The 44,324-nt window shown below is 68.9% G+C and carries 46 protein-coding genes and 1 pseudogene; 28 read left to right on the forward strand and 19 right to left on the reverse strand.

What is annotated here, in order from left to right; translation table 11 throughout:
• The 8 genes and pseudogenes from ADBZ6I_RS01080 to ADBZ6I_RS01115 form a co-directional block, all read left to right on the forward strand.
• The coding region (locus ADBZ6I_RS01080; RefSeq protein WP_526380001.1) for a hypothetical protein at positions 1 to 1,356 on the forward strand (1,356 nt) is incomplete at its 5' end.
• A 10-nt stretch (positions 1,357 to 1,366) separates the two neighbouring features.
• Positions 1,367 to 2,671, forward strand: a complete 1,305-nt coding sequence (locus ADBZ6I_RS01085; RefSeq protein WP_526380003.1) for a lipopolysaccharide biosynthesis protein — start codon at positions 1,367 to 1,369, stop codon at positions 2,669 to 2,671.
• Positions 2,672 to 2,706: 35 nt separating this feature from the next.
• Positions 2,707 to 4,632, forward strand: a complete 1,926-nt coding sequence (locus ADBZ6I_RS01090; protein WP_526380005.1) for a hypothetical protein — start codon at positions 2,707 to 2,709, stop codon at positions 4,630 to 4,632.
• Positions 4,633 to 4,676: 44 nt separating this feature from the next.
• Positions 4,677 to 6,086: a WS/DGAT/MGAT family O-acyltransferase gene (locus ADBZ6I_RS01095; protein ID WP_526380084.1), complete on the forward strand. Its 1,410-nt coding sequence runs from the start codon at positions 4,677 to 4,679 to the stop codon at positions 6,084 to 6,086.
• A gap of 23 nt (positions 6,087 to 6,109) precedes the next feature.
• A complete protein-coding gene (gene ppk2, locus ADBZ6I_RS01100; RefSeq protein ID WP_526380007.1) occupies positions 6,110 to 6,988 on the forward strand; it encodes a polyphosphate kinase 2 in 879 nt (292 codons plus the stop codon).
• Between the two features lie 10 nt (positions 6,989 to 6,998).
• Positions 6,999 to 7,502, forward strand: coding sequence for a DUF6912 family protein (locus ADBZ6I_RS01105; RefSeq protein WP_526380009.1), 504 nt, complete (start codon positions 6,999 to 7,001; stop codon positions 7,500 to 7,502).
• 38 nt (positions 7,503 to 7,540) lie between these two features.
• Positions 7,541 to 8,599, forward strand: a pseudogene (locus tag ADBZ6I_RS01110) (ferredoxin reductase); the annotation flags it as partial.
• Positions 8,599 to 9,825, forward strand: coding sequence for a fatty acid desaturase family protein (locus tag ADBZ6I_RS01115; RefSeq protein WP_526380011.1), 1,227 nt, complete (start codon positions 8,599 to 8,601; stop codon positions 9,823 to 9,825). The pseudogene ADBZ6I_RS01110 and the gene ADBZ6I_RS01115, both read left to right, overlap by 1 nt.
• Here ADBZ6I_RS01115 and ADBZ6I_RS01120 read toward each other — a convergent pair.
• The 3 genes from ADBZ6I_RS01120 to aroA are packed head-to-tail and all read right to left on the reverse strand — an operon-like array spanning position 9,812 to position 12,988.
• A complete protein-coding gene (locus tag ADBZ6I_RS01120; RefSeq protein WP_526380086.1) occupies positions 9,812 to 10,660 on the reverse strand; it encodes an aldo/keto reductase in 849 nt (282 codons plus the stop codon). The two genes, ADBZ6I_RS01115 and ADBZ6I_RS01120, sit on opposite strands and share 14 nt — an antisense overlap.
• Before the next feature lie 28 nt (positions 10,661 to 10,688).
• Positions 10,689 to 11,678 (reverse strand): ribosome small subunit-dependent GTPase A, encoded by a 990-nt coding sequence (rsgA, locus tag ADBZ6I_RS01125; protein ID WP_526380013.1) that lies wholly within the window; start codon positions 11,676 to 11,678, stop codon positions 10,689 to 10,691.
• Positions 11,675 to 12,988, reverse strand: a complete 1,314-nt coding sequence (gene aroA / locus ADBZ6I_RS01130) for a 3-phosphoshikimate 1-carboxyvinyltransferase (RefSeq protein ID WP_526380015.1) — start codon at positions 12,986 to 12,988, stop codon at positions 11,675 to 11,677. Before aroA ends, rsgA begins: the two co-directional genes overlap by 4 nt.
• Positions 12,989 to 13,013: 25 nt before the next feature.
• Between aroA and ADBZ6I_RS01135 the strand changes: the two genes are divergently transcribed.
• Complete coding sequence (locus ADBZ6I_RS01135) at positions 13,014 to 13,841, forward strand: SOS response-associated peptidase (protein ID WP_526380017.1); 828 nt, start codon at positions 13,014 to 13,016, stop codon at positions 13,839 to 13,841.
• Positions 13,842 to 13,893: 52 nt separating this feature from the next.
• Complete coding sequence (locus ADBZ6I_RS01140) at positions 13,894 to 15,423, forward strand: aldehyde dehydrogenase family protein (RefSeq protein ID WP_526380019.1); 1,530 nt, start codon at positions 13,894 to 13,896, stop codon at positions 15,421 to 15,423.
• On the opposite strand, the gene ADBZ6I_RS01145 is transcribed toward ADBZ6I_RS01140, so the two are convergent.
• Positions 15,413 to 16,288 carry an SDR family oxidoreductase gene (locus ADBZ6I_RS01145; protein ID WP_526380021.1) on the reverse strand — a complete coding sequence of 292 codons (876 nt, stop codon included), beginning with the start codon at positions 16,286 to 16,288 and terminating at the stop codon, positions 15,413 to 15,415. The genes ADBZ6I_RS01140 and ADBZ6I_RS01145 overlap by 11 nt on opposite strands.
• Positions 16,289 to 16,400: 112 nt before the next feature.
• Between ADBZ6I_RS01145 and ADBZ6I_RS01150 the strand changes: the two genes are divergently transcribed.
• On the forward strand, positions 16,401 to 17,036 hold the full coding sequence (locus ADBZ6I_RS01150; RefSeq protein WP_526380023.1) for a sigma-70 family RNA polymerase sigma factor: 636 nt from the start codon (positions 16,401 to 16,403) through the stop codon (positions 17,034 to 17,036).
• A complete protein-coding gene (rsrA, locus tag ADBZ6I_RS01155) occupies positions 17,033 to 17,317 on the forward strand; it encodes a mycothiol system anti-sigma-R factor (protein WP_526380025.1) in 285 nt (94 codons plus the stop codon). Before ADBZ6I_RS01150 ends, rsrA begins: the two co-directional genes overlap by 4 nt.
• A 24-nt stretch (positions 17,318 to 17,341) precedes the next feature.
• Here rsrA and ADBZ6I_RS01160 read toward each other — a convergent pair whose 3' ends face one another.
• Positions 17,342 to 17,416, reverse strand: coding sequence for a 50S ribosomal protein bL37 (locus tag ADBZ6I_RS01160; protein WP_396894512.1), 75 nt, complete (start codon positions 17,414 to 17,416; stop codon positions 17,342 to 17,344).
• A gap of 95 nt (positions 17,417 to 17,511) precedes the next feature.
• Between ADBZ6I_RS01160 and ADBZ6I_RS01165 the strand changes: the two genes are divergently transcribed.
• Positions 17,512 to 17,730: a biotin/lipoyl-binding carrier protein gene (locus ADBZ6I_RS01165; protein ID WP_526380027.1), complete on the forward strand. Its 219-nt coding sequence runs from the start codon at positions 17,512 to 17,514 to the stop codon at positions 17,728 to 17,730.
• A gap of 13 nt (positions 17,731 to 17,743) precedes the next feature.
• Positions 17,744 to 19,165: a two-component system sensor histidine kinase PdtaS gene (gene pdtaS / locus ADBZ6I_RS01170; RefSeq protein ID WP_526380029.1), complete on the forward strand. Its 1,422-nt coding sequence runs from the start codon at positions 17,744 to 17,746 to the stop codon at positions 19,163 to 19,165.
• 74 nt (positions 19,166 to 19,239) lie between these two features.
• On the opposite strand, the gene ADBZ6I_RS01175 is transcribed toward pdtaS, so the two are convergent.
• Both ADBZ6I_RS01175 and ADBZ6I_RS01180 read right to left on the reverse strand, forming a co-directional pair.
• Complete coding sequence (locus ADBZ6I_RS01175; protein WP_313673857.1) at positions 19,240 to 19,494, reverse strand: WhiB family transcriptional regulator; 255 nt, start codon at positions 19,492 to 19,494, stop codon at positions 19,240 to 19,242.
• A 264-nt stretch (positions 19,495 to 19,758) separates the two neighbouring features.
• A complete protein-coding gene (locus tag ADBZ6I_RS01180; protein ID WP_526380032.1) occupies positions 19,759 to 20,718 on the reverse strand; it encodes a diacylglycerol/lipid kinase family protein in 960 nt (319 codons plus the stop codon).
• Between the two features lie 78 nt (positions 20,719 to 20,796).
• Between ADBZ6I_RS01180 and ADBZ6I_RS01185 the strand changes: the two genes are divergently transcribed.
• Both ADBZ6I_RS01185 and ADBZ6I_RS01190 read left to right on the forward strand, forming a co-directional pair.
• Positions 20,797 to 21,384, forward strand: a complete 588-nt coding sequence (locus ADBZ6I_RS01185; protein WP_526380034.1) for a sensor domain-containing protein — start codon at positions 20,797 to 20,799, stop codon at positions 21,382 to 21,384.
• Entirely contained in the window at positions 21,381 to 21,812 is a 432-nt protein-coding gene (locus tag ADBZ6I_RS01190; RefSeq protein WP_526380036.1) for a hypothetical protein, read from the forward strand. Before ADBZ6I_RS01185 ends, ADBZ6I_RS01190 begins: the two co-directional genes overlap by 4 nt.
• Here ADBZ6I_RS01190 and ADBZ6I_RS01195 read toward each other — a convergent pair.
• Genes ADBZ6I_RS01195 through ADBZ6I_RS01205 form a run of 3 tightly spaced genes read right to left on the reverse strand, consistent with a single transcriptional unit; the run spans position 21,758 to position 23,942 of the window.
• Positions 21,758 to 22,255 carry a GNAT family N-acetyltransferase gene (locus ADBZ6I_RS01195; RefSeq protein WP_526380038.1) on the reverse strand — a complete coding sequence of 166 codons (498 nt, stop codon included), beginning with the start codon at positions 22,253 to 22,255 and terminating at the stop codon, positions 21,758 to 21,760. The two genes, ADBZ6I_RS01190 and ADBZ6I_RS01195, sit on opposite strands and share 55 nt — an antisense overlap.
• Positions 22,252 to 23,295, reverse strand: coding sequence for an isochorismate synthase (locus ADBZ6I_RS01200; protein ID WP_526380040.1), 1,044 nt, complete (start codon positions 23,293 to 23,295; stop codon positions 22,252 to 22,254). The genes ADBZ6I_RS01195 and ADBZ6I_RS01200 overlap by 4 nt, the downstream gene beginning before the upstream one ends.
• 56 nt (positions 23,296 to 23,351) lie before the next feature.
• Complete coding sequence (locus ADBZ6I_RS01205) at positions 23,352 to 23,942, reverse strand: acid phosphatase (protein WP_526380042.1); 591 nt, start codon at positions 23,940 to 23,942, stop codon at positions 23,352 to 23,354.
• 29 nt (positions 23,943 to 23,971) lie between these two features.
• Between ADBZ6I_RS01205 and ADBZ6I_RS01210 the strand changes: the two genes are divergently transcribed.
• Positions 23,972 to 24,784 (forward strand): ParA family protein, encoded by an 813-nt coding sequence (locus tag ADBZ6I_RS01210; protein WP_526380044.1) that lies wholly within the window; start codon positions 23,972 to 23,974, stop codon positions 24,782 to 24,784.
• Here ADBZ6I_RS01210 and ADBZ6I_RS01215 read toward each other — a convergent pair.
• Positions 24,781 to 25,143 carry a DUF2784 family protein gene (locus ADBZ6I_RS01215; RefSeq protein WP_526380046.1) on the reverse strand — a complete coding sequence of 121 codons (363 nt, stop codon included), beginning with the start codon at positions 25,141 to 25,143 and terminating at the stop codon, positions 24,781 to 24,783. The genes ADBZ6I_RS01210 and ADBZ6I_RS01215 overlap by 4 nt on opposite strands.
• A complete protein-coding gene (locus ADBZ6I_RS01220) occupies positions 25,143 to 25,859 on the reverse strand; it encodes a SagB/ThcOx family dehydrogenase (RefSeq protein WP_526380048.1) in 717 nt (238 codons plus the stop codon). The genes ADBZ6I_RS01215 and ADBZ6I_RS01220 overlap by 1 nt, the downstream gene beginning before the upstream one ends.
• A 106-nt stretch (positions 25,860 to 25,965) precedes the next feature.
• On the opposite strand from ADBZ6I_RS01220, the gene ADBZ6I_RS01225 reads away from it, so the two are divergent.
• The 4 genes from ADBZ6I_RS01225 to ADBZ6I_RS01240 all read left to right on the forward strand — a co-directional run bounded on the left by ADBZ6I_RS01225 (position 25,966) and on the right by ADBZ6I_RS01240 (position 30,667).
• Positions 25,966 to 26,313: a hypothetical protein gene (locus ADBZ6I_RS01225; RefSeq protein ID WP_526380050.1), complete on the forward strand. Its 348-nt coding sequence runs from the start codon at positions 25,966 to 25,968 to the stop codon at positions 26,311 to 26,313.
• Positions 26,314 to 26,345: 32 nt separating this feature from the next.
• Positions 26,346 to 27,191, forward strand: a complete 846-nt coding sequence (locus ADBZ6I_RS01230; protein WP_526380052.1) for an FAD:protein FMN transferase — start codon at positions 26,346 to 26,348, stop codon at positions 27,189 to 27,191.
• Positions 27,184 to 27,768 carry a hypothetical protein gene (locus ADBZ6I_RS01235; RefSeq protein ID WP_526380054.1) on the forward strand — a complete coding sequence of 195 codons (585 nt, stop codon included), beginning with the start codon at positions 27,184 to 27,186 and terminating at the stop codon, positions 27,766 to 27,768. Before ADBZ6I_RS01230 ends, ADBZ6I_RS01235 begins: the two co-directional genes overlap by 8 nt.
• A 118-nt stretch (positions 27,769 to 27,886) precedes the next feature.
• Positions 27,887 to 30,667 (forward strand): cation-transporting P-type ATPase, encoded by a 2,781-nt coding sequence (locus tag ADBZ6I_RS01240; RefSeq protein ID WP_526380056.1) that lies wholly within the window; start codon positions 27,887 to 27,889, stop codon positions 30,665 to 30,667.
• Here ADBZ6I_RS01240 and ADBZ6I_RS01245 read toward each other — a convergent pair.
• The 3 genes from ADBZ6I_RS01245 to ADBZ6I_RS01255 all read right to left on the reverse strand — a co-directional run bounded on the left by ADBZ6I_RS01245 (position 30,664) and on the right by ADBZ6I_RS01255 (position 34,349).
• Complete coding sequence (locus ADBZ6I_RS01245; RefSeq protein WP_526380058.1) at positions 30,664 to 31,515, reverse strand: universal stress protein; 852 nt, start codon at positions 31,513 to 31,515, stop codon at positions 30,664 to 30,666. The genes ADBZ6I_RS01240 and ADBZ6I_RS01245 overlap by 4 nt on opposite strands.
• 87 nt (positions 31,516 to 31,602) lie before the next feature.
• Positions 31,603 to 32,826, reverse strand: coding sequence for an Rv3212 family protein (locus ADBZ6I_RS01250; RefSeq protein ID WP_526380060.1), 1,224 nt, complete (start codon positions 32,824 to 32,826; stop codon positions 31,603 to 31,605).
• Complete coding sequence (locus ADBZ6I_RS01255) at positions 32,823 to 34,349, reverse strand: DEAD/DEAH box helicase (protein ID WP_526380062.1); 1,527 nt, start codon at positions 34,347 to 34,349, stop codon at positions 32,823 to 32,825. Before ADBZ6I_RS01255 ends, ADBZ6I_RS01250 begins: the two co-directional genes overlap by 4 nt.
• 155 nt (positions 34,350 to 34,504) lie before the next feature.
• On the opposite strand from ADBZ6I_RS01255, the gene ADBZ6I_RS01260 reads away from it, so the two are divergent.
• Positions 34,505 to 35,203 carry a ferritin-like fold-containing protein gene (locus tag ADBZ6I_RS01260; protein WP_526380064.1) on the forward strand — a complete coding sequence of 233 codons (699 nt, stop codon included), beginning with the start codon at positions 34,505 to 34,507 and terminating at the stop codon, positions 35,201 to 35,203.
• A 64-nt stretch (positions 35,204 to 35,267) separates the two neighbouring features.
• On the opposite strand, the gene ADBZ6I_RS01265 is transcribed toward ADBZ6I_RS01260, so the two are convergent.
• Positions 35,268 to 35,777 carry an MmpS family transport accessory protein gene (locus ADBZ6I_RS01265; RefSeq protein WP_526380066.1) on the reverse strand — a complete coding sequence of 170 codons (510 nt, stop codon included), beginning with the start codon at positions 35,775 to 35,777 and terminating at the stop codon, positions 35,268 to 35,270.
• Positions 35,778 to 35,980: 203 nt separating this feature from the next.
• Here ADBZ6I_RS01265 and ADBZ6I_RS01270 point away from each other — a divergent pair, with 203 nt between their 5' ends.
• Positions 35,981 to 36,220, forward strand: a complete 240-nt coding sequence (locus ADBZ6I_RS01270) for a DUF3107 family protein (RefSeq protein WP_526380068.1) — start codon at positions 35,981 to 35,983, stop codon at positions 36,218 to 36,220.
• Positions 36,221 to 36,238: 18 nt separating this feature from the next.
• Here ADBZ6I_RS01270 and fasR read toward each other — a convergent pair whose 3' ends face one another.
• Positions 36,239 to 36,874: an HTH-type transcriptional activator FasR gene (gene fasR, locus ADBZ6I_RS01275; RefSeq protein ID WP_526380070.1), complete on the reverse strand. Its 636-nt coding sequence runs from the start codon at positions 36,872 to 36,874 to the stop codon at positions 36,239 to 36,241.
• 152 nt (positions 36,875 to 37,026) lie between these two features.
• Between fasR and ADBZ6I_RS01280 the strand changes: the two genes are divergently transcribed.
• The 3 genes from ADBZ6I_RS01280 (at position 37,027) to ADBZ6I_RS01290 (ending at position 40,229) form a co-directional block, all read left to right on the forward strand.
• The gene (locus ADBZ6I_RS01280) at positions 37,027 to 38,094 is read left to right on the forward strand and encodes a DUF3152 domain-containing protein (RefSeq protein ID WP_526380072.1); all 1,068 of its coding nucleotides are present in this window, start codon (positions 37,027 to 37,029) and stop codon (positions 38,092 to 38,094) included.
• 68 nt (positions 38,095 to 38,162) lie between these two features.
• Positions 38,163 to 39,338 carry an adenylyltransferase/sulfurtransferase MoeZ gene (gene moeZ / locus ADBZ6I_RS01285; protein ID WP_526380074.1) on the forward strand — a complete coding sequence of 392 codons (1,176 nt, stop codon included), beginning with the start codon at positions 38,163 to 38,165 and terminating at the stop codon, positions 39,336 to 39,338.
• Between the two features lie 36 nt (positions 39,339 to 39,374).
• Positions 39,375 to 40,229 (forward strand): TIGR02569 family protein, encoded by an 855-nt coding sequence (locus tag ADBZ6I_RS01290; RefSeq protein WP_526380076.1) that lies wholly within the window; start codon positions 39,375 to 39,377, stop codon positions 40,227 to 40,229.
• Here the strand turns inward: ADBZ6I_RS01290 and ADBZ6I_RS01295 are convergent.
• Both ADBZ6I_RS01295 and ADBZ6I_RS01300 read right to left on the reverse strand, forming a co-directional pair.
• Entirely contained in the window at positions 40,226 to 40,534 is a 309-nt protein-coding gene (locus ADBZ6I_RS01295) for an MGMT family protein (RefSeq protein ID WP_526380078.1), read from the reverse strand. The genes ADBZ6I_RS01290 and ADBZ6I_RS01295 overlap by 4 nt on opposite strands.
• A gap of 5 nt (positions 40,535 to 40,539) precedes the next feature.
• Positions 40,540 to 41,265 carry an alpha/beta fold hydrolase gene (locus ADBZ6I_RS01300; RefSeq protein ID WP_526380089.1) on the reverse strand — a complete coding sequence of 242 codons (726 nt, stop codon included), beginning with the start codon at positions 41,263 to 41,265 and terminating at the stop codon, positions 40,540 to 40,542.
• A 66-nt stretch (positions 41,266 to 41,331) separates the two neighbouring features.
• On the opposite strand from ADBZ6I_RS01300, the gene ADBZ6I_RS01305 reads away from it, so the two are divergent.
• Complete coding sequence (locus tag ADBZ6I_RS01305; protein WP_526380080.1) at positions 41,332 to 42,699, forward strand: MBL fold metallo-hydrolase RNA specificity domain-containing protein; 1,368 nt, start codon at positions 41,332 to 41,334, stop codon at positions 42,697 to 42,699.
• A 70-nt stretch (positions 42,700 to 42,769) separates the two neighbouring features.
• Positions 42,770 to 44,324 (forward strand): UvrD-helicase domain-containing protein (locus tag ADBZ6I_RS01310; protein WP_526380082.1); only part of this gene is annotated, 1,555 nt, incomplete at its 3' end.

A 44,324-nucleotide genomic window follows, 5' to 3' on the forward strand; every position in this document is an offset into this window, starting at 1 on the left:
AAGGACGACGCCGGTACCAAGGCCCGGGCCCTCGACCAGTACTTGCTGCTGTATTACGCCGCAGTGATGTCGCTGATCGTCGCGGTGGTAATGGTGGCGGCATACCGGGAGCGCCATTTTAGGTGGGGGCGTGTGCTGTTGCTGATCGGCCTGACCGCGTCGGTTCCCATTGGACTCGCGGCTCGCGTCGTCCCCAGCGGCGGGCAGCTCTTCGACCGATCGAGCAGCTTCGTGTTCATCCCGTTCAGCATGTATGTGGCCAGCTTCGCGGCCTGGTACTGGTGGCGGGAACCACACCATTACGGATTCCGGCAGCACCGCAGGATGGTCCAGATCCGGATTGTCGGCACCGTCTTGGCCGCTGCTGCGTTCCTCGGCGGATACGTCCTGGGCAGTGGGCCGAGCTGGGCCCGGTTGCCCGGCCCGTTCATGGCCGCCGCCGATACCCGATCGATGGACTCCGAAACACTGGCCGCCGCGAAGTGGGCCCGCACCGCGCTGGCGCCCGGCAGCCGCATCGCGGCCGATCGGGTCAGCTCGACGCTGCTGGCTTCCCAGGCCGGGTTGTGGCCGGTGATGAAGGGCCCCAGAGGCATCGACGCCCCGGCGCTGTACGTGGCCCCCAGCTGGGGGATGACCGAAACCGACATGGCCGCTGCGATGCGACTGCGCTACATCTACGTCGATCGCAGGCTGGCCGCCGAGAAGCCGCCGTTCGGGTCCTATTTCTTCAAAGGCGAGACCGGCGACGGCGAGCAACTCACCGACAAGCAGCTGACCAAGTTCGACGAGGTTCCCGGCATCAAGGTCGTCTACCGGCACGGGCCGGTGTCCATCTACGACCTGAGCGTTCTGGGCATTCCCGAATTCCGCAGCGGTTGGTATCAGCCGACGCCTGAAGTGAGGCTCGGTACTCAGCTGGTGGTCGGCCTGGCCGGCGGCCTGCTGGTGGTCCTGATCATGCTGACTCCGGTCTGGCCGCGGGTCAGAACCAATATCGCCCGGACCTACGCGTCCTGGGGGCGCGCGCTTACGGCTGCGGCACTGCTGGCCGGTGCTTGTCTGGTCTCGGTGCTGCTGCTCATGAGCGGGGTATGGCTGACTCCGCTGACCGTTCTTACCGGGGTGGGCGTGATCGTCGCCGCGAACATCGCCGGGTTGGCCCGTCTCCTGCCCACCGCGGTGCGGTCCGTCTCGGCGCGGCAGCTCCGCACTGTGGCACTGGTGGGAGTGCCTCTCGCGATCATCGTCGGCGCTGCCGCCTATAGTGCCGCCACCGAGGACATCATCGAAGTCGGCCGAATACTCAACGATCCATCGGCGATCCATGTTTCTCCTCGTAGATCGGGCGGCTGAGGTAGCCGTGATGACCACTAACGAGCACAGGGAGCACCACCACAAGCTCCGCTTCCTGCTGCGCAGCGCCGCCTCCCTGGCGTCGACAACCGTGATCACCGCCGGTCTCGGGTTCGTCTACTGGGCGCTCGCGGCGCGGGTGTTCCCGGTCGCGAGCGTGGGGGAGGCCTCGACGGCCGTGGCGGCAATGAGCCTCATCGCGCCGCTCACCCTGCTCGGATTGGGCACACTCCTGATCGCCGAGTTGCCCGACATGACCGAAGGTCGCAGCACGCTGGTGTCCACGGCCGCGCTGGTCACCGGTCTGGCCGCCGGCGTGGTGGCGTTCGGCTGTGCAGTGGCGCTGCCGGCCGACTTCCTCGGGCTGCCCGGCGTCGGCACCCCCGCGGTCGCCGCCATGTTCGCGGCGGCGGTGGCGACGCAGGCCATCGGCCTGCTGCTCGACCAGGCTCTGCTATCGATGGACGGCGGCGTTATCCAGTTGCGGCGCAACCTGATCCAAGCGGTCGTCAAACTGATCCTGCTGGCGGTGTTCGCGCTGACGCTGGTCAGATGGGGCTCACTGTCCATTTTCGCCAGCTGGTTGCTGGCCAACGTCGTTTCACTGGTGGTGATCGCGGTTGTGCTGGTGCGCCGCTATCACGTTCCGGTGCGTCGGCTGATCCCCGTTCCGCGCGTGCTGCATGGCCTGCACATCGATGCCGCACGCCATCACGCTCTGAACACCGCGCTGCTGGTCCCGTACTTTTCCATGCCGATCATCGCCAACGTGATACTGGGCTCGGAGATCACCGCCTACTTCTACGCCGCCTGGTCGGTCGCCGGTTTCGTGTTCTTCCTGCCGCTGTCGTTGTCGACCGCGTTGTTCGCTTCGGGTGCCCGCGACTCCCGGACCTTCACCCTGGAGTTCCGCAAGACGTTGCGGTACTCGCTGCTGGCTTGCGTTGCAGCCAATCTTGTCATCGCGCTGGTGGGACGGTTCGTGCTGCACATCTTCGGCGAGAACTACGCCGAGGCCGGCTTCACCGCCCTCATCGTGCTGTGCCTGGGCGGCCTGGGCCTGATCGTCAAGGATCACCACATTGCGCTGGCCCGGGTCACCGGCGATGTCGGCAGGGAAGCACTACTGGTGTCGGTGCTCAGTGCCGCCGAACTGATCGGTGCGGCGCTCGGGGCGATGCGCGGCGGCATCACCGGGCTGTCTCTCGGGTGGCTGGCGGCCGTTCTCCTGGGAGCAGTGCTATACGGCCCCCGGGTGTGGCAGACCTACCGCGGGCGGGTCGCCGTCGCCGCTCCAGGCGTGGCGGTGCCGTAGACATGATTCGTACCCCTCGGACATCAGGAGTGAAAGTGCGTCGTATCGGGGCGATCGCGGCCGTCGCGGCCATCCTCATCTCGACTTCGCCACTGGCGATCGCAGATCCTGCGGAGGCGCCGGCCGGGCCCGGTTCGGCCATTTCGCTGGCGGATCTCGGGTCGCAGGGCAACCTCTCCTTCCCCGTCAATCGCGACTTCAGCAGTACCAGCGTGACGTTTCCGGTCCCTCCGGGCCTCAAGCCGGTGCAACTGACAGCGCGACTTGAGCTCCCGGTGGAGCTGCGGTCCGGCAACCTGGCGGTCATGCAGGGAAACCGGACCATCAGCCGGCAGCCGCTGCCGGCGCAGGATCAGGCCGAGATGGTGATCCCCCTCGACGGTGTCGAGGTGTCGGGCAACTGGGTCGGCCTGACCATGACGATGAACGCGCTCCCGCCCGAGGGGTATTGCTGGAATCCGCAAGCCCCGATCCGGCTGGCCGACTCCGCGGTCACCTTCGCCGGAGGGGCGCTCCCGCCCGGATCCGTCGCCGACTTTCTGCCGCCGGTGCTGCGCAAGGTCACCATCGGCATACCGGGCAAGCCCTCCTTGGCGGAATCCAACGCGGCCGTCCAACTCGCGGCTTCCGTGGCCAACCGCAACGGCCAACAGCCCGAGATCACGGTGGTTCCCCTTCCGGCAGGCGCGGACACGGCGCCGGTCCCTGCCGCGCCGCTGGAGCGGCAGATCGTCGTCAAGGAAGGTCCCAAAGCAGGTCTGTCGGTCCAGCCCGGCCCCGGTGGCCCCGTGCTGCGGGTGTCCGGGCCGGCCGACCAACTGGTCCGGCAGGCGCAACTGGTCGCCGACGACGCACTGCGGTATGCGGTGAGCACCGGGGCGGCGGTCGAAACTTTGCCGCTGCCGAAGCTGTTCAGCGACACCATCACCATCGGTGAGATCACCGGGTCCGACCTCACCGCGGAGGCCCTGTGGCCGCGGGTCGGAGTGGAGATCGACCAGACCCGGTGGGGTCACCCGATCGGTGCGGTGTCGGTGCACCTGATCGGCTCCTACACCCCGCTGCCGGGCAACTTCGGCGGCGAGGTGATCGCCTCGGTGGGCAGTGAGGCCGTCGACCGCTGGCCGGCTGAGGCGGCGGGCACCATCGACCGCACCGTGACCATCCCCGACCGCCTCCTCAAACGGTTCTCCAGCCTGGAGGTCATGGTCCGAACCACCGGCGACCCCGGCAGCTGCGGCGATCAGCTGCCGGTGATGCTCAGGATCAAGGGCGCCACCACGATCACCGTGACTCCCGCGAAACCGCCTGTGCCGCAGGGCTTCCAGTCGCTGCCGCAAGCACTGATGCCCCGAATCCGCATCGGCATCGGTGACGACGCTCTCGGTGACACCGTACGCGCCGCTCAGATCATGGTCGGCCTGCAGCGGGCCAGCGCCGTCCCGCTGGTGACCGACGTCGTTCCGCTTCAGGAGGCCATCGTCGGCACCGATCCGGCCGTCCTGATATCGCCCGGAGGATGGAACGACCAGACCATCGCTTTGCCGTTCAACGCCGAGCAAGGCCGGCTGAAGGTCACCGGGGTGAACGAGGCCGACGAGTCCGCCGAACTGAACCTCGACCCCGCCAAGGGATTCGGCTCGTTGCAGACGGTGTTCGACGGCCAACGGACCATCCTGGTGGCCACCTCCACCGGAGACCCGCGCCAACTCGACGATCTGCTGCGCTATCTGGCGGCCCAGCCGGGCCGGTGGGCCGGTCTGGACGGCCGCGCGATCATCTCCACCCCCGGTGCGGATCCCATCACGGTCCCGAATCCGCCTGCCGAGTTCACCGGTCCCACGGCCGATCAGACCTACCAGGAGGGCAGCTGGTTCTGGCGGACCGTCGCCGGTATCGCGGCGGTGGCCGTCATCGGCGCCGCCGTCATCCTGTGGAAGGCGCGTAGACGCCCGAGCTGACGCTGGCGTTACCGTGTCAGAGTGCACAGGGCGACCCGGGAACGATCGTGACTCGGCTCTCGACGGCCGACGCGGCCTTCTACCACCGTGAGAACACCGCCACCCCGATGTATGTCGGGTCGTTGTCCATCCTGCGCCGTCCCCGGGGCGGCTTGAGCTACGACGCGCTGCTCGAAACCGTGGAGCGGCGGCTGCCGCAGATTCCGCGCTACCGGCAGAAGGTCCGCGAGCTCACGCTGGGCATCGCCCGGCCGGTGTGGATCGACGACCCCGATTTCGACATCACCTACCACGTGCGCCGGTCGGCCCTGCCGTCGCCGGGCAGCGACGCGCAGTTGCACGAGCTGGTCTCGCGGCTGGCGGGTCGCCCGCTGGACCGCACCCGGCCGCTGTGGGAGATGTATCTGATCGAGGGTCTTGAGGGGAACCGGCTGGCGATCTTCATCAAGTCCCACCAGGCGCTCATCAACGGCATCACAGCCTGCGAGATCGGCCACGTCATCGCCGACCGGAACCGCCGGGCCGCCGACGTGGGGGAGGACATCTGGCTGCCGGCCCGGGAGCCATCCGACGGCCGGCTGATCCTCGACGCGGTCGGCGACTTGCTGGCCCGGCCCGGGCAGGAATTCAAGGCGTGGCGCTCGACGGTGGTCGATGTGGCCACCAACACCGGTGAGCTGGCGAAATTGGGGCGCCGGGCGACTCAGATGGCGCGTCGGCTCACCCGCCGCAGCGCCCCGAGTAGCCCGTTGAACACCACCGTCTCCCGGCACCGCCGCTTCACCGTCGCCGAGGCCCCGCTGGCCGACTTCCGGCGGCTGCGGGCGCGGTACGACTGCGACGTCAACGACGTCGTGCTCAGCGTGATCGCCGGGGCGCTGCGCAACTGGCTACTGTCCCGCGGTGAGCCGGTGTCGGCGAGCATGAAAGTGCGGGCGATGGCACCGACCTCGGTGTATCCCGATGCCGACATGGTGTCCTCCGGTCCTGGGCAGGCGATCAGCGAGGTGGATCCCTTCCTGATCGATCTGCCGGTCGGCGAGAGCAACCCGGTGGTGCGGCTGTCGCAGATAGCGCACGCCACCGAGTCGCACTCCGCGGTGGCCAGCCTGGTGGACGCTCGCACCATCGTGACGTTGTCGGGTTTTCCACCGCCGACCCTGCATGCCATGGGAACTCGGGTGGCTACCCAATACCCGCCGCGGCAGTTCAACCTGCTGATCACCAACGTGCCCGGACCGCAGTCGCAGATGTACATCGCCGGGGCGAAACTGCTTGCGACCTACGCCGTGCCGCCGCTTCTGCATGACCAGGTGCTCGCCATCGGCGTCACGTCCTACTGCGGCACGCTGTACTACGGCATCAACGCCGACCGAGACGCCATGACCGATGTCGACGTTTTCCCGGAATTGCTTGCCGAAGCATTGGAAGAGTTGATTGACTCCGCGCAGTAGCAAACCCGTCGTAACATGCGGCGATGGGCAAGAAGAATAAAGACTCCAAGACCAAAGAGGTCAAGGTCAAGGCCGAGAAGAGCGACGTAGCCAAGGTCTCGAACAGCGTCTATGAAGCCGAATTATTCAGGCTTCAAACCGAATTGGTGAAAGTGCAGGAGTGGGTCCGGGAGACCGGCGCCCGCATCGTGATCATCTTCGAGGGCCGTGACGCCGCCGGCAAGGGCGGCACGATCAAGCGCATCACCGAGTACCTCCGCCCGCGGACCGCGCGCATCGCCGCGCTGCCGGCTCCCGGCGACCGGGAGAAGGGCCAGTGGTACTACCAGCGTTACATCGAGCACCTCCCGACAAAGGGTGAGATCGTGCTGTTCGACCGGTCCTGGTACAACCGGGCCGGCGTGGAGAAGGTGATGGGCTTCTGCACTCCCGAGGAGGAGACGCTGTTTCTCCGCCAGACTCCGCTTTTCGAGCAGATGTTGATCGACGACGGAATCATGCTGCGCAAGTACTGGTTCTCGGTGTCCGAGGACGAGCAACTGCGCCGGTTCAAGTCCCGGCTCAGCGATCCGCTGCGGCGCTGGAAGCTGAGTCCCATGGACATGGAGTCCATCTACCGCTGGGAGGAATACTCCCGCGCGAAGGACGAAATGATGGTGCACTGCGATACCCCGGTCAGCCCGTGGTTCGAAGTGGAGTCCCACATCAAGAAGCACGCCCGGCTGAATATGATCTCGCACCTGCTGTCCACCATCCCCTACGAGGAGGTGGAGTTGGAGAAGGTGGTCATTCCCGAGCGTCCGCAGATCGGCAACTACCGCCGTCCGCCGCGTGATCTGAGCAACTTCGTTCCCGACTTCGCCATGTCGCTGCTGGGCGACAAGGAGGAGCGCGAGAAGTAACCTGCCGGACATGCGGGTTTATGTCCCGGCGACTCTGCCGATGCTGCAGGAGCTCGTCACCGATGGATTTCTGCAGCCGCGTGGCGGCACCGCGTTCGCGGTGACTCCCGTCTTGCGGGAGGCCTATGCCGAGGGAAACGACGACGAACTGGCCGAAGTCGCGATCGGGGAAGCGGCGCTGTCGTCGTTGCGGCTGCTGTCCGGTGAACCCGAGAGCGGGTTACCGCTACGCCGGGCGGTGGTGGTCGCCGATGCGGCTGACGAGAAGGTGACCCTGCGGCCCGACCTCGACGACGCGGTGGTCCGGGTGAGCGGCCGGCTGAGCATGGACCAGGTCGCGGCGGTGTACGTCGACAATGCCGACGCCGAGCCCGCGGTGCTCGCCGCCATCGAGGTGATCGACGACGCAGACCTTGGTGACGAGGATGCCGAGCTGACCGTGGGCGATGCCCAGGACCATGCCTTGGCCTGGTACGCCACCCAGGAACTGCCGTTCCTGCTCGACTTGCTGTGACGCCCCTCCGGGTGAAGTACGGTGAACAGGTGATCACGCACGCTGTGCGGGCGCTGATTAGCCCGGTGACCACGCCGCTGCTGCCCGACGATTACCTCAAGCTGATCAATCCGCTGTGGTCGTCGCGGGAGTTGCGCGGGCGAATCGTCGAGGTCCGGCCGGAAACCGCCGACTCAGCGACCCTGGTGATCAAGCCGGGCTGGGGGTACGGCTTCGATCATCAGCCCGGTCAGTACATCGGGATCGGCCTGCTGGTCGACGGCCGGTGGCGGTGGCGGTCCTACTCGCTGACCTCACCGGCCCGCACCGGCACCCGCAGCATCAGCATCACCGTCAAAGCGATGCCGGAGGGATTCCTGTCCAGCCATCTGGTCAACGGGGTTCGGTCCGGCACGGTAGTGCGTCTGGCCGCCCCGCAGGGCGACTTCGTGATGTCCGATCCGCCGCCGACGTCGGTGCTGTTCCTCACCGCGGGCTCGGGCATCACCCCGGTGATGTCGATGCTTCGGACGATGGCCCGGCGGGGCCAGTTCTCCGGCGCGGTCGACGTCGTGCATCTGCACAGCGCGCCGACCGCCGCCGATGTGATGTTCGCCGCCGAACTGGGGCAGTTACAGCGCAACCATCCGGGCTACCGGCTCACGGTCCGCTCGACCCGCACCGACGGCCGGCTGGATCTGTCCCGGCTGGCCGACGAGGTGCCCGACTGGCGGGACCGGCACACCTGGGTCTGCGGGCCCGAGGCCATGCTGGCCGAAGCCGAGAAGCTTTGGGGCGCAGCAGGACTAGCCAACCGGCTACATCGAGAGCGGTTCGCCACGGCGCGGCGGCCGGCGGCCGGTGGTGGCGGCGCCGTGACGTTCGCGCGCAGTGGCGTCACCCGGGCGGCCGACGCGGCCACCTCGCTTCTGGAGGCCGGTGAACAGGCCGGTGTGCGACTGCCGTTCGGCTGCCGAATGGGCATCTGCCACACCTGTGTGGTCAGTCTGGTCGACGGCCGGGCCGTGGACCTGCGGAACGGCGCCGAGCACGAGCCCGGTACCCGGGTGCAGACCTGCGTGACGGCGGCCAGCGGAGACTGCGTGGTGGACATCTGATGGCGATCACCGATATCGAGGCTTTCACCCACCTCACCGACGCCGACGTCGAGGCGCTGGCAACCGAACTCGACGCCATCCGCACCGACATCGAGGATTCGCTCGGGGATCGCGACGCCCGCTACATCCACCGCACCATCGCCGCCCAGCGCGGCCTGGAGGTGACGGGGCGACTCCTGCTGGCTTTCGGCTCCAAGCGGGTGGCCTGGTGGGCCGGCACCGCGAGCCTGGCGCTGGCCAAGATCATCGAGAACATGGAGATCGCTCATAACGTCCTGCACGGTCAGTGGGACTGGATGAACGATCCTGAGATCCACTCGTCCACCTGGGAATGGGACATGGTGGGGGTGTCCAAGCACTGGCGGATCACCCACAACGTCGCCCATCACAAGTACACCAACATCCTCGGCATGGACGACGACGTCGGCTACGGGGTGTTGCGGGTCACCCGTGATGAGTCGTGGAAGCCCCGCAACCTCCTCAACCTGGTGATCAACGCGGTGTTGGCGCTGCAGTTCGAGTGGGGAATCGCTCTGCAGCACTTGGAACTTCGCAAGATCGGAGATCCCGAGACGCGCGACGCCGCGGTGGTCCGGCTCACCGAACTGTCCACCAAGGCCGCCCGCCAGCTGGCCAAGGACTACGCCGTCTACCCCGGGTTGGCCGCGCTGTCGCCGAAAGCCGGCTTCGGTTCCACCCTGAAGGCCACCCTGACGGCCAATGTGATCCGCAACATCTGGGCCAACGCGGTCATTTTCTGCGGTCACTTTCCCGACGGTGCGGAGAAGTTCAGTCTCAGTGACCTTGCCGCCGAGGGGCGCGGCCAGTGGTACCTGCGCCAGATGTTGGGCAGCGCGAACATCGACGCGGGGCCTGTGCTGGGCTTTTTGACCGGCAACCTGGCCTATCAGATCGAGCATCATCTCTACCCGGACCTGCCCAGTCGCCGGCTGGCCGAGATCTCAGTGCGAGTGCGGCAGATCTGCGCGAAGTACGACTTGCCGTACACCTCCGGGCCGCTGCCGGTGCAGTACGCCAAGACCTGGCGCACCATCGCCAAGCTGTCGCTGCCGGACCGTTTCCTGCGCGCCTCCGCCCACGACGCACCGGAAACGCGCAGCGAGCGGATGTTCGACGTGCTGGCCGCCGGCGAACGCCCGCGCGGCCTGAAGACCGCTCTGGCGGCGGTCCGCCGCAGGCGCGGTCCAGCGTCTAGTCCGGGATGAACGCGAACGAATCGGGGTGCGGTCCGCGCCGGCCGGCTTCACCTTTGTCCAACGCGGCCAGCGCCTCGATCTCCTCGTCGTTGAGCTCGAAGTCGAAGATCTCGAAGTTCTCCTTCATCCGCTGCGGGCTCATCGATTTCGGGAACACCACGTCGCCGCGTTCGATGTGCCAGCGCAGCACCACCTGAGCCGGGTGCACGCCCAGGGACTTGGCGATCCGGATCACCGGCGGCTCGCCGAGCACCGCGCCGCGGGCGATCGGTGACCAGCCTTCGGTGATGATGTCGTGCTCGGTGCCGTAGGCGCGCACCTCATCGTTGGTGAAGTGGGGGTGCACCTCGATCTGGTTGACCGCCGGGGTCGTCGCGGTCTCCCGGGCGAGTTCCTGCAGATGGTGGATCTCGAAGTTCGACACTCCGATGCTGCGGGCCCGGCCCTCGGACTTGAACTCCTCCAACGTCTTCCAGGTGGAGACGAAGTCGCCGTCGTACAGCGTGGGCAGCGGCCAGTGGATCAGGAACAGGTCGACGTAGTCGGTGCCGAGTTCACTCAATGTCCGGTCGAACGCGCGCCGGGCGTCGTCGGGGCGATGGAAACCGTTGCTGAGCTTGCTGGTGACGAACACGTGCCCCCGGTCCAGGCCGGCGTCACGGATACCCTGACCCACGCCCTTCTCGTTGCCGTACATCTGCGCGCCGTCGATGTGGCGGTAACCGATCTCCAGCGCGGTGCGCACCGTCGCGGCGGTCTCATCCGGCGACACCTGGTACACCCCGAAGCCGAGCTGGGGAATGGTGGTGCCGTCGTTGAGGGTGATCATCGGGACGTTCCCCACGCCAGTGCTCATCAGGGCTTCTCCTTCATCAATAAGCCATGCTCTCATCCAGGACGGCCAGCAGCCGACGGGCGGCGGCGATCCGCCGCTCCGGCGCACCGGTCAAGCCGTCCAGTGCGCACTCCGGGTCGGCGGGCGGCCCCCGGTGCCCGCAGCCCCGCGGGCAGTCCGACACGACCTCGGCCAGATCGGAGAACGCCACCAGCACGTCGTCGTGGCGGATGTGCGCCAGGCCGAACGAGCGGATGCCCGGCGTGTCGATCACCCAGCCGCCACCGGCCAGCGGCAGCGCCACCGACTGGGTGGAGGTATGCCGGCCCTTGCCCACGCCCGACACGTCGCCGATGGCCCGTTCAGCTTCTGGCAGAAGGCGATTCACCAACGTCGACTTGCCCACCCCAGAGTGCCCGAGCAGCACGGTGATGTGCCCGGTCAACAACGTGCGCACCTTCTCGACCGGCTCGTCGACCCCGGCGGTGACCACGGTGAGGTCCAGGTCGGCGAACTGCTCGGCGAACGGCGCCGCGGGCGCCAGGTCGGTCTTGGTCAGGCAGAGGATCGCCCGCAGCCCACCGGTGTAGGCCGCGATCAGCGCCCGGTCCACCAGTCCGGTCCGCGGCGGCGGGTCGGCCAGCGCCACCACCACCATCATCTGGTCGGCGTTGGCCACCACCACCCGTTCGGCCGGATCGGTGTCATCGGCGGTGCGGCGCAACACCGTTCGGCGTTCGGCGCGGCGCACGATGCGCGCCAGGGTGTCGGGCCGGCCGGACAGGTCGCCCACCACCTCGACGTCGTCGCCGACGACGATCGGGGTGCGGCCCAGCTCGCGGGCCCGCATCGCGGTCACCCGGCGGTGCGGGTCACCGCCCAGAACGCATCCCCAGCGGCCGCGGTCCACCGTCACCACCATCGCCGATTCGGCGTCGGCGTGCTCGGGGCGGGTCTTGGTGCGCGGCCGGGAGCCGCGCCCCGACCGGATCCGGACGTCGGACTCGTCGTAGTCCAGCCGGCTCAAGCGCGGCTCCCGGCGAGCATCGCCGCCCAGAGTTCCGGGAACCGCGGCAGCGTCTTGGCCGTGGTGGCGATGTCCTGCACCGCCACACCCGGCACCCGCAGTCCGATGATCGCCCCGGCCATCGCCATCCGGTGGTCGGCGTAGGAATGCCACAGGCCTGCATGCAGCGGGCGCGCGGTGATCACCAGGCCGTCGGGGTCCTCCCGGCAGTCGCCGCCCAGGCGGTTGATCTCGGTGCGCAACGCCATCAGCCGGTCGGTCTCGTGGCCGCGCAGATGCGCGATGCCGGTCAGCCGGGACACCGAACCGGGTTCAGCCAGGGCCGCCAGTGCCGCGACTGATGGTGTCAGCTCGCCCACCTCGTGCAGATCCATGTCGATGCCGCCGTAGCTCTGCGGACCGGCCACCACCAGACCTGAATCCTCATGGGCGACAACGCAGCCGAGTTGGCGCAGGATCGACAGGATGATCGGTGCGGGCTGCACGCTGACGGTCGGCCAGGCGCCGATCGACACCCGGCCGCCGGTGACCACCGCCGCCGCCGCGAACGGCACCGCGTTGGACAGGTCCGGTTCGATCGGCCAATGCCGCGCGGCCACCGGCGCCGGATCCACCCGCCAGCGGTTGATCACCGTGTCGTCGACGGCCACGCCGGCCTCGGCCAGCATCGCCGCCGTCATCGCGATATGCGGGGCCGACGGCACCGACTTTCCGGTGTGCACCACCGTCAGCCCGTCGTCGAACGCCGCCCCGGACAGCAGCAGACCGGAGACGAACTGAGACGACGCCGAGGCGTCGATGTGCACCTCACCGCCGGGCACCGCACCGTGCCCGTGCACCGTGAAAGGAAGGCCGTCGCCGTCGATGTCCACCCCGAGGCCGCGCAGGGCGGTCAGCAGGGGAGCGATCGGCCGGGCCCGGGCCTGCTCGTCGCCGTCGAACACCACCGCCGCAGTGCCCAGTGCCGCCAGTGGCGGCAGGAAACGCAACACCGTGCCCGCCAGGCCGCAGTCGATACGGGCGGTCGGCCCGGGGCGCGCCGGTCCGCTGACGGCCAGTTCGGTCCCGTCGCCGTCGATGCGCACGCCGAGGGTCCGCAACGCGCCGATCATCAGGTCGGTGTCCCGGCTGCGCAGGGCCCCGCCGATGGTCGACGTCCCCGCCCCGCCGGCGGCCAGTGCCGCCAGGATCAGCGCCCGGTTGGTCATCGACTTCGACCCGGGCACCGTCACCGCGGCATGCACCGGGCTGGAGGCGTGCGGCGCGCTCCAGGCCTGTTCGGAGTCGGCGGTCGCAGGGTCGGCGGTCATCGGGACCATCCTGCACCATGGAGGGATGTGCGGGAGGTTCGCCGTCACCACCGATCCGGCCCGGCTGGCCCAGGAAATCGACGCCGTCGACGAGACGGGGTCAGGCTCCGGCGCCGGGTCGAGCCTGGTTGGCGTCGCGCCCAACTACAACGTCGCACCCACCACCGACATCGCTGCCGTCGTCGCCCGCCACGACAAGCCCGGGGACCGGCGGGCAGGAGCGAAGCGACCCGGGATTGGAACCGCGGCCACCCGGCGCGTCCGGCTGATGCGGTGGGGTCTGCTGCCGTCCTGGGTCAAATCCGGGCCCGACGGTCGTCCGATCACCACATCGCCGCTCATCAACGCCCGCGCCGACACGGTGGTCAGCTCGCCGGCTTTCCGGGTGGCAGCCCAGCACAAACGTTGCTTGATCCCGATGGACGGGTACTACGAATGGATGCCCGCTGGAAAGTCCCCAGCCGATCCGAAGGCCCGCAAGACTCCGTTCTACCTGCACCGGGCTGACGGTCAGCCGCTGCTGGTGGCCGGCCTGTGGTCGGTGTGGCGGCCCGCGGGAAGTTCTGAAGCCGGGGCCTCCCAGACAATCCTGACCTGCGCGATCATCACCACCGACGCGGTCGATCAGCTGGGCCTGATTCATGACCGGATGCCGCTGCCGATCAGCGAGGCGGACTGGGAGCGCTGGCTCGACCCCGACCAGCCGGCCCCGCCGGCGCTGTTGCAGACGCCGCCCGACATCAGTGGCATCGTGATGCGGGAAGTTTCGACCTTGGTCAACAGCGTCGCCAACAACGGGCCCACACTGATCGAACCTGCCGAATCGGGCAACCAGCCGATTGTCCTCTTCTAGCCTTGTCGATGGCGCTAGCATCGCCTCTGCCAACGACAACCAGGAGCAGCACATGACCGTAGTCGACTCCAGCACCGACGCCATCACGATTCACAACCCGGCGACCGGCCTCGCCGTCGGCTCGGTGCCGATCGACGGCGCGGAGACGGTGGCAGCCAAGGCGCGCGCGCTGCGTGAGGCCCAGCCGGAGTGGGAGGCCCTGGGTCCGCGTGGCCGCAGGAAGTGGTTGCTCAAGTGGCAGGAGTGGATCCTCGACAATTCCGACCACATCACCAGCGTGCTGATGTCGGAGACCGGCAAGTCCCGCGTGGACGCCAACCTCGAGGCCACCGCCGTCGCCGACATGATCAATTACTGGTCCGGCAACGCCGAGCAGTTCATGGCCGACAAGCACATCTCGGCGCATAGCCCGCTGTGGAAGGTCAAGAAGCTCACCATCGTCTACCGGCCGATCCCGCTGATCGGCGTGATCACCCCGTGGAACTTCCCGTTCGCCATGCCCGGCCTCGACGTGCCGCCGGCGCTGGCCGCGGGCTGCGCGGTGCTGCTCAAGCCGTCTGAGGTCACTCCGCTCTCAGCGGTGGAGCTCGTCCGCGGCTGGTCGGAGGTCGGCGCGCCGCCCGTGCTGGCGCTGACCACCGGCTACGGCGCCACCGGTGCGGCGATGCCCGAGGTGTGCGACATGATCCAGTTCACCGGATCGACCGCCACCGGCAGAAAGGTGGCCGCGGCCTGCGCCGAGCGGCTGATCCCGTGCAGCCTGGAACTGGGCGGCAAGGACCCGGCCATCGTGCTGGCCGACGCCGATCTGGACCGGGCCGCCAACGGCATCACCTGGGGTGGCTTCTTCAACTCCGGCCAGGTCTGCGTCTCCATCGAACGGGTCTACGTCGAGGCGCCGGTCTACGACGAGTTCGTCGCCAAGTTGGCCGCGAACGTCCGCAAGCTTCAGCAGGGCAGCGAAAGCGACTCCAGCTTCACCTACGACTGCGGCGCGATGGCCACCCTGGCCCAGCGCGACATCTGCGAGCGGCACGTGAACGACGCCGTCGCGGCCGGTGCCACGGTGCTCACCGGCGGCAAGCCGACTGGGCAGGGCACGTTCTTCCCGCCCACCATCCTCACCGACGTCACCCACGACATGAGCTGCATCACCGAGGAGACCTTCGGCCCGACGCTGCCGGTGGTGAAGGTGGCCGACGAGGAGGAGGCCATCCGGATGGCCAACGACTCGGTGTTCGGGTTGTCCGCGACGGTGTGGACCGGCGACAACGCCCGCGGCGAGCGCGTGGCGCGCCGGCTGGAGTGCGGCGCGGTCAACGTCAACGACGCGCTGATCAACGTGTTCAACTTCGGGTTGCCGATGGGCGGCTGGAAGGAATCCGGGGTGGGAGCCCGAGCCGGAGGCACGTACGGAGTTCTCAAGTTCTGCCGTCAGAAGGCGATCACCTCACCGCGGCTGCCCACCCAGAAGTCCGAGCTGCTGTGGTACTCCGCGTCCAAGAAGCAGGCGCAGTTCGCTGTGTCCGCGATGCGCGCCTTCGGGGCGCACGGCCTGCGGCGCCTCGGGATCAAGCGGTAGGCCCCTGGGGGTTCACGTATCCCGGCGGGTTGGGGCTTTCCACCCAGAAGTCCACACCGAGCTCGAAGCCGGGCACACAGTCGTACACCGACAGGTCGGTGACGCCGCTGTCGAGCAGCAGGTCCTCGCACAGCAGCGCGTTTCCGGTGAACTCCCGGGCCGGCCGGCTCAGCACCTCGTAGGCGGCGTCGGCGTACACCTCGGGCTTGCGGGAGCGCTTCATCATCTCGTCCCCGCCGAGCAGGTTCTGCACCGCGGCGGTGGCGATCGGGGTGCGGGGCCACAGCGTGTTCGAGGCGATTCCGTATTGCCGCATCTCCTCGGCAATGCCCAAGGCGCACAGCGTCATTCCGTACTTGGCCATCATGTACGGCGTCGGACGCAGCCATTTGGGCTCCAGCAGGATCGGCGGGGACAGGGTCAGGATGTGCGGGTTTTCCCGCCCCTTCATGTGCGGGATGCAGGCCTGTGACACGGCGTAGGTGCCGCGGATCTGGATGCCGTTCATCAGATCGAAGCGCTTGAGCGGCACCTCCTCGATCGAGCCGAGGTTGATCGCCGAGGCGTTGTTGACGCACATGTCGATCCCGCCGAACTGCTCGACCGCCTGGGCCACCGCCGCGGCCACCGAGTCGCCGTCGCGGACATCACCGACGATCGGCAGGGCCTGCCCGCCGGCCTCCTCGATTTCCTTGGCCGCGGTGTAGATGGTGCCGGGCAGCTTCGGGTGCGGTTCGGTGGTCTTGGCCATCAGCGCGACTCCTGCGCCGTCGGCGGCCACCCGCTTGGCGATCGCCAGCCCGATGCCGCGGCTGGCGCCGGAGATGAACATGGTTTTGCCGGAGAAACCGGATGAGGCTGCCATGCGGGAGAGCTTATTTCATCCGTTGATCGAGAAGCCACGCCGACAAAAGTGCGGGACAGGCGCAGCGTCGGCCCTCACCCGACGCGGCAGGCGGGGCTAGGATCAATTCCCAATGACCGAGACCAAGGATCGCGAGGAGACCGACGCCGAGCTCACCGCCCGGTTCGAACGCGATGCCATTCCGCTGATGGACCAGCTTTACGGCGGCGCCCTGCGAATGACCCGCAACCCCGCCGACGCCGAGGACCTGGTGCAGGAGACCATGGTCAAGGCGTACGCGGCCTTCCGGTCGTTCCGGGAGGGCACCAACCTCAAGGCGTGGCTGTACCGCATCCTGACCAACACCTACATCAACAGCTACCGCAAGAAGCAGCGGCAGCCTGCGGAGTACCCGACCGACGAGATCACCGACTGGCAGCTGGCCGCCAGCGCCGAGCACACCTCCACCGGATTGCGGTCCGCGGAGGTCGAGGCCCTGGAATTGCTGCCGGACAGTGAAATCAAAGAGGCCCTCCAGGCGTTACCAGAAGAGTTCCGGCTCGCGGTGTACCTAGCTGACGTCGAGGGCCTGCCCTACAAGGAGATCGCCGAGGTCATGGATACTCCGATCGGCACTGTGATGTCCCGGCTGCACCGGGGCAGGCGGCAGCTCCGCGAGCTGCTCGCCGACGTCGCCCGGGACCGCGGGCTGCTGCGCGGTCACGATGGTGATCAGGCCGCTGTCCACGCGGAGGAGATGACGTCATGACGGTCGATGGCGCGTCCCCGGACCCGGATGCAGGCCACACCGACTGCGCCGCGGTGATCGCGGAGGTATGGGCCATGCTCGACGGTGAGGTCACCGACGACGAGCGGGTGCGGCTCAAGCGCCACCTCGACGAGTGCCCGGCCTGCCTGCGCCACTACGGCGTCGAGGAGCGGATCAAAGTGTTGATCGCCTCCAAGTGCAGCGGCGACAAGGCGCCGACCTACCTGGTGGAGCGGGTACGGCTGCAGATCAGCCGCACCACCATCATCCGGCGCGGCTAGCAGCGGGGCTCACGCCCCGTCGGCTTAAGTGTTGGGCCGTCTGCCGTGGTTAGCCTTGCTGTGCTTGCGCGCCTTCTTCTTACGGCCACGTTTGGCCATGGTTGTACCTCCGGATGCTGTGGCAGGGGAATGACTTGAATTATCTCATGGCGCCCTGACCCGTCCCAGACCCGGTGCTGTGGTTCGATAGGGGCATGGCCGAGGATGTGCGCGCTGAGATCGTAGCCAGTGTGCTGGAGGTCGTGGTCAGCAAGGGCGACCGGATCGGCCCTGGCGACACTCTGGTGCTCCTGGAATCGATGAAGATGGAGATTCCGGTGCTTGCTGAGGTCGCGGGCACCATCACCGAGGTCAATGTGGCCGTCGGTGACGTCATCCAGGCCGGCCATCTCATCGCCGTCATCGACGACTAGCTCGTGTTAACCCGTGTCCACACTCGGTGATCTGCTCGCCGAGCACACCGTTCTGCCCGGCGGAGCCGTCGACCACCTGCACGCGGTGGTGGGCGAGTGGCAATTACTGGCCGACATGTCCTTCGGTGATTTCCTGATGTGGGTGCGCCGCGACGACGGCTCCCTCGTGTGCGTGGCGCAGTGCCGGCCCAACACCGCCCCCACCCAACTGATCGCCGACGCCGTCGGCACCGTCATGGCCGACGGAGGTCTGCTCGGTGCCGTGCCGGTCGGCTATCGCGGCGAGGTGGTGGCCTTGCTCACCCACCAGACCGCAGAGGACGGACGGCGCACCTCCTCGCGACTGGAGGAGGCCTACCTCGACTGTGCCGCAACGCTTTTGGACATGGTCTCGGAGGGCACCTTTCCCGACGCAGGCGATCTGGCCACATCCCGATCCAGTCCCCGGGTCGGGGACGGTTTCGTCCGTCTCGACGTCGACGGGGTGGTGAGTTATGCCAGCCCGAACGCCCTGTCGGCGTATCACCGGATGGGGCTGACCGCTGAGTTGGAGGGCCACAATCTGATCGCCATCACCCGCCCGCTGATCTCTGATCCGTTCGAGGCCCACGAGCTGGCTACCCACGTCGGCGCCTCACTGGCCGGCGGCTGCGGGATGCGGCTGGAGGTCGACGCGGGCGGAGCGACCGTGCTGATGCGCACTTTGCCGCTGGCGGCGGCCGGCGAATCCGCCGGTGCGGCTGTCCTGATCCGCGATGTCACCGAGGTCAAGCGCCGTGATCGGGCACTGCTGTCCAAAGACGCCACCATCCGCGAGATTCACCATCGGGTGAAGAACAACCTGCAGACGGTGGCGGCGCTGTTGCGGCTTCAGGCCCGCCGGACCACCAACGAGGAGGGGCGGCACGCCCTGCTGGAGTCGGTGCGGCGGGTCGCGGCTATTGCGCAGGTCCACGAGGCGCTGTCGATGTCAGTCGACGAGGAGGTCAACCTCGACGAGGTCATCGACCGGATTCTTCCGGTGATGAACGACGTGGCCAGGGTGGACAGCCCCATTCGGATCAACCGGGAGGGCACCCTGGGTGTGCTGGACGCTGACCGGGCGACCGCGCTGGTCATGGTGATCACCGAACTCGTTCAGAACGCCATTCAGCATGGCTTTTCGCGTGAACCCGCCGATAAGCAGGGCCGGGTTCTCATTCGGGCCGACCGCTCCGCCCGGTCGCTGGACATCGTCATCCATGACGACGGGCGCGGCATCCCGGACGGCTTCAGTCTGGACGATTCCGACCGATTGGGGCTGCAGATCGTGCGCACCCTGGTTGGAGCCGAACTCGACGGTTCGCTGGAGATGCGCCGGGCGCCGGGTGGGGGCACCGATGTGGTCCTGCGGGTGCCGATCGGGCGGCGGGCCGCACGTGCGTCCGCGCCGTAGCTTGTGCATCGCGACAACGACAAAACTTGAGGGCCCCGGCGTTTCGCCGGGGCCCTCAAGTTGGAGTCGTTGATTCAGACGCCGGTGCGCGCCCGAGTCCGTGCGTTGCGGCGCTTGAGAGCGCGACGCTCGTCCTCGCTCATGCCGCCCCACACGCCCGCATCCTGGCCCGAATCCAAGGCCCAGGTCAGGCACTCGGTAGTCACCGGGCAGCGGTTGCACACGAGCTTCGCGTCAGCGATCTGGGCCAAGGCGGGGCCGCTGTTCCCAACCGGGAAAAACAGCTCCGGATCCTCGTCCCTACAGACCGCATTGTGGCGCCAATCCATTGTCGCTACTCCTCACTAAACTGCGTGCGCACCAAGACAGGGGATGTTCCCCGGGGATCGTGGCATTTAACCAGTGCACACACAAATGTTGTTGTGCTGTTACACAGATCGTTTCACAGCCGTAGCGGTTGTCAATAGAAGTCGATACAACCGTGGGCTATCTCACTCCCGGGGCGGTTTAGAACCGCCCGGACGTGTGTACTACGCTAAGTCTACTCTTGTCCTAAAACCGCTAGTCGCGATCTGAACGCGCAGTTCAGGGGCTTACGCCCCGGTTGGGGCAACCACCATCAGAGCGTCCGGAACTGACCTGAAAGTCATATCCGTCCGCGGCCCGAGAGAGTCTCCGTCGGCCTGGCAGGCGATCGGCTCGCTGGCGGTGATCCGGACCCACGGCAGGTTGTCCTCGCGAATGAGGTTCTTGCCTTTGATCTCGGCTTTCTTCGACCACATCCGACGGACCACCAGCAGGTTGGCGACGACATTCATCGACGTAACGGCGAAAACGCCGAGTCCGCCCTCGAAAGTAGTCCCCGGATTGGTGAAGATCGGCCGGGTGTTGGCGTAGGTCCAGGGGCTGGCGTTGGAGACGAACGCGAAGTGCACCCCCGCAACCGGGTCGCGGTCGGGTAGATGCAGGGTGAGCAGGGGTTCGGCGCGGGCGTTGATCAGCATCTCCCGAGTGGCGATGCGGATATAGCGCGCCGCGGTGACCTTGCGGCCTTTGGCGCGCTGGGCCTCGACGGCGGCCACCACGTCGCCGTCCACGCCCATCCCGGCGGTGAACACCGCCCAGCGTTCCTCGCAGTCCATCAGCCCGATGCGCCGCCACGCGCTGCCGCGGCGGTGGCCGTCGAGCAGGTCGACCAGTTGATTGGTGGCCTCGATGGGGTCCGGGCTGATGCCCAGCGCGCGGGCGAACACGTTGGCCGAACCGCCGGGCACCACCGCCACCGCCGGGAGTGTGTCGGCGGCGGGCCGGTCCGGTCCGGGTGGGCCGAGCAGCCCGTTGACCACTTCGTTCACCGTGCCGTCGCCGCCATGCACGATGATCACGTCGATGCCGTCCCGATGCGCCGCCTCGGCGATCTCCACGGCGTGCCCGCGGTGATCGGTGTGCGCCACGTTCAGTTCCACCCGGCTTTCCAGCGCGTGGGCCAGCAGGTCGCGGCCGGCCGGCGTGGTCGACGTGGCGTTGGGGTTGACGATCAGCACGGCGCGCACGAGTAATGAGCCTAACGGGATGGAACTACACTCGAACGCGCTGTAGAGAACCGGCGTAAAGGGGCGTAGGAGTACATCGTGATCAGCATTCGGGACATCGTGGCCACAGCGGCCGTGCTTGCGGTGTGCGCCCAGCCCGCGATCGCAGGTGCCGACGTGGCCGCGCCGGCGCTGGTCCTCAGTGTCGAGGACGTGCGGGCCATCGCCGGCAACGCCGACCTGAGCCCCGGGCCGTCGTCCGGCCAGCCGGTCGGCCAGCACCAGTACGACGCCCAATACCCCGGCGAATGCCACGCCGTCTTCAATCAGGACGACGCCTTCGCCAGCGGCTTCACCCAGTTCCACACCGTCACCTACACCGGGCCGGCCAATCGATCGGTGACCCAGGCCGTCGCCGTCTACCCGGGCTCCACCGACGCCCGTTCGGCGCTGACCCGCCTGGGTAAGCAACTCACGGCCTGCTCGCAATTGCCGTCGTCGAACATGACGATCACCACCCAGGTGCTCGATTCGAAGACGTTCGCGGTGTGCCAGGCCCAGTGCTCGACCATCTACCGGGCGGTCGGACCGGTGCTGATCGGGGTCGACGCCTCCCGATTCGGCGACTCCGACCGGATCGCCACCGCAGTCCTGGCCCAGATCACCGGTCGGGCGGGCGCGGCGTGACATCGGCGTCTCCGGCGACTGTGCGCCGCGCCGCAGCCCTGGTGGGCCTGCAGGGTGCGCTCGCCGCGGTCGGTGCGGTCGTGTTCGTCATCCGTGGGATCGGCGGGGCGGACTCCCCAGTTGTCAGCGGCTTCGCCAACGCGGTGTGGTTCGTCGTGTTCGGGGCGGCGTTGCTGACCTCCGCCTGGGCGCTGTGGACCGGCCGGCGGTGGGGGCGGGGCATCGCGGTGTTCGCCCAGATGCTGCTGCTGCCGGTGTGCTGGTACCTCGGGGTGGGCTCGCACCGCTGGGTTTACGCGCTGCCGGCGGCTCTGGTCTGCGTGACCATCCTGGTGCTGTTGTTGTTCGCCAAGGCCACGGTGCAGTGGCTGACTTACGACGAGGACGACCCCGCCAGTGCGCAGAGGTCCGGCCCCGACACCCGGTAGGTGATCCACTCCGATTGCTGGCGGCCGCCGACGGCGTCGTAGAGCGAGATCGCGTCGGCGTTCCAGTCCAGCACCGCCCAGCTCAGCCGGCTGTAGCCGCGGTTGACGCATTCCCGGGCCAGCCGGGCCAGCAGTGCGCGGGCCAACCCGCGCCGGCGGAACGGCTCACGCACGAAAAGGTCCTCCAGGTGGATGCCGGCCACCCCGTCCCAGGTGGAGAAGTTGCGGAACCACAGCGCCATCGCGGCCGCGGCGCCGTCGACCTCCGCGATGTAGCAGCAGGCAACGGCATCGTCGCCGAAAAGCGCCGCGGTGAGCTGGGATTCGGTGACAGTGCACTGTTCGGGTGCGTTCTCGAAGAGCGCCAGTTCGTGGATCATTGCCACGATGGCGGTCTCGTCGCCGGACCGGGCGCTGCGGATCGTCGACGCTGTCGGCGTCATGCGGAAAACCCCAATGCGGAGAGGATGGTGCGGAACTTGACGGTGGTTTCGGCGAGTTCCTCGTCGGGGTCGGACTCCGCGACGATACCGCCGCCGGCCTGGGCCAGCGCGGTGCGGCGATCCGCCGACAGTTGCGCTCCGCGGATGGCCACCATCCAGCGGCCGTCGCCGCGGGCGTCGCACCAGCCCACCGCGCCCGCGTAGAAGCCGCGCTCGGCCTCCACGGCGGTGATCAGGTCGATCGCGGCGGCGGTAGGGACCCCGCCAACGGCCGGGGTGGGATGCAGCGCCAACGCGAGATCGACTGCGGTGGTGGACTGTTCGCGTAGCGTGCCGCGGATCGGCGTGCTCAGATGCCACAGGGCGGCGGTGCGGCTGAGCTGGGGTTCGGCCGCGACGTCCAATCTGATGCACAGCGGCTCGAGGGCTGCGCGCATGGTGTCGACGACGAGCCGATGTTCGTGGCGATTCTTGGCTGAGGCGGCCAGGGCGGCGCCGGTGGCGGCGTCGGCCTGTGGATCGGAGCGCCGCGGCGCTGACCCGGCGAAGGGCTGACAGGTCACCTCCGCGCCGCGGCGGGCGACAAGCAGTTCCGGGCTAGAGCCCGCCAGCGCGGCGCCGGCGTAGGCCGAGCCGGCGGGGGAGAGGTTGGCCAGGTAGGCGGTGGCCTGGGGGTCGGCGTCGGCCAGCCGGTGCAGCAGCATCAGCGGGTCGATCGGCCGGTCGGCGGTCAGTTGCAGCGCGCGTGCCAGGACCACCTTCTGCAAGGGGTTCCGCGGATCGCGCAGCTGCTGCAGGACTCTTCGGACCCGGTCCCTGTGCTCCTGCGGGTCCGGCATCGTCGCGGTGATCCGCACCGCGGGCAGTCCGCCCGTCGGCGCGGCCGGCAGGCTGCGGCCGACCCGCAGTGGGCACAGCAGGGCCGCGGGCCGCCTGATGTCGAACGGCAGGGCGCCCACCACAACGTCGGCCGAACCGTCGCGCAGCGCCTCCGCCGCCGCGGCGATATCGTCATAAGCCTGTCGAATTCCGGCTGCCACAAGCGTTCCCGCGGGGCCGGTGAGCACAAAGGGAGTCGGGTCCGTCGTCGGGTCCGTCACTGGCTGGTCAGGCCCAGCGCTGAGAGCTGACGCAGCCCGTACTCGAAGCCGCATACCGACACCGCCGCTGTGCCGAACCCGTAGCGGGCGCCCTCGCTCAGCGGCTGCTCGACCCACCGGGTGATCACCGACCGGGAGAAGTGGCCGTGGCTGATGAACACCACGTCGCGGTCGGGCATGTGGTCCAGCGCCAAGGCCATTGCCTGGTCGGCACGCATGCTGACCTGATCCACGCTCTCCCCGCCCGGGCAGCCGTAGGTCCACAGCAGCCAGCCGGGCGTCTCCGTGCGGATCTGGTGGGTGGTCAGCCCCTCGTAGTCGCCGTAGTCCCACTCGACGAGCAGTGGCGACACCTCGTCGATCGTCAGGCCCGCCAATTCGGCGGTCACCACCGCGCGCCGCCGCGGGCTGCTGATCACCAAGGGGTTGTCCAGGTCGAGCCGCTGCAGCGTCAGCGCGGCGAGTCGGGCCTGATCACGACCCGTTTCGGTGAGGTCGAGGTCGGTATGGCTGGTGTGTTTGCGGTCCCGGGACCACTCCGTTTCACCGTGCCGGAGCAGGACCAGCCGATGGTTGCCGACACTCACGTCAATCGATTCTGCCTGAACCTGTCAGGATGGACTACGTGAAAGTACTGGCAGTGGCCAACCAAAAGGGTGGGGTGGCGAAGACGACCACGGTTGCCTCGCTGGGGGCGGCGTTCGTCGCCGAGGGCAAGAGGGTGCTCCTCATCGACCTCGACCCGCAGGGGTGTTTGACCTTCTCGCTGGGCACCGACCCGGACAAGCTGCCGGTGTCGGTGCATGAGGTGCTGCTCGGCGACGTCGAGCCCAGCGCGGCGCTGGTGAGCACGCCCGAGGGAATGATGTTGCTGCCGGCCAACATCGACCTGGCCGGCGCCGAGGCGATGCTGCTGATGCGCGCCGGGCGGGAGTACGCCCTCAAGCGGGCGCTGGACAAGCTGGACGCCTCGCCGGAATATCGCTTCGACGTGGTGATCATCGACTGCCCGCCGTCGTTGGGTGTGCTCACCCTCAATGGGCTCACCGCCGCCGACGAGGTCGTCGTGCCGTTGCAGTGCGAGACACTGGCCCACCGCGGTGTGGGGCAGTTCCTGCGCACCGTCTCCGACGTGCAGCAGATCACCAATCCGAAGCTGACGCTGCTGGGCGCGCTGCCCACGCTGTTCGATGCGCGCACCACGCACAGCCGCGACGTGCTGTTCGACGTCGCCGACCGCTACGACCTGCCCGTGCTGTACCCGCCGATCCCGCGGACCGTGCGTTTCGCCGAGGCCAGCGCCTCGGGATCCTCGGTGCTGTCGGGCAGGAAGAACAAGGGTTCGTCGGCCTACAAGGAGCTGGCCAAGAACCTGCTCAAGCACTGGAAATCCGGTAAAGAACTGCCGACCTTCACCCCGGACAGCTAGCGTCGGCGCCGCTTGATCAGCACGCCGTAGGCAACCACGTTCAGCAGCATCAGCACGCCGGCCACCAGCCACTGCGCTTCGCGGGTCAGCCCGGCCGGGTAGATGATCCGGCCGAGGTAATGCTCGATGAAGCCGCCGCTGTAGCCGGCTTCTCCGGCTGCCCGGCGCAGCGAGTTCTCCAGCGGGGTCAGCGGGCAGATCCGGCCGGACGCCTCGATCCAGACCGCCCACGCCACAGCCGGCAGATGCAGCAACGCCAGCCGCGGCCATCGCCACACCGCGATGGCGCCCAACGCCGCCCACACGATGAAAAGTCCATGGATCACCAGCACCGCGTCGGCGAGAACGGCTGGGCTCATCAGCTGACCCGTCCGACCGGAATGAGGTATAGCGGGATCTCCCGGTCCGTCAGGGTCAGTGCAGTGGCAACTCCCGCGTCATCGAAGGCTCCGATCGTCACAGCCCCGAGCCCCATCGCAGCCGCGGCCAGCAGCAGGTTCTGCGCCGCGTGGCCGGCTTCCATCCACATGTAGCGGATACCGCGCTCCTGGTACTTGCCGGTGATGCGGGCAGGCACTCCTGTGATGATGACGATCGCATAGGCCTGCGAGGCGGATGTCCCTGAAATCGCCTGCGTCACAGCGATCTTCGCCTTCGCATCCGCACGAACCTCGACAGCGGCCGTGCGGGGAACGTAGCGCAGGACTTCCTGGGGGGTGACGACATAGGTCTCGAGGGGATACAGCGCGCCGGCCGAGGGAACGGTGCGTGCGCCCGACGGCGCGGACACGCCCTGAGCCGACCACAGCAGCGCCGCCAACTCGCGGTCGGTGAGCGGTTCGCCGGAAAGGTCGCGTACCGACCCGCGCCGCCCCATCGCGTCGAGCAACCCGAAATCACCCAACTCGTCGGCGGGACCCAGGAATCGCACGCTGTCGTGGCCCCAGGCCGGGATGTCGCCGGCCGGCGAGGGCTGTTCGGCGACCGGCGGGGGCTCCGTCCGTGTCGCGCAACCGCCTCCGGCCAGCAGAATCACGGCGCAGGCAACAGCAGTCGCGCGCCGAATGGCCCTCATGGGTCCATTAGGCCACCGCCGCGGCTGCCGCGCCATCGCGCGACTCCTTGCCGAGGGTGCGTGCCGCACGGACGATGGAGGGAGCAGCCGGGTTGAGGGAGGGCTCATGCCGACACGACGCCGCCGGTCCGATGGCTGGATCGCGACGGGGCTTGCGATCGGGGCCTGCGCCGGGCTCGCCGGTCTGATCGCCATACGAACGGCCGAGGACCAAAGGGCTTCGCCGGCCGAGCAAAAGCGGGCTGAACTGGACTCCTACGCCGCGCAACTGACCGAGGAGTCGGCCCGCCTGCAGGCCTACCGACGGGAATTACGCCGGGTCGCAGCCGAGCTGGCCAGCGGCCGGGATGTCGACCGTGACCTGGTGACGCGCATCGCGGAGGAGACCCGGCCGCCCGGGTCGACCGACGCCCCGAACCAGCTCGATCGCGACACGTCGACGTACAGCAGTTAGCGATGCAGCGGGCGCAGCGCCGGGGCCGTGCGATGGGCAGTGATCTCCACGTGATCGTCTGGGCGCGCGGCGATGCGGCCGAGCGGCTTGCCGATCTCGCCGTATTGCGGGTGGAACTCCTCGAGTCGTGCTGGTCGCGCTTCCGTCCGGACAGCGAACTGAGCCGACTCAACGCCAGCGCCGGCCGAGGGGAGATCGTGGTGAGCGACGATCTGCACCGGCTGGTTGCGTCATGCGCGCAAGCCTGCGTGTGGAGCGGCGGAGACGTCGACGCCACCGTGCTGGGGGCGATGCTGAGCCTGGGCTACGACCAGGATTTCGCGGCCGTCGCGATGTCGTTGCCCGTCGTCGCCGCACCGGTTCCGGCGCCCGGCATGAACGAGGTGCTGATCGGTGATCGCACGGTGTCACTGCCCGAGGGGGTGGGCCTTGATCCCGGTGGGATCGGCAAGGGGCTCGCCGGTGACCTCGTGACGCAGGAGCTCTACGCAGCCGGCGCCGGTGCGGTGCTGGTCGGTATCGGCGGCGACGTCGTCACCCGGGGTGTCCCGCCCAACGCCCGGTCATGGCGGGTGTCGATGCGCGACGACCGGCTCGATGCGGCAACCGAAATCCGGATGCTCGAACTGACACCCCGACGCTGCGCGGTGGCGACCTCGTCCACCCTGCGCCGGCGCTGGGCGGGACGCCACCATGTCGTGCATCCGCGAACCGGCTTGCCGAGCCGATCCGATACCGCGCAGGCGACCGTGCTGGCCGACTGCGGATGGCGGGCGGAGGCGGCCGCCACCGTCGGGCTGATCCGCGGCTCGGCAAGTACCGACTGGCTCGCCGCCCGGGGCTGCACACCGTATCTGCTCGGGGGTCGCTGTGGGTGAGGCGCTGACCGGAGTGTCCTGGACGTGGGTGCTCATTCGCGCCACCGGTATCACCGCGTGGTGCATCCTGACAGCCGTCGTCGCCTGGGGACTGTTCGCGGCGGCACGGCGGGCGGGCGGCGCCCCTGCCCCGCGGGCCGCCGCGCTGCACCGGCGCCTGGTCTCGCTGGCGCTGGGGCTGCTGCTGGCGCATATGTCACTGCTGCTCATCGACACCTACGAGCCCTTCACCGTGGTTCAGATCCTGGTGCCGTTCGCGGCGTCGTGGCGCACACTCGCCGTGGCACTCGGCACTACCGCCTTCTGGCTGACCGTCCCGGCATGGCTGCTGGCGAGGCTGCGCGGTCGCCGCAGCCGCCGCTGGTTTCGTCGCGCGCACCTGTGCGCCTACGCCGCGTGGCCACTGGCGACCTCTCATTACGTCTTGGCCGGCACCGACGCGCTGACCCCATGGTCGCTGGCGATTCTCATCGGCGGAACCGCCGCGGTGGTGACCACGCTGCTCCTCCGACCGGCCGGCCGGCGCACGGGCGCCTGGATGGCGACGGTTGACACCGGACCGGCGGGTTCAGCCTGACTCGGTACCCAGCTGCGTTCCCGATGGTCCCTATCGCCGGTGCCGAAGCTTTGGCACAGTGAAGTTATGAGCCGGGGGTCAAATCTCATCCCGGCCAATCCTCGGGGGAGTTGAGTACGTGGCTGCGATTGCGTCGACCGCCTCGAAAGTCACCGCGAATTCGCACCACACCCTGGCCGCGCATGAGGTCGTGCTTCTGCTGGAAACCGACCCGCACCGCGGCTTGGACTCGGCGCAGGCAGCAGAACGCCTCGATCGGTTCGGGCCCAACGCGTTGCCCGCCGCCCGCGGCGCCGGACTGTTGGTAAGGATTCTGCGGCAGTTCCACCATCCGCTCATTTACGTGCTGCTGGTTGCAGGTGCGGTGACCGCCGCCCTGGGCGAGTTCATCGACTCGGCCGTGATCTTCGGTGTCGTGGTCATCAATGCCTTGGTGGGGTTCATTCAGGAATCCAAAGCCGAGGCGGCGTTGCAGAGCCTGCGCGCCATGGTGCACACCGACGCCACGGTGATCCGCGACGGCCGCGAACGCCGGGTCTCCTCCGAGGAGTTGGTCCCCGGCGACCTGGTAGTGATTGAGGCGGGCGACAAGGTGCCCGCCGATGTCCGGTTGCTGCGGCAGACCGAGTTGCACGTCGACGAGTCGGCCCTGACCGGGGAATCGCTGTCGGTCGCCAAGGACGAAGTGGTTCTGCCAGAGGGGACACCGGTCGCCGACCGGCTCAACATGGCCTACTCGGGCACCCTGGTCACCGCGGGAAACGGTGCCGGAGTCGTCGTGGCGACCGGTGCGGAGACCGAGATCGGTCAGATCCACCGACTGGTCGGTGCGGCCCAGATGCTCGCGACACCGCTCACCGCGAAGCTGGCCAAGTTCAGCAAGATCCTGACCGTCGCAATCCTGGCACTGGCCGCAGCCACCTTCGCGGCCGGCCTGCTGCGCCGACAGGATGCGGCGGACACCTTCATCGCCGCCGTAGCCCTGGCGGTCGGTGCCATCCCGGAAGGGCTGCCCGCCGCGGTGACCATCACGCTGGCGATCGGGGTGTCCCGGATGGCCAAGCGGCGCGCCGTCATTCGCCGGCTGCCGGCCGTGGAGACCCTGGGCAGCACGACGGTCATCTGCGCCGACAAGACCGGCACCCTCACCGAGAATCAGATGACGGTCCGCGAGATCTGGACGCCGGGCTCATGCGTCGGTGTGACTGGCAACGGCTATTCCCCCGAAGGGGTGCTGCACAGTGCCGATGCCGAGGTGGTGTCGATCAGCGGCGATGCCGCGCTGCGCTGGACGCTTGTGGCGGGTGCCGGATGCAACGACGCCGCCTTGACCCACCATGACGGGGAGTGGACGATCGTCGGCGACCCCACCGAGGCGGCCATGCTCGTGGTGGCCGCCAAAGCCGGTCTGGCAGCCGACGAGGTGCGTGCCGACTATCCCCGCGTCGCGACGATCCCGTTCAGTTCCGAACGCCAGTACATGGCGACTCTGCATGCCCAGCGCGCTGGCCGCTTTGTGCTCTTGGTGAAGGGCTCGGTGGAGCGGATGCTCGAACTGTGCGACAGCCAGATGGGTGACGACGGCACGCAGCAACCCCTGGACCGCGGGACCGTTGTGGCCGAGGTCGATCGGCTGGCGGGGGCGGGATTGCGGGTGCTGGCGATGGGGGTCTGCACCGATATCGACCCGTCGATAGACCCCGCCCGTTTCGACGAGCGGTCGCTGCCGGGGCACGTCACGCTGACCGGTCTGCAGGCGATGCTCGATCCACCCCGCGATGCGGCCAGAAATGCTGTGGCAGCGTGTCATTCCGCGGGCATCGCGGTGAAGATGATCACCGGTGATCATGCCGCGACGGCGCGTGCCATCGCCGGCAGCGTCGGTGTCTTCGATCCGGAGTCGCCGCAGGGCGCGGTTCTCACCGGTGCGGAACTGGCCACGCTGACCGCCGACGAAATGCCCGACGCGGTCGACCGGGCGTGCGTTTTCGCCCGGGTCTCACCGGAGCAGAAGCTCCGGCTAGTGGAGGCACTTCAGGGCCGGGGCCACGTGGTGGCGATGACCGGGGACGGTGTCAACGACGCTCCGGCGTTGCGGCAGGCCAGCATTGGCATCGCCATGGGGCGATCCGGCACAGAGGTCGCCAAGGATGCCGCCGATATGGTGCTCACCGACGACGACTTCGCCACCATCGAAGCCGCCGTCGAGGAGGGCCGGGGGGTCTTCGACAACCTCACCAAGTTCATCACCTGGACACTGCCGACCAACCTGGGCGAAGGCCTGGTGATTCTGGTGGCGATCGCGATGGGGGCAGCTCTGCCGATCCTGCCCACCCAAATCCTGTGGATCAACATGACCACCGCGATCGCACTGGGCCTGATGCTGGCCTTCGAGCCCAAGGAGGTCGGCATCATGACCCGGCCGCCACGGGATCCGGGGCAAGCCCTGCTGACCCGGACGCTGGTGTTGCGCATCCTGCTGGTCTCTTCCCTCATGGTGGTCGCGGCGTGGTACCTGTTCGAATGGGAATTGGCCAACGGCGCCACGCTACCCGAGGCGCGCACCGCGGCGGTCAACGTCTTCGTCGTCGTGGAGGCGTTCTATCTATTCAGTTGCCGTTCGCTGACCCGATCTGTGTGGCGGATAGGGTTTTTCAGCAATCGCTGGCTCATCGCGGGTGTGACCGTCCAGGTGATAGCTCAGCTTGCGTTCACCTATCTGCCCGCGATGAACACGCTGTTCGGATCAGCGCCGATCAGCGCGGTCACGTGGCTGCGGATTTTCGCTATCGCAGCGGGGATCAGCGTGCTGGTGGGAGTAGACAAATGGCTGCGGGCCCGCGGCACCGGGCTGGCAACGAAGCGGCGCGCGCCGTGGCCACTCGAGCCGTCGTCCTAATCCTTCCGGCTCGGGCCTGGCACCACCATGACGGGCCGGTGGCTGTTGTGCAGCGTGCTCATCGCCACGCTGCCCAGAATGATCTCCCGCGCGGCCGAACGCCCGCGTGAGCCCACCACGACGACCGCGGCGCCATGATCGGCGGCGGCCGCCACCATCGAGGCGGCGACTCCGCGATTACGCCGCCCGCCGGCGGGGCGGACGTGGGTGTGGGTGACGCTGCTGTCCGCCGGCGCCGGCACATCGTCGCCATCGCCGATCGAGACCGCCACGATGTCTCGCTGCCCGAAGATCCGGCGGCTAGCGGCCAGGGCGGCGTCGGCGCCGACTGATCCGTCCCAGCCCACCAGCACCGGCCCCGCGGAAAGACATTCGAACTCCGCCGACAACAACGGATGCGGCACCACCAGGACCGGACGCGAGGAGTGGTGCACCACCATGTCCGACACACTGCCCAGGACGGCGTCGGTGCCGCCGAGGCCGCGGGCACCCATGATCACCACGTCGGCATCGACCTTCTCAGCGGCCTGGACGATCGCCGTTCCTTCGCCGCCGTAGGCCTTTTCCAGCAACGGTTCGGCCTCCCAGCCGGCGGCCCGGGCGAGGTTCACTCCCATCGCCATGATCCGCTGCGCTTCGAACTTGCCTTCCCGATCCACCGCGTCGATCAGTTCGTTGACATTGCCAATCTGCTCCCGCAACCGGCGGCGGACCCGGTCGCTGGTGAAAGGCGGGACCCATAGGTAGTTGATCCAGCCGTGAACGTCCGGCAGCAACAGCGCTGCCGCCTCGACGGCCGCGGCGGCGGCTACCGAACCGTCAAACCCCACGAGTGCACGCGTTCCCATGACTGACCCCCTGCCCATCCGATTTTCTGAGTCCACCGTACGGGCCGTTTGCGGTTAGCTCCGGTAACGGCCGGCGGACAGGGATTTCTAGGCCCCGAAGCCGACTATCGTGGCACCCCGTTGCTCGATCACCGTCGTTCCGCTGATCGCGGGCAGTATCGTGCCCGAACCGCCCGGACGGGTCACCGGGATCGTCCGCTCGTGCTTGCCGTCGGCGGTGGTGAAGACGGCCAGGCCGTCGGCGACGGGGACCAGCAGTTGCCCGGCCATCATGGTCGCCGGCCCCAACGGGGCCAGTGGGCCGGTCGCATCGAGGGTGTATCGGTAGCGCAACTTGTTGTCGAACACCATCACCGCGCTGCCGGTCCACCAGGTGATCTGATCGCCCGCCCGGGTGACGGCGGGCAACGCGCCGGCGAACGTCGCCGGAGCGGGCAGCGGTGTGCCCGAGACCTTGGAGCCAGTGTCGTCGTAGACGACGACCTCGGGGCGCGGGGTCGGCACGTACACCGCGACGGTGGTGCCCGCGACGGCCAGTACGCGCGCCTCGGCGTCCACCGGCACGCCCGGCAGGCCCACCTTCTTCTGATCCGGCTCGTCTTCCTCCTTGGCCGGCTTGAGCAGCGTCAGGCGCAGGTCCTTCTCGTCCCGGCAGGCTTCCAGCACCCCGACGGCGGCGTCGCTGGCGGCCGCCGACATCAGGGCGCAGCCGGCGCCGAGCTTGGTGTTGACGGGCTTGACCGGCGCGTCGATCTCGCCGTAGGACAGCATCCGCACCAGGTCGGTGCGCCACAATTCCAGCCGGGTGGCACCGGCGGACAGCACCGCGCCGCCGTCGGAACTCAGCACCACCACGTCGTCGGCGTAGCTGGTGCGAGTTGGGCCGCGATGGCCGGTGGCGGCCTTGATGCCGCTGACCTGGCCGCAGCCGCGCGCGTCGGGGTAGACGGCGACGGCCAGGTCGTACACGTAGATGACCCCGCACAGCTCGGTGTCACGCGCGTAGGTCCAGCGCTGCTCACCGGTCTGCGGATCCAGGCCGGCCATGGTGCGCCCCTCGCCGGTGATCACCGCCCCGCCCACCAGAACGGGGCTGAGGGTGTGGCCGCTGGCCGCCGTCCAGCGCTGCTGGAGTGCCGGGGGCACCGTGGACGCCGCGGTGGTGCTGGGCGCCGGTCCGGCGGCCGGGCGGCTGATGGTGGCCCGTTCGGGACTGCGCCACCAGAACGCCGCCATGACCATCAGCACGACGGCGACGATCGCCGCCGCGGCGAGCAGGTCGGCTCTGGTGCGGCGTTCCGGTCGGATCATCCGTTGGTCGGAGCGGCTCCGGCCTCGGCGGCCTTACGCGGGCCGCGGCGACGACGCCGGCGGGGTCCGCTGGAGCTGCCCTCGCCGGACGGGGCCTCGGTGGATTCGGTTGGTGCGGCGCCATTTTCGACATGCCCGGTGCCACCCTGGCCGCCACCGCCACCGCCACCGCGGGTGCGGCGCCGCGACCGGGTGCGGGCGGGCCGGTCAGTTTTAGTGTCGGTCGAGCTGACCCGGCTCGTGCCCTTGGCCTCCCGGGGCTCCGGCCGTTTGCTCGGGGTGCCGACGGTGCCGCCAGCCCCGGCCGGGATGCCCAGTTCCTCGTAGAAGTGCGGGGAGTTGGAGTAGGTCTCCTGCGGATCGGCGCAGTCGAGCTTGAGCGCGGTGTTGATCATCGCCCAGCGTTCCAGCTCGTCCCAGTCGACCAGCGTGATCGCGATGCCGGTCTTGCCGGCCCGGCCGGTACGCCCGATGCGGTGCACGTAGGCCTGCTCGTCCTCGGGGATCTGGTAGTTGATGACATGCGTGATGTCGTCGATATCAATGCCTCGTGCCGCGACATCCGTCGCCACCAGCACGTCGATGTCACCGGTGCGAAACGACTTCAGCGCCTTCTCCCGGGCCACCTGGCCCAGGTCGCCGTGCACCGCGCCGACCTTGAAACCGCGCTCGGCGAGTTCGTCGGCCACCTTCTGGGCGGTCCGCTTGGTGCGGGTGAAGACCATCGTCGCGCCGCGGCCCTCAGCCTGCAGGATGCGGGCGACCATCTCGACCTTGTCCAGCGCGTGGGCGCGGTAGGCGAACTGCTCGGTGGTGTCGTGGGTGGCCGACCCCTGCACGCCTTCGGCGCGGATGTGGGTCGGCTGGTTCATGAACGTGCGGGCCAGTGTGATGATCGGGCCCGGCATGGTCGCCGAGAACAGCATCGACTGCCGATCGTCGGGGATGCGGCTCAGGATGCGTTCGATGTCGGGCAGGAAGCCTAGGTCCAGCATCTCGTCGGCCTCGTCGAGCACCAGAACCGACAGCCCGCCGATCTGCAGGTGGCCTTGCTGGGCAAGGTCCAGCAGCCGGCCCGGGGTGCCGACGACCACGTCGGCGCCCTTCTGCAGCGACTCGATCTGCGGCTCGTAGGGGCGCCCGCCGTAGATCGACACCACACTCAGCGGCCGTTCGCCCGCTTCGCCGGCCTTGAGGTACTTCGCGGCGTGCTTGAGGTCCTCGTAGACCTGGATGCACAGCTCGCGGGTGGGCACCACGATCAGGGCGCGGGGGGCTCCGGTCAGCGGGCGGGTGGTGTCGCCGGTGATGCGGTGCAGCAGTGGCACACCGAAGGCGAAGGTCTTGCCCATGCCGGTGCGGGCCTGGCCGATGAGGTCGTCGCCGGCCAACGCCAGCGGCAGGGTCAGTTCCTGGATGGCGAAGGCGTTCTCGATGCCCTGTTCAGCGAGTGCGCGGACGATCTCGTCGCGGACGCCCAACTGGGCGAAGCTGATTGGGGTATGGGTGTGCAAATGGGTCATTAAACGTTCTTCCGTTGTCGTTTCCTCGTACTTGCTTCACGCGCGCACGAGATGACGATTTCGAAAAATGCGGGCCTCGCGCCGAGGAGGCGGGCCCACTGCGTGCACGCACATTACCGAGGTTCATCATACCTGCTCGGACTACAGTTGACGGCATGGAAGCGACCCCGGGAACGGCGCAGGTGACGGGGCAAGGCAGATCCACTTCGGTCGTCCCGGTGGACCATCCCGGCATCAATGAACTGTTCGCGTTGCTCGCCTACGGCGAGGTCGCGGCGTTCTATCGGCTCACTGAGGAAGCCCGGATGTCGCCGGATCTGCGCGGCCGGATCAACATGGCGCGGATGGCCGCCGCCGAGATGGGCCACTACGAACTGCTCCGGTCGACGCTGGAACACCGTGGCGTCGACGTGCTGCCCGCCATGGTCCGCTACGCCCCGGCGCTCGAGCAGTACCACCGGCTGACCACCCCGAGCACCTGGTTGGAGGCTCTGGTCAAGACCTACGTCGGCGACGCCATGGCGGCCGACCTGTACCTGGCCATCGCCGGGTCGCTGCCGGTCGAAGTCGCCGACGTGGTGCGCTCGGTTCTGGCCGAGACCGTGCACTCACAGTTCGTGGTCGCCGAGGTGGTCACCGCGGTCAATGGCAGCGGCCGTCAGCGCAGCCGGTTGGCGCTGTGGGCGCGTCGGCTGCTCGGCGAGGCCGTCACCCAGGCGCAGTTCGTGCTGGCCGAGCGCGACGAGTTGGTGGACCTGGTGATGGCCGGCGGCGGCCTGGCTCAGGTGACCGATCTGTTCGACCGGCTGCAGCGCACGCACAGCGAGCGGATGCACCAGTTGGGTTTGTCCTGACCGGACCGCGGGTGTCCATTCGCGAAAAGACCCGTCGCTGTCTCGCGCGTCTGCGTTAGGGCGATCAGCGGTTGCAGGCCGTCGACGTTCCGTAGTCGGTCTGCAACACCGCGGCCGCGCCGCCGGCGTCGGTGATCCAGCAGTTGAGCTGGCTGCCCCGGCTGGTGGCGTAGACGTAGTTGACCGGCAGGGTGGGGATGATCGCCATGCTCCAGGGCAGCGTCACGTTCTCCAGCGTGCGCAGTGCGCCGGTCTCGTCGGCGTAGACCACGGTTACCGGGTCGTCGGGCCGCTGGTTGCCGTCGACGGTGTAGACGATCTGGCGCAGATCCACCGGCGGCTGCGCGGCAGGGGCTGGGCCGGGTTCCACCCGTACCGGCACCTCCGGCTGGGCATGCGGTTGCACCGTGACGGTGACGGCCTGCACCGCCGGGTGCGGGGTTTCCGGCCCGGCGGTGGCGACGACGGTCCGGATCGCCGTGCCGGTCAGCGCGCCGGGGGCCGGGTCGCCGGCCGTGATGACGCACATGACCGCGGCGGCGGTCGCCGCGACGCCGAGCGCGGTTATCGCCACCCGGGGCCAGTGTGTGCGTCGATCCTCGATCACCACGCCAGGCTAAGGACGGCCCGGTCCGCGCCCCGACACGGCGCACGCAGCGTGGCCATGCTGTTACCGCAGCTTGACCACGTTGTTTGCGTTCCCGGGCGGCACGCCGCACCAGCGTGGTCCGACGTCCACTAGCCTGCTGGGAGACAAGCTTGAGGAAAGGGGCCGGCGTGGAGGTCAAGATCGGTGTCTCGGACAGCCCGCGGGAGCTGATCTTCAACAGCGCGGATATGCCCGAGGTGGTCGAGCACCAGATCAAGGAGGCTCTCGCCCAGGGGGACGCGGGAGTGCTGAGCCTGATCGACGACAAGGGCCGCCGATTCCTGGTGCAGACCGCGAAGATCGCCTACGTCGAGATCGGTGCCGCGGACGTGCGGCGGGTCGGCTTCGGCGTCGCCTCGCCGTCTTAATTTCCAGCCGCGCAGTTTCTAGCCGCGCGCCAGCGGCACGTGGGACAGTCCGCCCCAGGCGAAGTGCACCGTGCCCTCGACGGCGTCTTCCTTGGAGATCGGCCGGTCCGCGCTGATCCAGTACCGCGCGCAGTCCACGCTGATACCCACCAGGCCGACGGCGATCATCCGCGCGCGGTGCGGATCCAGCCCGGAGTCCTGGCTGATCAGATCGAACACCGCGTCGGTGCTGGCCTCGATGGCGGATTTCACCTGGGCGGCCACCTGCGGCTCGGTGACGTTGTCGTTCTCGAAGATCAGCCGGTAGCCCTGGCTGTCGTGCTCGATGAAGTCGAAGAAGGCCTGCACGGCGGCGCGCAGCCGCTGCCGGTTGTCGGTGGTCGTCCGCAGCGCTTGGCGCACCCCGGCCATCAGGATGTCGCCGTGCTGCTGCAGCACCGCCAGGTACAGGTCGAGCTTGCTGGAGAAGTGCTGGTAGAGCACCGGTTTGCTGACCCCGGCCCGGTCGGCGATCTCGTCCATGCCGGCGGCGTGATAGCCGCGGTCGACGAAGACTTCGCTGGCGATGGCGAGCAATTGATCTCGACGCTCACCCCGGGGCAGCCGTCCGCCGCGGGCGTGCTTACGCGCAGCCGCGTCGGTCAGGTTGCTCATCGTTCCCCTAGGAGTATCGATCACTGACACTACTATCCGCCCCGCTAGGGCCTCGTCTATCCGCCCCGCTAGGGCCTCGTCGTCGTGCGTCGAGGCCTCGACACGGGCGCGCCCGGGAGTCCTCACATCGCGGGTTATGCCATCCTGGGTCTGTGACAAACGAGTCGGGGCCGCGTGGTGGTGGCGGCGTGCCGGTGTTGCACAGCGAATGGAATCAGCCGCTGCGCGCGTTGCGCGATCCGATGGCCGACTCGATGGCCGACCCGATGGCCGACCCGATGGCCGACCCGATGGCAGAAGGCACCGGCCAGCCCCGCGACAGTCGTGACGAGCGCGCGCGCAAACAGAGTTGGCTGGGGCGGTTCCTTTCCACGTACGGCTGGCGGGCCTACGCCCTGCCGCTGCTGGTGGTGCTCACCGGTGTGGTGCTCTACCAGACCATGACCGGCACGGTGGTCCCCGTCGCCGACGAGCCGGTGAAGAGTCCGCCGACCATCGGCTCGTCGGGTACCAGCATCATCGGCGCCCCGCCGCGCGGGCTGACCGAGTTCGACGCCAGCCTGCCGACCGGCATCCTGCCGGCGGGCGGGCCGTTCACCGAGTCGGGCGCCAAGACCTGGCATATGGTCCCCGGCACCTCGCCGAAGGTGGGCGAGGGCACCGCCAAGACGTTCACCTACACCGTCGAGGTGGAGGACGGCGTCGACACGTCGTCCTTCGGCGGCGACGAGGGCTTCGCCCGGATGGTGACCGAGACGCTGGCCAACCCGAAGAGCTGGGCGCACAACCCGCAGTTCGCTTTTCAGCGCACCGACGACCCCGCTGCCACGCCCGATTTCCGGGTGTCGTTGACCTCCCCGACGACCGTGCGCGAGGGCTGCGGCTACGAGATTAAACTCGAAACCTCGTGCTACAACCCGATCTACGGTGCCGACGCCGAGCCGCGGGTGTTCATCAACCTGGCTCGCTGGGTGCGCGGGGCGGTGCCGTTCCAGGGCGACATCGGCTCCTACCGGCAGTACCTGATCAACCATGAGGTGGGCCACGCCATCGGCTACACCAGCCACGAGCCATGCGACCGCAACGGTGCTCTGGCGCCGATCATGATGCAGCAGACCTTCTCCACCTCCGACAACGACGCCTCCCGCTTCGACCCGGGTTCGGTGAAACCGGACGGGAAGACCTGCCGGTTCAACTCCTGGCCGTATCCGATCGCGTAGGTCGGGTTCTCCCCGCCGAGTGTGCGGATTTGTCCGCCCGCCCGGCGTGTCCCGCACGACACCGCACAATGGAAACCGTGCCCCTGCCGCCACTGGTCGAGCCTGCCGCTGAACTGAGCCGCGCGGAAGTCGCTCGCTACAGCCGGCATCTGCTGCTACCCGACTTCGGCCCGCAAGGGCAGAAACGCCTCAAGAACGCCCGCGTCCTCGTCATCGGCGCCGGGGGACTGGGCTCGCCCGCCCTGCTCTACCTGGCGGCCGCGGGTGTGGGCACCCTGGGCGTCGTCGACTTCGACGTGGTCGAGGAATCCAACCTGCAGCGCCAGATCATCCACGGCCAGTCCGACATCGGTCGGCTCAAAGCCGACAGCGCCCGCGACGCGATCGCCGAGGTCAACCCGTTGGTCTCCGTGCGGGTGCATCCGTACCGGCTGGAGCCGGACAACGCCGTCGAGCTGTTCGCCGACTACGACCTCGTCATCGACGGCGCAGACAACTTCGCCACCCGGTACCTGGTCAACGACGCTGCGGTGCTGGCCGGCAAACCGTACGTGTGGGGCTCGATCTACCGGTTCAACGGCCAGGTGTCGGTGTTCTGGGAGGACGCCCCGGACGGTCGGGGCCTGAATTATCGGGACCTCTACCCTGACCCGCCGCCACCCGGGCTGGTGCCGTCGTGCGCGGAGGGCGGTGTGCTGGGCGTGCTGTGCGCCTCGATTGCCTCGGTGATGGGCACCGAGGCGGTCAAGCTGATCACCGGCATCGGCGAATCGCTGCTGGGCCGGCTGCTGATCTACGACGCCCTGGCGATGTCGCACCGCACCATCGCGATCCGCAAGGACCCGCAGGCCCCGCCGATCACCGCGCTGGCCGACTACGACGTGCTCTGCGGGACCGCCGCCGATGACGCCGCCGATGCCGGGGCCGGGCTCAGCGCGAGCGAACTCAAGGACCTGCTGGACTCCGGGGCCCCGGTGGCTCTGATCGACGTTCGGGAGCCGGGCGAGTGGGAGATCAACCGCATCGACGGCGCCCGGCTGATCCCCAAGTCGGTGCTGGAGTCCGCCGGCGGCCCGGCGCTGCTGCCTGCGGGCAGTATTCCGGTGCTGTACTGCAAGAGCGGGGCGCGTTCGGCGCAGGCCGTGGCCGCGCTCACAGCGGCCGGAGTCACCGGCACACGGCACCTGCGGGGCGGTATCACGGCATGGGCCCAGCAATTCGATCCCGACATGGCCACGTACTGACGGTCTGCCGGTGACGGCACGCTTTACCCTGACCTTGTGATCGACGAGTCGCCGCCGGACCATGTGCTGGTCGCGTTCGGTCTCAAGGGCGCGCAGCCGGTCCCACTGGAGTCCGGTTGGGACGGCGGCTGGCGCTGCGGGGAGATCGTGCTGTCGCTGATCGCCGACCATCCCCGCGCGGCCTGGTCGGCCAAGGTGCGCGAGACCATGTTCGTCGACGGTCTGCGGCTGGCCCGGCCGGTGCGCTCGACCGACGGCCGCTACGTGGTCGCGGGCTGGCGGGCCGACACCCACGTCGCCGGCGCCCCCGAGGCACGCCACGACGAGGTGGTGTCGGTGGGGATACGGCTGCACCAGGTGACCGCGACGCTGGAGCGTCCCCGCTTTCTCGCCCAGGCGCCGGTGCCGCCGTGGAACGAAGTCGACGTGTTCACCGTCGCCGACCGGGCGGCGTGGGAAGACCGGCCGCTGAAGTCGCTTCCGCCCGGCGCGCCGCAGTTGCCCGACGCGCAGGACCGCACCCAGTCGATGGAACTGCTCACCCAGTTGGCGGGGCTGCGCCGGCCCACCACCAGCCCCAATCAGCTGGTGCACGGCGACCTCTACGGGACGGTGCTGTTCGCCGGCAGCGCCGCACCGGGGATCACCGATATCACCCCGTACTGGCGGCCCGCGCCGTGGGCGGCCGGGGTGGCCGTCGTCGACGCGCTCTCCTGGGGCGAGGCCGACGACGAGCTGATCGAGCGGTGGACCGACCTGCCGGAGTGGCCGCAGATGTTGTTGCGGGCGTTGATGTTCCGGCTGGCCGTGCACACGCTGCACCCGCGCTCGACGCCGGAGGCGTTCGCCGGTCTGCTCCGCTCCGCCTCGTTGGTGCGGATGACGGTTTAGCCGGGGAATTGGTACCTGGCCGAGTCCGGCCCGGTCAGCGGAATTCGTCCGTCGTGCGCGAGCACCCCTTCGGCGCGCAGCAGTTCGAACTGGTGTGACGCCAGGTGCTCGGCGGGCCGTCCCGTCGCCCGGATCACCCGATGCCACGGCAGGTCGTGGGAATCCGTCCGCAGGATCCACCCGACGATCCGCGGGCTGGAAAGCTCTGCGGCGCAGGCGATGTCACCGTAGGTCGCCACCCTGCCGACCGGAATCGAGGCGACCAGTGCCCGCACCGACTCCACCTGCTCGTCGGTGATCTTCACCCACGTCAGCCCAGCAGGTCGCGAATGAGCGCCGCGGTCTCCGCAGGCTTGGACAGCGGCACCATGTGCCCGCAGCCGAACTCCGCAAGGGTGAAGTCGGCGCCGAGTTGCGCTGACAGCGCACCGATCAGCTGCTCGGTGACATACGGCGGTTCGCTGAACTCCGCGCGCGCCAGCACCGTTCGGGTTCCCTTGTGCGGCAGAGCGATATCGCGCGCCAGCTCACTCCAGTACGACATCATCGCCGGGATGAACACCCGCCAGCCGTAGCGGCCGTTGGGCAGTGCGATCAGATGCTGCTCCATCTCGGCATCCAGTTCGGCAGGCGCAACGTCGGCCCATACGCCGGTGGCCTTTTCGGTGCGGGCCTCTGCCGGGTCGGCGTAGTCGGGGGAGCCCATCATCGCCTCGGCGATCTCCCGCATCCACTGCCCGTCCAGCGCCACCGCGGGGTCCAATAGCACCAGGCCCGCCACCAGGTCCGGGCACGCCGAGGCCAGGTGCAGCGCCACCGCGCCGCCGAAGGAATGGCCCACCACCACGACGGGTCCGTCGGCCTGCTCTTCCACCAGCGTCGCCAGCGCCGCGACGTTGGCGTCGATGGTCCACGGCGCCGCCGACGACGACCTGCCGTGACCGATCAAATCCGGTGCCAGAACGCCGTATTCGGGCAGGTACGTCGTCGCCAGGGTGCGCCAGCGGGCGCCGTGCCCGGTCAGCCCGTGGATCATCAGCACCCGCGCCGCGCCGGGCGGGCCGTATCGGCTGACTTCAAGCACGGGCCCTATGCTGCCAGGATGGGGGATTTGACGTTCACTAGCCTCGGCGCGGCCAGCACAGTCACCGGCTCGAAGCACCTGCTGGAAAGCAACGGCAGCCGAATCCTGGTGGATTGCGGCCTGTTCCAGGGTGTGAAAAACCTGCGTGAACTCAACTGGGATCCGCTGGCGGTCGAGCCGGCCAGCATCGACGCCGTCGTCATCACCCACGCCCATCTCGACCACACCGGCTACCTGCCCCGGCTCGTCCGCCAGGGGTTCAGCGGGCCGATCGTATCGACCGAGGCCACCGCCGCCGTCGCCGACATCATCCTGCGTGACAGCGCCTACCTGCAGGAGCGCGACGCAGCGTTCCTCAACAAGCACAAGGCCAGCAAGCATCACCCCGCTCAGCCGCTCTACGACACCGAGGACGCCGAAAACGCCCTCGCGTTGTTCACCACCCGGCCGTTCGGCGCGCCCTCGGAACTTCCCGACATCGGGGCTGTCGTGACGTTCCGGCGGGCCGGGCACATCCTCGGGGCGTCGACGGTGGAGCTGAACTGGGACGGCCGCCGCATCGTGTTCACCGGCGATCTGGGCCGCTACGACGACCCGGTGATGCTCGACCCCGATCCGGTCACCGCGGCGGATTACCTGGTGATGGAATCCACCTACGGCGACCGTGTGCACGAGCGCACCGACCCTGCCGAGGCGCTGGGCCGGGTGGTCTCGACGACGGTGCAGCGCGGCGGGACCGTCGTCGTGCCGGCCTTCGCGGTGGGCCGGGCGCAGACCCTGCTCTACTACCTGTGGCAGTTGCGCCGCGCCGGCCGGCTTCCCGACGTCCCGGTCTACCTGGACAGCCCGATGGCGATCAACGCCAGCGATCTGCTGGGCCGGTTCCCCGACGACCACCGCCTGGGGCCCGAGATCTACGAGGGCATGTGCGACATGGCCAAATACACCCGCGACGCCGAGCAGTCCAAGAAGATCTCCGAGAGCCGCGAACCCAAGATCGTCATCTCGGCCAGCGGGATGGCCACCGGCGGCCGCATTCTGCATCACCTCAAGGCCTTTGCCCCGGACCCGCGTAACACCATCGCGGTCACCGGCTATCAGGTGCCGGGCACCCGCGGCGCCTCCATCGCCGCCGGGGAGCGGCAGATCAGGATCTTCGGCGAGTGGGTCCGGATCAACGCCGAGGTCGCCGATCTGAAGATGCTCTCGGCGCACGCCGACGCCGACGAACTGATCCGCTGGGCATCGGGATTCACCGCCCCGCCGCGGAAGGTGTTCGTGGTGCATGGTGAGCCACCGGCGGCGGATGCGTTGCGCCGGCGGTTGGACCGTGAATTGAGCTGGCAGGCAACGGTGCCCAGGCCCAACCAGGTGTTCGATCTCTAGTTCGGCGGTGATCTCTAGTTCGGCGGTGTCGTAGCGCGGATCTGTCGGACCCCCGTGGTGTCATGCGGGGGTGAGCCTTCCCCAGCCCGCCGACCTGCTGCGCCCGGATGCGCGCGGCACCGTCCGGGTGCTGGGCGGCCCGGGCACCGGGAAGAGCGCCCTGCTGGTCGAGGCTGCGGCTGCGCGGATCGCCGGCGGGCTCGACCCCGAGTCGGTGCTGCTGCTGACCGGGTCGGGCCGCTTGACCGCCCAAACCCGCGGCGCACTCACCGCGCGGCTGCTCAACGCCGGGTCGCGCGAGTTGACGGTCGTGCGGGAACCGTTGGTGCGGTCGCTGCACAGCTACGCCTTCGGCGTGCTACGCAAGGCCGCCGAACGCGCCGGTGACCCGCCGCCGCGGTTGGTCACCGGAGCCGAGCAGGATGCCGTCATCCGCGATCTGCTCGCCGGCGACCTGGAGGACGGCGCGGCAGGCTGGCCGCGGGAACTGCGGCCGGCGCTGACCACCGCGGGGTTCGCCACCGAACTGCGTGACCTGCTGGCCCGCTGCGCCGAACGCGGTGTCGACCCGCTGGCCCTGCAGCGGCTCGGCCGGGCGGAGGGCCGGCCGGAGTGGACGGCCGCCGGGCGGTTCGCCCAGCAGTATGAGCAGGTGATGCTGCTGCGGGCCTCTGTTGGCACCGCCGCCCCGCAGGCCAGCGTGCCCGCCCTGGGCGCCGCCGAACTCGTCGGGGCGGCGCTGGAGGCGCTGGCCGCCGACGCCGACCAGCTGGCCGCCGAGCGGCTGCGGGTCCGGTTGCTGCTCGTCGATGACGCCCAGCATCTGGATCCGCTGGCCGCCGAGCTGGTCCGGGTGCTGGCGGCCGGCGCCGATCTGGCGCTGCTGGCCGGAGACCCCAACCAGGCGGTGTACGGGTTCCGCGGCGCCGACCCGCAGCTGCTGGGCTCCGGGGACGGTCCGGTGGTCCGGCTGGGCCGCTCGTATCGCTGCGCGCCCGCGGTCGCCCGCGCGGTCGCCGGGATGGCCGCCGCCCTGCCGGGCACCGCGTGGCGCAGCCTGGACGGCGCCGACGGCGACGAGGGCGCGGTGTCGGTGCTGGTGGCCGACTCCGCGCACGCCGAGTCCGCGGTGATCGCCGACGCGCTGCGCCGCGCCCATCTGCACGGCGGGGTGGCGTGGTCCCAGTTGGCGGTGATCGTCCGGTCGGCCTCGGCGGCCGCGGCACTGTGCCGGGCGCTGACGGTAGCCGGAGTGCCGGTCGACCAGCCGGCCGTCGGCGGGCCCATTGCCGAGCAGCCCGCGGCCCGGGCGCTGCTGACCGTGCTGGCCGCCACCGCCCGCGGCCTGGACGCCGACCGGGCCGAGGCTCTGCTCACCGGCCCGATCGGGCGGGTCGACCCGGTGTCGCTGCGGCAGCTGCGCCGGGCGCTGCGCCGGTTGTCCGGCGACACCGACCGCCCGGCCGGTGAACTGCTGGTCAGCGCGCTCACCGGCCCGGCCCCGCACCTGCCGGCCGCGCTGGCCGGACCGGTCAACCGGGTGCGGGCGGTGCTGGCCGCCGCCGGCCAGGGACATCGCCGGCACCGCGACCCGCGCTTCACGCTGTGGCAGGCATGGGAGCGCA

Origin of the sequence: Mycobacterium sp., assembly GCF_044342925.1 — a bacterium.
In the GTDB taxonomy this organism is placed as follows: domain Bacteria; phylum Actinomycetota; class Actinomycetes; order Mycobacteriales; family Mycobacteriaceae; genus Mycobacterium.

What these genes read in the sequence shown, in the direction of transcription:
- ADBZ6I_RS01255 (WP_526380062.1), bottom strand. Translation starts at nt 34,349, where the DNA reads ATGACCCATTTGCACACCCATACCCCAATCAGCTTCGCCCAGTTGGGC.
- fasR (WP_526380070.1), bottom strand. Translation starts at nt 36,874, where the DNA reads ATGAGCAACCTGACCGACGCGGCTGCGCGTAAGCACGCCCGCGGCGGA.
- ADBZ6I_RS01115 (WP_526380011.1), top strand. Translation starts at nt 8,599, where the DNA reads ATGGCGATCACCGATATCGAGGCTTTCACCCACCTCACCGACGCCGAC.
- aroA (WP_526380015.1), bottom strand. Translation starts at nt 12,988, where the DNA reads ATGACCGCCGACCCTGCGACCGCCGACTCCGAACAGGCCTGGAGCGCG.
- ADBZ6I_RS01165 (WP_526380027.1), top strand. Translation starts at nt 17,512, where the DNA reads ATGGCCGAGGATGTGCGCGCTGAGATCGTAGCCAGTGTGCTGGAGGTC.
- ADBZ6I_RS01140 (WP_526380019.1), top strand. Translation starts at nt 13,894, where the DNA reads ATGACCGTAGTCGACTCCAGCACCGACGCCATCACGATTCACAACCCG.
- ADBZ6I_RS01225 (WP_526380050.1), top strand. Translation starts at nt 25,966, where the DNA reads ATGCCGACACGACGCCGCCGGTCCGATGGCTGGATCGCGACGGGGCTT.
- ADBZ6I_RS01260 (WP_526380064.1), top strand. Translation starts at nt 34,505, where the DNA reads ATGGAAGCGACCCCGGGAACGGCGCAGGTGACGGGGCAAGGCAGATCC.
- ADBZ6I_RS01135 (WP_526380017.1), top strand. Translation starts at nt 13,014, where the DNA reads ATGTGCGGGAGGTTCGCCGTCACCACCGATCCGGCCCGGCTGGCCCAG.
- ADBZ6I_RS01085 (WP_526380003.1), top strand. Translation starts at nt 1,367, where the DNA reads ATGACCACTAACGAGCACAGGGAGCACCACCACAAGCTCCGCTTCCTG.
- ADBZ6I_RS01215 (WP_526380046.1), bottom strand. Translation starts at nt 25,143, where the DNA reads ATGAGCCCAGCCGTTCTCGCCGACGCGGTGCTGGTGATCCATGGACTT.
- ADBZ6I_RS01250 (WP_526380060.1), bottom strand. Translation starts at nt 32,826, where the DNA reads ATGATCCGACCGGAACGCCGCACCAGAGCCGACCTGCTCGCCGCGGCG.
- ADBZ6I_RS01195 (WP_526380038.1), bottom strand. Translation starts at nt 22,255, where the DNA reads ATGACGCCGACAGCGTCGACGATCCGCAGCGCCCGGTCCGGCGACGAG.
- ADBZ6I_RS01305 (WP_526380080.1), top strand. Translation starts at nt 41,332, where the DNA reads ATGGGGGATTTGACGTTCACTAGCCTCGGCGCGGCCAGCACAGTCACC.
- ppk2 (WP_526380007.1), top strand. Translation starts at nt 6,110, where the DNA reads ATGGGCAAGAAGAATAAAGACTCCAAGACCAAAGAGGTCAAGGTCAAG.
- ADBZ6I_RS01220 (WP_526380048.1), bottom strand. Translation starts at nt 25,859, where the DNA reads ATGAGGGCCATTCGGCGCGCGACTGCTGTTGCCTGCGCCGTGATTCTG.
- ADBZ6I_RS01105 (WP_526380009.1), top strand. Translation starts at nt 6,999, where the DNA reads ATGCGGGTTTATGTCCCGGCGACTCTGCCGATGCTGCAGGAGCTCGTC.
- moeZ (WP_526380074.1), top strand. Translation starts at nt 38,163, where the DNA reads ATGGAAACCGTGCCCCTGCCGCCACTGGTCGAGCCTGCCGCTGAACTG.
- ADBZ6I_RS01245 (WP_526380058.1), bottom strand. Translation starts at nt 31,515, where the DNA reads ATGGGAACGCGTGCACTCGTGGGGTTTGACGGTTCGGTAGCCGCCGCC.
- ADBZ6I_RS01175 (WP_313673857.1), bottom strand. Translation starts at nt 19,494, where the DNA reads ATGGATTGGCGCCACAATGCGGTCTGTAGGGACGAGGATCCGGAGCTG.
- rsrA (WP_526380025.1), top strand. Translation starts at nt 17,033, where the DNA reads ATGACGGTCGATGGCGCGTCCCCGGACCCGGATGCAGGCCACACCGAC.
- ADBZ6I_RS01210 (WP_526380044.1), top strand. Translation starts at nt 23,972, where the DNA reads ATGGACTACGTGAAAGTACTGGCAGTGGCCAACCAAAAGGGTGGGGTG.
- ADBZ6I_RS01150 (WP_526380023.1), top strand. Translation starts at nt 16,401, where the DNA reads ATGACCGAGACCAAGGATCGCGAGGAGACCGACGCCGAGCTCACCGCC.
- ADBZ6I_RS01230 (WP_526380052.1), top strand. Translation starts at nt 26,346, where the DNA reads ATGGGCAGTGATCTCCACGTGATCGTCTGGGCGCGCGGCGATGCGGCC.
- ADBZ6I_RS01300 (WP_526380089.1), bottom strand. Translation starts at nt 41,265, where the DNA reads ATGATCCACGGGCTGACCGGGCACGGCGCCCGCTGGCGCACCCTGGCG.
- ADBZ6I_RS01145 (WP_526380021.1), bottom strand. Translation starts at nt 16,288, where the DNA reads ATGGCAGCCTCATCCGGTTTCTCCGGCAAAACCATGTTCATCTCCGGC.